At 40.0% G+C, this 49,418-nt stretch carries 29 protein-coding genes and 2 pseudogenes; 14 read left to right on the top strand and 17 right to left on the bottom strand.

Features of this window, described 5'->3' with window-relative positions:
• Window positions 1-338: 338 nt before the first annotated feature.
• The 3 genes from V7K89_RS30330 (at window position 339) to V7K89_RS30320 (ending at window position 7,584) form a co-directional block, all read left to right on the top strand.
• Window positions 339-5,960, top strand: a complete 5,622-nt coding sequence (locus V7K89_RS30330; RefSeq protein ID WP_335193938.1) for an AAA family ATPase — start codon at window positions 339-341, stop codon at window positions 5,958-5,960.
• Window positions 5,961-6,161: 201 nt separating this feature from the next.
• The gene (gene rpaB, locus V7K89_RS30325; RefSeq protein ID WP_335193945.1) at window positions 6,162-6,911 is read left to right on the top strand and encodes a response regulator transcription factor RpaB; all 750 of its coding nucleotides are present in this window, start codon (window positions 6,162-6,164) and stop codon (window positions 6,909-6,911) included.
• The gene (locus tag V7K89_RS30320) at window positions 6,904-7,584 is read left to right on the top strand and encodes an SDR family oxidoreductase (RefSeq protein WP_335193936.1); all 681 of its coding nucleotides are present in this window, start codon (window positions 6,904-6,906) and stop codon (window positions 7,582-7,584) included. The genes rpaB and V7K89_RS30320 overlap by 8 nt, the downstream gene beginning before the upstream one ends.
• Before the next feature lie 90 nt (window positions 7,585-7,674).
• Here V7K89_RS30320 and V7K89_RS30315 read toward each other — a convergent pair whose 3' ends face one another.
• From V7K89_RS30315 to V7K89_RS30300, 4 genes are all read right to left on the bottom strand, one after another.
• Window positions 7,675-9,213, bottom strand: coding sequence for a flavin-containing monooxygenase (locus tag V7K89_RS30315; RefSeq protein WP_335193934.1), 1,539 nt, complete (start codon window positions 9,211-9,213; stop codon window positions 7,675-7,677).
• 16 nt (window positions 9,214-9,229) lie between these two features.
• Window positions 9,230-10,870: a tryptophan halogenase family protein gene (locus V7K89_RS30310; protein ID WP_335193932.1), complete on the bottom strand. Its 1,641-nt coding sequence runs from the start codon at window positions 10,868-10,870 to the stop codon at window positions 9,230-9,232.
• 55 nt (window positions 10,871-10,925) lie between these two features.
• The gene (locus V7K89_RS30305) at window positions 10,926-11,639 is read right to left on the bottom strand and encodes a hypothetical protein (protein ID WP_335193930.1); all 714 of its coding nucleotides are present in this window, start codon (window positions 11,637-11,639) and stop codon (window positions 10,926-10,928) included.
• Window positions 11,640-12,077: 438 nt separating this feature from the next.
• Window positions 12,078-12,278, bottom strand: a complete 201-nt coding sequence (locus tag V7K89_RS30300) for a hypothetical protein (RefSeq protein ID WP_335193947.1) — start codon at window positions 12,276-12,278, stop codon at window positions 12,078-12,080.
• Here V7K89_RS30300 and V7K89_RS30295 point away from each other — a divergent pair.
• Complete coding sequence (locus tag V7K89_RS30295; RefSeq protein ID WP_335193928.1) at window positions 12,231-12,449, top strand: type II toxin-antitoxin system HicB family antitoxin; 219 nt, start codon at window positions 12,231-12,233, stop codon at window positions 12,447-12,449. The genes V7K89_RS30300 and V7K89_RS30295 overlap by 48 nt on opposite strands.
• Before the next feature lie 19 nt (window positions 12,450-12,468).
• On the opposite strand, the gene V7K89_RS30290 is transcribed toward V7K89_RS30295, so the two are convergent.
• On the bottom strand, window positions 12,469-18,132 hold the full coding sequence (locus V7K89_RS30290; protein WP_335193926.1) for an alpha-2-macroglobulin family protein: 5,664 nt from the start codon (window positions 18,130-18,132) through the stop codon (window positions 12,469-12,471).
• Window positions 18,133-18,628: 496 nt separating this feature from the next.
• On the opposite strand from V7K89_RS30290, the gene pbpC reads away from it, so the two are divergent.
• The 9 genes and pseudogenes from pbpC to V7K89_RS30245 all read left to right on the top strand — a co-directional run bounded on the left by pbpC (window position 18,629) and on the right by V7K89_RS30245 (window position 29,936).
• Complete coding sequence (gene pbpC / locus V7K89_RS30285) at window positions 18,629-20,920, top strand: penicillin-binding protein 1C (RefSeq protein ID WP_335193924.1); 2,292 nt, start codon at window positions 18,629-18,631, stop codon at window positions 20,918-20,920.
• Window positions 20,921-21,070: 150 nt separating this feature from the next.
• A complete protein-coding gene (locus tag V7K89_RS30280; RefSeq protein WP_335193943.1) occupies window positions 21,071-21,835 on the top strand; it encodes a red chlorophyll catabolite reductase in 765 nt (254 codons plus the stop codon).
• Between the two features lie 360 nt (window positions 21,836-22,195).
• A complete protein-coding gene (locus V7K89_RS30275) occupies window positions 22,196-23,614 on the top strand; it encodes an aldehyde dehydrogenase family protein (protein ID WP_335193922.1) in 1,419 nt (472 codons plus the stop codon).
• 442 nt (window positions 23,615-24,056) lie between these two features.
• Window positions 24,057-26,918: a type I restriction enzyme HsdR N-terminal domain-containing protein gene (locus V7K89_RS30270; RefSeq protein ID WP_335193920.1), complete on the top strand. Its 2,862-nt coding sequence runs from the start codon at window positions 24,057-24,059 to the stop codon at window positions 26,916-26,918.
• Window positions 26,919-26,933: 15 nt separating this feature from the next.
• Window positions 26,934-27,143 (top strand): hypothetical protein, encoded by a 210-nt coding sequence (locus tag V7K89_RS30265; RefSeq protein WP_335193918.1) that lies wholly within the window; start codon window positions 26,934-26,936, stop codon window positions 27,141-27,143.
• Window positions 27,144-27,145: 2 nt separating this feature from the next.
• A pseudogene (locus V7K89_RS30260) lies at window positions 27,146-27,250 on the top strand (DUF3598 domain-containing protein); the annotation flags it as partial.
• 124 nt (window positions 27,251-27,374) lie between these two features.
• On the top strand, window positions 27,375-28,763 hold the full coding sequence (hisS, locus tag V7K89_RS30255; protein WP_335193916.1) for a histidine--tRNA ligase: 1,389 nt from the start codon (window positions 27,375-27,377) through the stop codon (window positions 28,761-28,763).
• A 202-nt stretch (window positions 28,764-28,965) separates the two neighbouring features.
• Window positions 28,966-29,229 (top strand): hypothetical protein, encoded by a 264-nt coding sequence (locus tag V7K89_RS30250; protein WP_335193914.1) that lies wholly within the window; start codon window positions 28,966-28,968, stop codon window positions 29,227-29,229.
• A 131-nt stretch (window positions 29,230-29,360) separates the two neighbouring features.
• Complete coding sequence (locus tag V7K89_RS30245; RefSeq protein WP_335193912.1) at window positions 29,361-29,936, top strand: TMEM175 family protein; 576 nt, start codon at window positions 29,361-29,363, stop codon at window positions 29,934-29,936.
• 12 nt (window positions 29,937-29,948) lie between these two features.
• On the opposite strand, the pseudogene V7K89_RS30240 reads toward V7K89_RS30245, so the two are convergent.
• A pseudogene (locus tag V7K89_RS30240) lies at window positions 29,949-30,422 on the bottom strand (MFS transporter); the annotation flags it as partial.
• Between the two features lie 504 nt (window positions 30,423-30,926).
• On the opposite strand from V7K89_RS30240, the gene V7K89_RS30235 reads away from it, so the two are divergent.
• Window positions 30,927-31,052 carry a hypothetical protein gene (locus V7K89_RS30235; RefSeq protein ID WP_335193910.1) on the top strand — a complete coding sequence of 42 codons (126 nt, stop codon included), beginning with the start codon at window positions 30,927-30,929 and terminating at the stop codon, window positions 31,050-31,052.
• Here V7K89_RS30235 and V7K89_RS30230 read toward each other — a convergent pair.
• The 11 genes from V7K89_RS30230 to V7K89_RS30180 all read right to left on the bottom strand — a co-directional run bounded on the left by V7K89_RS30230 (window position 31,049) and on the right by V7K89_RS30180 (window position 49,046).
• A complete protein-coding gene (locus tag V7K89_RS30230; RefSeq protein WP_335193908.1) occupies window positions 31,049-34,768 on the bottom strand; it encodes a beta strand repeat-containing protein in 3,720 nt (1,239 codons plus the stop codon). The two genes, V7K89_RS30235 and V7K89_RS30230, sit on opposite strands and share 4 nt — an antisense overlap.
• 447 nt (window positions 34,769-35,215) lie before the next feature.
• On the bottom strand, window positions 35,216-36,184 hold the full coding sequence (locus tag V7K89_RS30225; RefSeq protein WP_335193906.1) for a PleD family two-component system response regulator: 969 nt from the start codon (window positions 36,182-36,184) through the stop codon (window positions 35,216-35,218).
• Window positions 36,181-40,329, bottom strand: coding sequence for a PAS domain S-box protein (locus V7K89_RS30220; protein ID WP_335193904.1), 4,149 nt, complete (start codon window positions 40,327-40,329; stop codon window positions 36,181-36,183). Before V7K89_RS30220 ends, V7K89_RS30225 begins: the two co-directional genes overlap by 4 nt.
• 623 nt (window positions 40,330-40,952) lie before the next feature.
• Window positions 40,953-41,189, bottom strand: a complete 237-nt coding sequence (locus V7K89_RS30215; RefSeq protein WP_335193902.1) for a hypothetical protein — start codon at window positions 41,187-41,189, stop codon at window positions 40,953-40,955.
• Between the two features lie 511 nt (window positions 41,190-41,700).
• Entirely contained in the window at window positions 41,701-42,051 is a 351-nt protein-coding gene (locus V7K89_RS30210) for a hypothetical protein (protein WP_335193900.1), read from the bottom strand.
• 582 nt (window positions 42,052-42,633) lie between these two features.
• Window positions 42,634-43,113 carry a YbjN domain-containing protein gene (locus V7K89_RS30205; protein ID WP_335193898.1) on the bottom strand — a complete coding sequence of 160 codons (480 nt, stop codon included), beginning with the start codon at window positions 43,111-43,113 and terminating at the stop codon, window positions 42,634-42,636.
• 148 nt (window positions 43,114-43,261) lie between these two features.
• Complete coding sequence (locus tag V7K89_RS30200; RefSeq protein WP_335193896.1) at window positions 43,262-44,119, bottom strand: nitrate ABC transporter ATP-binding protein; 858 nt, start codon at window positions 44,117-44,119, stop codon at window positions 43,262-43,264.
• A 155-nt stretch (window positions 44,120-44,274) separates the two neighbouring features.
• Entirely contained in the window at window positions 44,275-44,535 is a 261-nt protein-coding gene (locus V7K89_RS30195) for a hypothetical protein (RefSeq protein WP_335193894.1), read from the bottom strand.
• A gap of 84 nt (window positions 44,536-44,619) precedes the next feature.
• On the bottom strand, window positions 44,620-46,626 hold the full coding sequence (locus tag V7K89_RS30190; protein ID WP_335193940.1) for an ABC transporter ATP-binding/substrate-binding protein: 2,007 nt from the start codon (window positions 46,624-46,626) through the stop codon (window positions 44,620-44,622).
• A 94-nt stretch (window positions 46,627-46,720) separates the two neighbouring features.
• The gene (gene ntrB, locus V7K89_RS30185) at window positions 46,721-47,560 is read right to left on the bottom strand and encodes a nitrate ABC transporter permease (RefSeq protein WP_335193892.1); all 840 of its coding nucleotides are present in this window, start codon (window positions 47,558-47,560) and stop codon (window positions 46,721-46,723) included.
• A gap of 103 nt (window positions 47,561-47,663) precedes the next feature.
• Entirely contained in the window at window positions 47,664-49,046 is a 1,383-nt protein-coding gene (locus V7K89_RS30180; protein ID WP_335193890.1) for a CmpA/NrtA family ABC transporter substrate-binding protein, read from the bottom strand.
• Window positions 49,047-49,418 lie beyond the last annotated feature (372 nt).

The raw sequence follows: 49,418 nt of genomic DNA, 5'->3' as shown, positions 1-49,418 counted from the left end.
GATCATAACTGTAAGGGTTTGCCATACGAATGCAGAAATCAATCACTTCTCTATATATTCTACGTCCTAACTAAGATGGCGACTGCTATAAATTCTTGCCTTGTTATACGCGGCATAGTTTGTAAAATGTATTTTGCTAAGACCATGAAGTTTTATAAATATATTCTCTACCTCTACATACAGTCAAATAAATATCTACTATACTTACAATTTGCTATAAATTGGTGATTAATACACTTAATTTTTAGCACATCACAAAATCGCCCTACTCACTGATAGTAGTAACTCTATTCTGGGTATACTAAACCATAGAAAGAAAATTATCATAATTAGATGTAATGTTAATAGAATCAAAGGAACCATTTATAATACTTGGCTATCGCATTACTCAGCAATTATATTCAGGTAAAAAAACTTTAGTTTATCGGGCTATAAGAGAAAAAGATCAGCAATCAGTTATTTTAAAATTGATGCGTAATGAAGATCCTGGTTCTGCTGAAATTAATCAGTTTCAAAATCAATATACCATTATCAAAAATCTGGAAATTCCAGGTATAGTAAAAACAATAAGCCTAGAGAAATACAACAGTAGATATATTATAGTAATGGAAGATTTTGGGAGTATTGCCCTTAATATCTGGCAGCAAGAAGAGCAGAAAAAAGGAAAAAATTCTGTTTCATTGAGTGAGTTTTTTGATATTGCCATTGAAATTAGTGCAACTTTGGAACGGCTACATCACCATCGGATCATTCACAAAGATATTAAACCTGCTAATATTTTGATTCATCCGATAACAGGTCAAACCAGGCTCATCGATTTTAGTATTGCTACTCTATTACCAAAAGAAATTCAATTTCTCACAAATCCCAACGTCCTAGAAGGAACTCTAGCTTATATTTCCCCTGAACAAACAGGACGCATGAATCGAGGTATAGACTACCGTACCGACTTTTATTCCTTAGGTATCACCTTCTTTGAACTCCTGACAGGGCAGTTACCCTTTAGTACCACTGAACCGATGGAGTTAGTCTACTCTCATATTGCCAAAGAACCGCCAAAAGCCAGTTATATTAACTCCAATATTCCCACAATTTTATCTGATATTATCGGCAAGCTGATGGCAAAAAATGCCGAAGACCGATATCAGAGTGCTCATGGACTAAGGTATGACTTGGAGAAATGTCAAAACCAATGGCAAGAGAAACAAAATATTACAGTCTTTGAGTTAGGAAGTCGAGATATCTCAAATCATTTTATCATTCCTGAAAAACTTTATGGTCGTCAAAGAGAGATTGAAATTCTACTTACTACTTTTGACCGTGTGACAAAGGGAAACACGGAAATGGTTTTAGTCTCCGGTTACTCAGGGATTGGTAAAACTGCTGTGGTGAACGAAGTCCACAAACCCATTGCTAAACAGCGTAGTTACTTCATCAAAGGAAAATTTGATCAATTCCAACGTGATATCCCGTTGTCAGGATTGGTACAAGCTTTGCGGGATTTAATTGAGCAAATACTCTCCGAAACAGATGCCCAAATTCAACAGTGGAAAACCAAAATTTTATCGGCCTTGAGTACGCAATCTCAGGTAATCATTAATGTAATTCCTGAACTTGAAATAATTATTGGCAAACAACCTGTATCTGCTGAACTTACTGGTAGCGCTGCTCAAAATCGCTTCAATTTATTATTTCAGAGATTTATCCAAGTGTTCTCTACTAAAGATCATCCTCTGGTGATCTTTTTAGATGATTTGCAATGGGCTGATACGGCTTCCTTAAAGTTTATTCAATTATTAATGAATGGAACTTCTTCTCGTTTTGCTAAGGATACAGAGAATATATCTGAAAGTAAAAGTAGTTTACTACTCATTGGCGCCTATAGGGATAATGAAGTTTCAAATCTACATCCGCTATATTTAACACTACAAGAAATTGTTAAAAGAGGAATAATAATTAATACAATTAAACTCTTACCTTTAAATCAGATTGATTTAAATCATCTAATTGCTGATACGCTGCATTGTCCAGAAACCATTGCTGTACCTCTGACTCAAATGGTGTTTTTAAAAACTAAAGGAAACCCCTTCTTTGCATCTCAATTTCTCAAATTATTATATGATGATGGATTAATTGAATTAAGTTTTGATGCTGGTCATTGGAAGTACGATATTACCAAAATTCAAACTTTATCTCTTACAGACGATGTAGTAGAGTTTATGGGCATACAAATAGAAAAGCTGCCCCAAAATGTACAAAATGTATTAAAAATATCTGCTTGTATTGGTAATGAGTTTGACTTAAAAACATTGTCAATTGTTAATGAAAAATCTGTAATAGATACTTTATCTGACTTATGGCAAGCATTACTTGAAGGATTGATTATTCCTCAGAAAGATGGTTATAATTTTGCACCAGAAAATGATAGACAACTATTAAGCCTTTCAACTAGAGAATTAGAAAATTTATCAACGACTAATTCCCAACTCCCCAGATATAAATTCGTACATGACAGAGTTCAGCAAGCAGCTTATTCTTTAATTCCCAAAGACCAAATTAAGCAAATGCACTTAAAAATTGGGCTACTTCTCTTGAAGAATACCCCAGTTGCTGAACGGGAAGAAAATATTTTTGAGCTTGTCAATCATTTAAATATTGCAGCTGAATTTATCACCCATCAAGCTAAACGTAATGAGTTAGCTGAAATGAGTTTAATTGCTGGACGTAAAGCTTTAATATCAACAGCTTATTCTTCGGCACTTAAGTATTTAACTACTGGAATTGAGCTACTAGCAGATGATAGTTGGGATATTAAATATAATATTACCTTAGCTTTGTATAATACGGCAGCAGAAGCCGCATATCTCAATGGTGATTTTGAATTTACAGAAAAATGTGTCCAGGTTGTGTTTTTAAAAGCGAAAACTCCACTAGATCGAGTGAAAGCTTATGAAGTTGAAATACAGTCTTATGGTGCACAAGGAAAAGAACTGGAAGCTGTCCATATTGCAAAAACCTTTTTGAAAACTTTAGGAGTAGAGTTTCCGACAAATCCCAGCCAAGCAGATATTCAGTTAGCAATAGAGACAACATCTGCAAAATTGGCTAATAGATCCATTCAAGACTTAATTGAACTACCAGAAATTACAGAAGCGCAACCACTAATAATCATGCGTATTCTATCTAGTACAATTGGTCTTGCTTATACAGTTGCACCGGAATTATTACTATTTATTATTCTGAAACAGATCAATTTATCAATCAAATTTGGTAATTCTCCTTTGTCTGCTTTTGCGTATGTGATGTATGGAGTAATGTTGTGTGGGGTAATAGGAGACATTGATTCTGGATATAAATATGGGAAACTAGCTGATAATTTGTTGCCTAATTTCCAAACAAGAGAAGTAACTGGCAAGGTTATGGAAACATTTAATCATCTTGTCAGACATTGGAAAGAGCATCTAAAGGAAACATTGAAACCTTTACTTGAGGCTTATACGATTAATCTTGAAGTAGGAGATATGGAATTTGCAGCTTATGCTCTTTATGGTTACTCTCAACATGCATACTTTACAGGACAAGAACTAATAAAACTTGAACAAGATATAGAAATATATAGCAAGACTATTAAGCAAATAAAGCAAGAAAGAGTATTTTATTGGAATGAAATATTTCGGCAGACAATCTTGAATCTTCTCGGAGATGTTCAAAATCCGCAGATTTTAATCGGTGAAGTCTATGATGAAGATAAAATGCTACCACTTCATCTGAAAGCTAAAGATGGAGTAGCACTTTTTTTCCTATATTTCTGCAAACTTCACATATCTTATCTGCTGGCTAATTACTCTCAAGCTCTTAAAAATACAGTCATGGCAGAAAAGTACTTATATGCTGGTGTCGGTATGTTCGTGACTGCTCAATTTTATTTCTATGATTCATTGACACATCTAGCAGTATATTCTGATTTCGATGAATTTGAACAAAAAGAAGTCCTTCATAGAGTGACAGAAAATCAGAAAAAAATGCAAAACTGGGCAGTTCAGGCTCCCATGAATCACTTGCATAAATTTTATTTAGTAGAGGCGGAACGACATCGAGTTCTTGGTCAATATCTTGAAGCGATAGATAATTATGAATATGCTATTTCCCTTAGCAAAGAAAATGAGTACATTAACGAAGAAGCTCTTGCTTGTGAATTAGCTGCTAAATTTTACCTCGAATGGGGTAAACAAAGAATTGCCCAACTATACCTCACTGATGCCTATTATTGCTATGTTTGCTGGGGAGCATTAGCCAAAGTTTATGACTTGCAAAAACGCTATCCTCAATTACTTTTCCCCATGATTCAGCAAGAAGAACTTGGCTATTCCCACTATGAAAAAAATCTACCTGAACTGAGCCTACACCTATCTACACTTAGCAATAAATCTACTTTGGTGACTAATGAAACTGTCATTGGCTCTAACACTAGTATTTCTTCAGATATGTTAGATTTGGGAACTGTCATTAAAGCTTCTCAAGCAGTGTCTGGAGAAATTGAATTAAAGTCGCTCCTTTCTACTTTAATGGAAGTTGTTATGGAGAATGCCGGAGCTTCTAAATGTGTACTTGTATTGAGTGAAGCTAATAACTTAGACTTAACTGTTGCGGCAATTAGTTCTGGTTACACTTTTAGAGATCCTCACACAGATTTTTTATCTATTCCTTTAGAATATAGCGATTCTGTTCCTATTTCTTTGATTAATTATGTCAAACGAACTCAAGAAATCTTAGTAATTGATGACATTAAAGCGAAAGCTTCTTTTGCAGTAGATAGTTATATTAACCGTGAGGAACCAAAGAGCATCTTATGTATTCCGATGCTTAATCAAGGTAAATTGCTGGGGCTGATTTATCTAGAAAATAACTTAACTACAGGAGCATTTACACGCGATCGCCTAGAAGTTCTCAAGCTTTTAACTATCCAAGCTGCAATTTCTTTACAAAATGCTATTCTCTATAATAATTTGGCTGAGGCGAATGAACAATTGGAGGAATACAGTCATATATTAGAGGAAAGGGTGGTAGTAAGAACAGCAGAACTTAATGAGAAAAATCAGCATCTGCAAGAAGCACTAGAAGAATTACAAAGTACCCAAAGTCAATTAATCCAAAGTGAGAAAATGTCTTCATTAGGGCAAATGGTAGCGGGAATTGCCCATGAAATTAATAACCCGATCAATTTTATTCATGGTAATATTACTCACGCAAGTGACTATGTTCAACAATTGCTAGATTTGATTAATATTTATCAGCAACAATATCCCCATCCCTCAGCAATAGTGGAGCAAAAAATTGAGGAAATGGATGTACAATTCCTGAAAGAAGACCTCCCAAGGGTTCTCGATTCTATGAATGTAGGAAGTTACCGTATCCGAAATATTATTCTGAGCTTACGTAATTTCTCTCGTCTAGATGAATCGGAAATGAAGCCTGTAAATATTCATGAAGGCATCGACAGTACCTTAATGATTTTGCAGCACCGACTCAAGGAAAAGAGCGCTCGCCCAGAAATTGAGGTCTTTAAACAATACGCACAACTACCGAATGTTATTTGCTATGCCGGTCAACTCAACCAAGTGTTTATGAATATTTTAAGTAATGCGATCGATGCTTTAGAGGACTACAACTATGAAGAAGATTCTCCCAGAAAAAATCCTCAGATTCATATTCGTACTGAACTAGGAGAAGTAAACACGTTGAAGATTCGGATTGCTGATAACGGTTATGGTATGACTGCACAGGTGCAGCAGAAAATATTTGATCCATTTTTTACCACTAAGGCAGTAGGAAGTGGTACAGGGTTGGGGTTGTCAATTAGCTATCAAGTGGTAGTGGACAAACACAAGGGTCAGTTAAGCTGCAAATCAACTTTGGGAAAGGGAACTGAGTTTGTGATTGAGATTCCAATGCAACAGTAAGACAAGCTACCGTTGCTGAAAAATTTGGCGTTACATAATGGCGGTATGAATCATTGCAGAACTGGAACATCCTAAATAGATGGCTTACAGCGATCGCTTCTTGATCATTCTCTAGAAGTAAAGATTGTTTTGGGTTTTTGAGCCTTAATAAGCGGATAATGAAGGTTTAAGAGTTCTCACCGTCGGGGAGGATTGACAAACTTGTCAGGACATAAAGGAAAAATCCTGGTAGTAGACGATGAAGCCAGCATCCGCCGGATTTTGCAGACACGTCTTGAGATGATTGGCTACGATGTAGTAAAAGCAAAGGATGGCGAAGAAGCTTTGTTAGCTTTTCGTCAAGAAGCTCCAGACTTAATAGTTTTGGATGTGATGATGCCAAAACTGGATGGTTATGGTGTCTGTCAAGAAATACGGAAACAATCGGATGTACCAATTATCATGCTTACAGCTTTGGCAGATGTCGCAGAGCGAATCGCTGGACTGAATATAGGCGCTGATGACTATATGACGAAACCTTTCTCACCCAAAGAACTAGAAGCTCGAATTGCCTGTATACTTAGGCGACTTTTACAAAAAACTAGTGTCAATATCATTGATAATTCTAGCCTAATCCATCTGGGCAATCTCAAAATCGATACAAGTAAGCGGCAAGTCTATAAAAATGAGCAACGCATTCGTTTGACAGGTGTGGAATTTAGCTTGCTAGAGTTATTGGTTAGTCATTCTGGAAAAGTTTTTTCCCGATTAGAAATCTTGCAGCAACTATGGGGCTTTGTACCAGAGATTCATACAGATACCCGTGTAGTAGATGTGCATATCTCCCGATTGCGGACAAAAATAGAATCTGACCCAAACTTGCCAGAGTTGATCGTCACAGCAAGAGGTAGTGGTTATTTTTTCCCACGAATTATTTCTAAGAGAGCAGGAATAGCAGAAAAATATGACTAAGCTCATCTTAATTACAGGTATAAGCAAAGGTCTAGGTTATGCGATGACCGAGGGTTTTATTCAAGAAGGACATACTGTTATTGGTTGCGCTCGTTCATCAGATGCTATCGATAAAATACGCCAGAAGTTTAGTGCGCCCAACGATTTCACATCTGTAGATGTGACAAATGAACAGCTTGTAAAAAAATGGGCAGAACACGTACTTCAAAAATATGAACCGCCAGATATAGTGATTAATAATGCGGCAATTACTAATTACCCAGCACCTTTATGGGAAATACCATCTGAAGAATTTTCTGATCTAATAGATATCAATATCAAAGGAGTAGTGAATATAATTCGCCATTTCGTACCAGCAATGGTAAAAAACAAACGGGGTATTATTGTTAACTTTAGTTCTGGCTGGGGACGTTCTACTTCTGCCCAAGTTGCACCATACTGTGCTTCCAAGTGGGCAATAGAAGGATTAACTCGTTCTTTGGCACAAGAATTGCCGACTGGTATGGCAGCCATACCCCTCAATCCAGGGATTATTCATACTGATATGCTCTCTATTAGCTTTGGAGAAGAAGCTGCTAATTATACACCTGTGTCCGATTGGGTATTGAAAGCTGTGCCATTTATTCTCAAGTTAAAACCAAAAGATAACGGGATTCCCTTGACTGTACATTAAAGAGTGAATCTCAATTGCGATCGCATGACCCTTCGGTTGCTGACCCGTCACTCAAATTATTATTGAAGATAACCTGAAACCATTGCGTCTCTACACTTCACTTGCCGCGATCGCAAAATCATTGAGAGATGGATGTTGTTTTTGTTTTGCTTGTAATTCCTTGCCCAGATGCTTGTAGGCAGATGGATCAATTGGCATCAGAAACTCCCCAACCAAGTTTCCTGGTTGACGGCGGCTACTCAGACCCATATCCTGAAGCAACTCATCAATGTAATGGAATGTAAAAGGAGTTACACATGCGCCACTGACGAAAGCATAGGGTCTATCTTTCTTCCTCCATTCCAACTCTGCTGTTACATCCTCTAGCATCTGTTGCGGGGATGGTAAAGGTAAATTTCCTTTGACATACTCTGATAACCACCTAGCACCAATTTCTGCTGATAACTGGGCACAGAAAGTATAGTTATAACCAACAAAACCCATCTGTGGAATATGGGGGTGAATAAGATGGCGGTAAAGATGGATAGTGCCTTCCTGATCAAATACGTGTCTATGGTATTTCTCTTCTAAAAAAGGGATATCCTGAAGAAAACCTGTGCCAAAGACAACAACATCTGCCTGTATTTTCTTGCCGTTATCCAATTCGATGCCACTAGCAAAAAACTTGTTGATCTTTGTCTTAACAGCACGAATTTTACCTGCGCGTACATATTCAAAAAAGCCTTTAGGCACTAAGCCGATACTACAACCAATCAATTTGTTCATCGGTTGTTTGGGCACCATTCCACAAGCATCAAGGGGAAACTGTAAGCGCAAGATAGTCTCATTTAGCCGCCAGAATGCCCACACTAGTGGTTTGCCAAAACTATGCAGCCACTTTTCCCATCCTTGAAGTTTATGATAGGGCATCCAAATTTCTGCAAACCGAGTCAGGAAAATATACTTGATGTTCAACATACCGAGAAAAAAGTTGGGAACTTTCCACAGCGCTTGACGGAAGACAAGGGTACATTCCTTGGCCTTACTAGCTGCGAGATTCGCCAAATCGGTGGCTGACTTGCCAAAACCGACAACAACCACTCGCTTGCCCTCAATTATAGAGCCGTCATTAAAGTCGTTAGTATGTATTACTTGACCTCCGGCAGCAATGAACTCTTCCATCCCCGACAAGTTAGGAATGTAGGGAATATCATAAGTGCCATTGCATACAATCACAAAGTCGAACTCGTAATTTTGTTTTCCGATCTCCTTACCATCTTCTTGAAAGCTAACACTAACTATCCATCCAGGAGCATTTGCTGATTTGCGCTTTACTTTAGTTACTTTTGCACCGAAGTGAATTTTTTCTGTGACACCGAAGTGTTGGGCATAGGATTCAAGGTAAGCGCATATTTGCTCTCCTGAAGGCCATTCTGGATAAGAGGCAGGCATAGGAAAGTCTGAGAAAGCATAGGTATCTCTGGGATTTTGAATCGACAGTCCTGGGTAAGTTCTCGATCTTTCCCACACACCACCAAGTCCTAGCCGTTTCTCGAACAATGTAACTTCGTAACCTTCCTCAAGAAACGTCTTTGCTGAGACTAATCCGCTGACTCCAGCCCCAATCACGCATACTTGTTTCACCGTCATCTTGGGTTCTCCTAAATTATGAAATTAGTGCAGGAATCTGATATAAGGGATCGCTAACCACACTCAGATACTCCGACTGTTCTTGTGACTTCATTACATAAGTTAAGTATTCATACTGAGATGGTAAAGTTGAAGTTAGGTAATTGGCTCTTTCCTTTATTTCCATAAATGCAGCCTCAGCATTGTGATTTCCGATATGTTCTAAGATGGGAAGACTACTTTCAGGCATGTAATTTAGCCCCAGCAACATTACCGAATAAGAGTAAGACTCAAAGCCGTGGTATTTCGGATTAATAGTCTTATTGCTTGGCAGTCTATTTTTCCATAACCTTAATTTTTCTTGTAGTTCTTCTGGAACTTTGATATTGTTCTTAGTTGCTTTCCAGAACTCTGTGTTGGTGCGATCGCTAGCATAATAATGAAGTGTCAAAAATTCTCGCACACCATCTATGCAGTCAGCGACAACTTTGTTATAGCTGTGAATTAGTTCTTGATTGAAAGACTTGCTGGGAAAGTGGTTAACTAACTCTTCAATTCCATGTTGAATGAAGAAGATACCAGTAGATTCTAGTGGTTCCACAAATCCACTGGAAAGGCCAATTGCTACACAGTTTTTCACCCATGAGTTTCTGTTACGTCCAATCCGCATCTTGATATGAGAGGCTTGATGATGATCGGCAGCGGCTCCCAGATGCTGGCGAAATTCCTGTTCTGCATCCTCAGCAGAAATAAATGCACTCGAATAAACATACCCAGTACCATTTCTGCCATACAAAGGTATATTCCAGACCCAACCAGACGAAAGTGCAGTTGAGGTAGTGTAAGGGTTGATGCCATCCTTTTTGATATCAGTTGGTATCTGCATTGCAATCGCGCGATCGCACAATAGTGAATCTGAATAAGAAATGAATGGCTCACCAAGCGCTTTGTTGATCAAAAGACCACGGAAACCAGTACAGTCAATAAAAAGGTCGCCACTGAGAATGCCATACTCTTTGGTTGTAAGACTATCTATGCTCCCATCCTCAGTTAACTTAATATCCACTACATCATCAACAATTTGCTTCACTCCCCTTTCCATTGCATAATCTTTCATGAATCTTGCGAGTAGATTCGCATCAAAATGATAGGCATAGGGGTACTGAATTTTTAACTTATCCAAGATATTTTTCTTGGCGATATACTCTTGAGAAAATTCATTTTGAACTTTGTGATCGAAGACTTTACCATCTAAATACCTCGGCGATCGTTGACGGTCACACAGCCAAGGAATTAAAAAGCAAGCATAATCGAATGCTTCTTGGTCTTTCTTCATTTTCAGCCACCATTCAGAGATATCAAAGCCGTCAATTACCTCATATCTTTGGAAAGGATGGTAGAAGTGTTGCCCCTTCGCATTCCAGTTGACAAACTTAATTGCCATCTTATATGTGGCATTACACTTTGGCATCCATTCATATTCTTGTAACCCAAGAAAATCAAAGAATATTTTGATGGTACTAAAAGTTGCTTCTCCAACACCAATTTTTGTGATGTTAGATGATTCCACCAGAGTAATATTAATATTTTTATCTAGTGCTTTACTTAAATAAGCTGCCGTCATCCAACCGGCTGAACCACCACCAACAATTATAATATTTTTTACATACTGTAACATAGTTGAAGTTCCTATTTTTGTATGGAAGTCAATTTTAAAAAGCTTGCTTAATAACTTATGCAGTTTTCAATTGCTGTTCAATTTTGTGGGTTTCAGCATATACCAAAAGCTCATTTGTAAATTGTGTGAAAATTGTAAATAAATTCTCAACTAATTCATAAGCTTCTTGTCGAGTTGCTTCTGATAGTTGAATATCTTGTAAAAATTGCTCTATTCCAGATTGACTTGTCATGTGACCAGTTTCAACATTTAGATGGAAATCTGCAAAATATCGGCACGGCTTTTGGGTAATCGCTTTAATTTCTTTGCCAATCTCTGCCGCTGTTGAAAACATTATGTTACCTGTCGCTTCAGTAACTTCAATAACTATGATTTTCTGAATAGGAGTTGCTTGTGAAGTATATCGATAGAGTTGATAATTTAAACAGCGAGCATTCTTAGTTTCTTCACTCCAAAGGAATTTTAATGCATCACTAAATTTTAATAATTTGTCAAGTTCTAGGTTTTTCAAATCTTCCAAAAACCACAACCAATGATGGTCATCTTCATAAGTATGCTTGTTAATTAATGCCTGAATTGGATCGTTTGTTGGTTCTTCTCGCAAAAAATACTTATTAAGTTCTCCAAAATTCATAATAAAATGAGCAGCACATGGTGCCCAAGCTAACCTTTGTATAGGATTTATACTTTTGTTTTGCATAAAACTAAATAAGGCTAATTGAGCATATTCTTGTTTTTTTTGTTCAATTAATGTTAGTATTTGTTGCATTTTTTATTACGCCATTTTCAATCTTTAAGATTAGAATAAAAGTAACTTTCCTACTTTGTTGTAAAAATGTCTAATTTGTTATATTCCCATACAGTTTAATTAAGGGTTTGTGGATAATTAATCTTTTAAGACGCGGTAAATCATGTCTCTGCATCAGAGTTTTGGGCTTATCTGAACTGTATTGTGTTATATCGTATTGAGACTAACGCTAAATTGTAACCAGCTAATTTACCGTTATTATTTTTACTTTAACTTCAATATCTCTATGTAATAAACGCAGCTTTTACTTAAGTATGCTTGTTAAAAAATGGTCTTATATGAGCGTTTCTTTTGCCCAGAAAAACCAAATTAGTTAGTTAAACCTTAATATTTAAAAATAGGCTCGTATATACTTGGAAAAACTTTTAGATTTGCTGCTGCAAAATAAAGTATTAATAATTACTTTATATACTTCAGTAGCAGTGTTAACCCAGCAGTACGCCCAAATTCTTCTAGTACATATTGCAAATGTACTTGGGCATCAAACCAATAAAATGCACCAGGAGTCATAGAACAGACTAAGTAATGGAGGCTATAAACTTCTGATTCTAGGTGGTAGGGATAAGCGATAATGCGATCGCTTTTTTGTTGCGAATACACGTCCGTGTTCCCTCACTTCCTGGCTGTATCAGTGAAGGAGAAACTGTGGAAGAAGCATTAGAGAATATCCAGGAAGCAATAGAACTTTACCTTGAACCATTGGAAGATGAGTTGATTACTCAAGAAGGCAAGGTCTGTATAGACTTGGAAAGATTTTTAGATTTGTTGTAGCCAAAGATGGCATAAATAATTACTTCCCATCTTCCAAGATTAATGTAGACTCAGCAGTTCGCCCAAATTCTTCTGGTGCATATTGCAAGTGAACTTCTGCACCAGGCCAAGAAAATGTACCAGGAGTAACAGAACGTACTAGATAATGGAGGCTATAAACTCCTGGTTCTAGGTGGTCGGCGTAGGCGATAATGCGATCGCGGTACACATTCTTAAAACCAAGTTCCCAGCTATCGGCTTTTGCTTGTAATGCAGCGGTAGCAGTTTGAAAACTTGCATCCACCGCCTCAAAACCTGATGGTAGCGGATCTTTTATCACCAGATGATCTACAGGATGGTCGGCGATGATTTCTAAACCAATATCAAGCACCTGTCCAGAGGCTAAAGTCAAGGGTTTATCAAAAGCGTAAAGACCTGTTTTTTGCAAAATTTTCTCTTTATTTACTTGACTAATTTCTCGTGTTATACGTAGTCCGTTAAACCTGCCTGCTTGATTACCTTGCAAGCGATAATTATAAGCAGCCAGATAATATAAAGTGCCATTACCTGATTTTTGCAGCGTTAAATCATTACGACCACGAGGTAATTTATTCATCGGCACATTTAGCTGTAAGCTAGAATTTTGGTAGCCATTAAACCGATTTTCTCCTAACTTCTTACCAGCTAATTCCACTGTGGCAACAAAATTAGGTGGTGTGGGTTGCAGTTGACTATAATCTACCAAAGCTGTTAAAGCTTGGGCATTATCATAGTTAGTTTGCCACGTACTATTCCGTCGTAATGCCAGAAGACTTTGGAATAACTTATCTATAACTTCGGGTTTACTTTGTTTGGCAATAAATAAACGTAAAGCTTGCGCTTGTGTCGTGGTAGATGAACTCATCCATCCCCAACTACGTGGTAAACTTACAACTGCTGTGCGGCCAGTTTCATAAATATTTTGTTGCAGCTTGTTCACTAACTGTTGAGATTCATCTTGCCATTCTGAGAATTGAGGTAAGTATCGCGCTAGTTTAATTTGAGTTGCTACATCAAAGTTATTGCGCTGTTCATAAATATCTGCGAGGAAAGTATTGCGTTTGTCTCCCAATTGTGCTAAAGAGATTAAAGCATTAAGTTGCAGTTGCCTTTTACAGAGTAGTTGTTTGCAAAAGTCGTATTCTCCGGGGTTTGCTAGAACTTTTTGTAAATAAGTTTTCAGGCGAGATACCATTGCAGAATCGACTAAATTAGGAAATACCTGACTAGCTTTAGCCAAAGATTCTCCTGTATAAGAAGAAACCCAAGGGTCAGATTTTTCTTGTCCGGGGAAAGCAGCAAAACCACCATCGGCTATTTGGAGTTTTTGTAATTTTTCAATTGCTTGATTAGCTTGTTGGCTAGGATTAAATTCTGCCAAGTTCTGACCATATTTTTGGGCAATAATTTGCAGATTTGCCGCAATTATTAACTGACTCGCCGCCGGTTCTGTAAACGGTAAATCATCATCTAAAACTTGTTTTGCTGGCGCTTTAATTTCTGGAATCAAAGTACTCGCCAACTGAATATCTAAACCCCCCGCATCAGAGAAGGTATTTTTATCAACATTCAGGGGAATCTTCACCTGTTTTTCAGTGACACCAGATTCAACGACTTGTTCTGTAATTTCAATTGGCTTTATTTCCAAAGGTATTTCAAAAGCATCTGCGGCTGTACCATTTAACTGAGTGTTAAAGCGAACTTTACCCACTCCGACGCTATCCGCCAGCATGGGAAAGCGATAAGCATGAGTTGCAGATTCAGCTTTGGTTTGCAAAGAAGTCGCTGTGGGGTTTTTATCAGCAAACTTCACCGTACCACTAAGTTCGCCATTAATTGAGAGATTTCCTGTATTCCCAGTGTTGTTAGTTACAGATAAACCAGCGAGGATGCGATCGCCTGGGCGGGCAAACTGTGGCAAAATGGCATTAGTGAGTAGTGGCTTAGTGGTGATAAACGTTGCGTCTCCATTCCCAAAACGCAGATTTCCATCGGTAGCGACAGCCATCACCCGCCATGTAGTTAAATCATCCGGGAGTTTAAAGGTTATCTGTGCATTCCCATTTGCATCGGTAAGCACAGAACCGTTGTAGTAAGCTAAGGCTTGAAAATCAGTGCGAGTGCGAGTATTGGCTGCACCAGTTGAGAAACCACCGCCATAACCCCAACCTTTGGGTTTCGCTACATCTTGGGGTTGTAATATAACATCTGGGCGATTATCACTAAAGCGGGTAGATATTGGCTGTTCTGCATAAACTGTATGTACCAAATCTGGTGGACGATAACCAGAAAGTTGTAACACCGCTTCGTTTACCACCATGACTGTAAACTGTCCTTTGGTGGGGTTTCCTTGATTGTCCTTCAGTTCTAGTTGTACTGTTTCCTCTGCACCAGGTTCTAATGATGCTTGCGCTGGTTTAACTTGCAGTTTTAAATACTTATCCTCCAAGTTAACTTTAAAAGGTGTAAAACCAATCTTCACCAAGTTTTCTAAACTTCCCGCTTCCACTTGATTTATGGGTTTACCTTGTCTTACTAAGACAGCTTCAATGGCTGCATTTGGTAGCATTTCTGGAGTGACTTGAAACTGAATTTGTGGTGCGCCTCCCTGAACTTTGGTAATTTGCTGATAAAGGGGTTTATCTTTAATCACAGCAAAGTATAATTCTGCATCTGGATAGGGAGATTGTATTAGTGCAGTAGCAGTTTCACCAGGTTTGAACTCTTTTTTATCTAGTTTAACTTCTAAGACATCTTCTCTAGAACCCCAAAATACTGGATTTTCTCCAGTTGCCCAAATTTGTAAATCTGTGGCACTTAATTCACTTTTGGCATCGCTAAAATTAACTCTAATCCGATATGAGGCGGATTCCGGCGCTGTCAAATTTACCGATTGCGGATTACTCGCAGATGTAATTTCTGCTTGTCCCACTGTTTTATATTCAACTTGATTTTTCGGTGTTCGGCTACCTTCCACCAACTGTGTGACGCTGCTATATTTAATCTGTTGTAATTCCAGACGCACCCCTTGACCTGTGATTGGTTTTCCTGTAGGGTCAGTAACAATCACTTCAAGAGGAAAAGGCTTACCAGCATCAGCGATGAAATTACTTTTTAACCCAATGAGGCGATTACTCGGTAAGGCTGTAAATGTTTTAGAATTCGCTACAGAAAGATTGGAAACATCTGCAACTTGTACATCCACTTGGTAAGTCATCGGATATGGTAAATCATTTGCCACATTCACAGTTTGACTACTTTTACCATTCGCATCTAGTTGGGCATTAGTTTGCAATACATCACTAGATATAGTAGGCGTTTCCTCTGGCCATAACCATTGTCTACCAAAAGTAAATCCTTCCCAACCTTTAGGAACAAAATCAGCCTGCTGGCGAGTGATAAAATATTTTGCTTCTCCACCTTCTACAGGCGCACCAAATAAATAATTACTTGCAGCATTAATATTCACTTTCTCGTCAATGTATGCAAATTCTTTATCTAAATTGAGTTCAACTTTAAAATTAGGTGGTTTAAACTCAGCTACTCGAAATTCTCCAGAAATTTCTTGTCCATTTTTACCTTTCGCCTGGATTGTATAGTAACCTAAGCGCTGAGTAGTTTTGATTGGTAGTTCCAGAGAAAAACTGCCAAATTCATTTGTGGTTTGCGTACCTAAACTGGTTTTTTGTCCATCGGGATTTACCAAAGTTAATTGGTAAGCAGTATTTTTATATTGCTGAATTGCACCATTTTGTAAAAAGTCCGTAAAACCAGTTAACCAGGCTTTTTCGCCTGGTTGATATAACTGTCTATCTGAGAAAATTACCCCGCGTGATTCTGGCTTACTATCTTGCCAACCTGCGTCGATGCCATATCCATAAACACCGCTATATTCTTCAGTTATAGCGAAGGCCCAATCTTGATTTTCACGGGCAATTACTAATAGTTGTGGTGATTTACTAGAGCTTTCATTACCAGAATAACATTGCTGTATTCCTTCACGAACAATTCTAAAAATTCCATGTTCATCAGTTTTACCTGTTGTACAAGGTAAAGGTTCGGGGCGAGATTTTGCTTGTAATTTTGATTGATAAATTTCGATAGCGCCATTTTTAACTGGCGAACCATCTGTAAGATGATTGACGCGAATTAACCCTGACTCAGGAAACCATTGAGTAAACACGCCCAAATTTGTCAATTCAACCATGCCATAAGTCGTAGGTTCGCGCCACAGTTCCTTACCATTCTCTTGATATTTATTAGTGCGGGCTTGGACTCCATAAGCTAACATTCCCGTAGCTGCACTTATTTTTTCTCGGAGAGGAACAGCAATATCAACTGATTGATTTTTCTTAGCCGATACCTTAAAGCTTTGCCATTCAGAAGGTTGTGGTAATAAATCACTACTATTATTAAAATATACTAAATCTGTCGGTTGAACTACTCGATAAGCTGCTTTGTATTTGGCTTCTGGCAAATTTCCCGTACTAATATTTAGCTGTAAATCTTTACTTGTAGGGAAAATATTCAAATCTGATGGTACCCAAATATCCCCAGCTAAATCTCCAGTATCATATTTAAGTGTGACAGGTTTACCCAAAATTTGCCCAAACTTATCTTTGAGATTTCCGCCGATAGTAATTGTATAAGTCTTAGCAGGTTCTAGCGCATAAGGATTGATACCAATAATTTTATCTTCATCATTAACTTGGAGAATTCTCGAAATCTCTTTTGGTGCTGGATTAATGGAAATATTTTCTTTAGCTGAATCTGGCAATAAAACATTATTAAATTCTAGCTGCGGACTACCTTTAATAAATCTTCCAAAAGTTCCCCCTGCATCTGGCTGTCCGTAAAAGTTAATTTTCTGAAATGCCAAAGGTGAATAAGTTGCTAACTTCGTGGCAAATTCTTTCTCTGTAGGTATATTGCCATAAGCAGGACGTATTCCTGGAGAAAATACCAAGCGATAACTGGTTGCTTTTTCGAGATTTTGCTGTGGGATGAGGTTATAAATCCAATTGCGTGCTGAAGGGTCAAATTTTTCTAAAGGGTCTTCTTCATTTTTTAATGGTTTTTTTTCTTTGTTTAACTCAACTTTAAAACCTATATCTTTATTTTTACCTTCAGTAATTAACTGTAAATGTTCTTGTACAGAAGCTAAATTCAATTCGACATTTGATGTAAATTGTAACTTTTGTTGTAAATCAATTGGTTCGATATCAGCCTTTTCAATGGGATTGACACCGGGTAAATTAGTGAATTTTATTGATTCGGTGTTGAAAGTCCAAGGTAAATCTTTGTCTAGGCGATGATTTTTTAAATCGGCTAAACCTGCTTTGAGAGTGACTTGAAATCGTGTCGCTATTGGTAATGCTTTCTCAGCTTGAAATCCCACCATCCGCGGTGTTAAAAAGCGAAATTGACCGGGTAAAGGCGGCCAAAGGGCAAATTTTTGTAATAACTTCTGCTGTTCTGGACTATCAAGACTTTCAACTGGGATTAAAGCTTCTTTAAAACGAATGCGGATTTGGTTGAGGGGTTTTGCATCTCCAATGGGACTTATTTGTTCAATCCAGTCTGGTAATTTTGGTGGTGTGAGTGAGGAAACTGTTGGAAGTTGTTCTTTACCTGAATTGATACCAAAGAAATTACACCCTGCCATCCCTAGTATAAATGTAAATATAAGAAGAAACTGTATTGTTCTCTTTCGGCTTGAAGAACGCCCAATTTTTTTTAAGTAACTGCTAATAACCTTAAGAACGCGATAGATTATTTTCTGCTGGAAGCGCAGTAAAACTCTGATAATCATCTTTCTAGTAATTAAAAATAAAAAGTTTATGAACTATAGCAAATAAAAATTTGCATTCTCTGATAGAATGGGCAATGCCAAGACTAATAAAGGACGCAGTACGAGTAGTTATTTAGACTCACAGGTTAGATGTAACGTGTGTTTATTTACATAGATAACTAATCTAGTGTTATTGTTCCAAAAATGGCTACAATTCTTAACTATAAATAAGTATTTAAATTTCGCAAACACTAATTTACATCTGCTGAGTTAGTAAAAATTAATTATTAAGGATTTGAAATATTTACTGATATAGATGTAATCGCTGCGTCAAGATTAAAGTAGGTTTTCTTGGACAGGGGATTCCCTGATGAAACTAATTTTACGATCGCCACTCAAACTTAAGCACACTAGTAAAGTTATCTTAGCTGTGCTGCTAATCTGTCTGGTTATACGCTTACTCCCTTATTTTGCGCCCATTCATGCCGCAGATATTGCCCAAAATCAGTTGGCAATGCAATTTAGCGATCGCAATGGTTTACCATTAGGAACACTACTCACCCGTGACCAAGAACATACATCAGTAGTACCACTAAATCAGGTTTCGCCTCATTTTATCCAGGCGATTTTAGCCGCTGAAGATGGCAGCTTTTACCATCATGGGGCGTTGGATATGAAAGCTATTATCCGCGCCGGCAAAGAAGCCATTCACGCCAAAAGAATTGTTTCCGGTGCTTCCACAATTACTATGCAGTTGGCGCGGATGTTAAATCCAGTGCCCCGCAGTTTCTCTGGTAAACTGAGTGAAATTTGGCTATCTTGGCGGTTAGCAGCAGGGATAAACAAAGATGAAATTCTCTCTGCATATATCAATCGGCTACCAATGGGCGGGAATATATATGGTGTGGAAGCCGCCGCGCGGACTTATTTTTCCATCCCAGCTAGTGAATTGAATCTTGCTCAAGCTAGTTTGTTGGCTGCTATTCCCAATAATCCCACATATTTCAATCCTTACGAACATTGGCAACGGCTGAAGCAGCGACAAAAATACGTCCTTAATCGGATGGTACAGGAAAAGTATATTAGTGGAGCGAACGCAGCCCGAACACACACTGAAAAGGTTGTGTTTCAGTCTCGCCAAGGAGGAATTATCGCTGCACCACACTTTTTATTTTGGTTAGCCAATCAGTTTGATAACACGCAAGTAGAACAAAATTCCCCTATTCTCACGACTATAAATCGCCCTTTACAGCAGTTTGTTGAAGCACAGGTACAGCAGGTAATTTCTTCTTTAGCCGCCAACAATGTCCATGATGCAGCCGCATTGGTGATTGATAACCACACTGGTGAAGTTTTAGCTTATGTCGGTTCACCTGATTACTTTAATCAAGCCAAACTCGGACGCAATGATGGAGTGCAAGCACTACGTCAACCAGGTTCTACCCTCAAGCCTTTTGTCTATGAACTAGCTTTAGAAAAAAGTGTCATTCGTCCAAATACCATTTTGGCAGATGTACCCGCCCATTATGCAATTCCCGGCGCGAAACTTTACAGCCCTACAGATTACACCGAAAGGTTTCTTGGCCCTGTGCGGGTGCGAATCGCTTTAGCAAATTCTTTAAATGTACCCGCAGTGCGCGTGTTAGAAAAAGTAGGTGTGAAAACTTTCTTAGAACGACTGCATCAACTGGGATTTGAACACCTCAATCAAACTCCAGATTATTATGGTTTGGGTTTGACTCTAGGTAGTGGCGAAGTCAGTCTCTGGGAATTAGCCCGTGCATACTTGACCATAGAACGACAAGGAAATGCTACCCCTTTAGTAAGCACATTTTCCGATTCCCCAATCCAAAATTCCAAACCTCAAATTCAAAATCCGACAATTTGGCAATTAATCACCAACATACTCAGTGACAGCTATGCTCGTGCAACAGCATTTGGTGTAGACTCGGTGTTAAATTTACCCTTTCCTGTTGCTGTTAAAACTGGCACTTCTTCCAATTTTCGAGATACTTGGACAGTTGGCTTCACTACAGATTACACCGTCGCTACTTGGGTAGGCAATTTCAACGGTGAACCGATGCGACAGGTTTCTGGTGTGACAGGCGCAGCACCCTTATGGAATCGAATTATGTTACATCTGCACGAACATCAAGAACCAGCAGGTTTTCCATCTCCTAAAGGTTTAGTGCAATTACCTGTTTGTGCAGTTTCGGGGTTACGACCCACACCAGATTGTACCTCAGTCGTGCAAGAATATTTTTACCCAGAAGATAAAAGTAATTACGAACGTGAGAATCAATTCAATTTGCCATCAGAGTATGATGAATGGTTGGCAAAACAACAGCAGTCAAATTTTACTTCTACCAATTTGAGAATTTTATCTCCGCATCATGGCGATTTATTTTTACTTTATCCTGGTGAAGAAACGCAGCAAAAACTCGAATTTAAACTAGCGGGAAATAAATCTGCACCAATAGAGTGGTGGTTAAATGGCGAAAAGTTAGATACAAACTCAGCTAATTCTTTATTTTGGAATTTACGTCCTGGTAAGTGGACTTTGGAAGCGAGAAGCAAAGAAATGAGCGACAAAGTAAGCTTTCAGGTGGAGTTAGCTAATATTAAACCTACGCGTCGAGGATTTTCTATTAGTAATAATTGAGGCTCTTTAACTCTTATTCCTCTGTGTTCTCTGCGTTCTCTGTGGTTTGATTTTCCGTAACCTGTGCGTAAATCGCGATCGCTAACGAATTAGATACCGGAAAGTGTCAAACTAAATATGAAGTTTATAGAAAAACTGCAAACTCAAACCATGACTCAGCAACCAACTGATTTAGATAATAAAGCTGTATTTGAGCAGTTGTGGGAGATTACAAAGGAACTCCGCCAAAAACTAGAGACTCGTTTTCAGTTACATCCAGACCCTTCTGTAGAAAATTTACAGCAATACAGCAGTCTCGATGGCAACATGAAAGGTTCGCTGACTGCTTTTTCTGGGGAAGAAATTGACTGGCTAGTGCATTCGTGGTTGGGAAATCCTGGAAAATCAAACTTTGGCACTATGCGCCTCACCACTTGGTTGAAGTCCCATATTCAGGTTCCTCATTTGGCTTTCGAGTTTGGCACACTTCCAAATATTTTCTTTTATATAGATTATATTCCTCGAACTGACCTTTTAATTGATTTGGCATCTCTTGATCGCTATTATGAGCCAGTTAATGAAACATTTTTAAAGTTACAGTCAGATTCGCGGCTCAAGGTATTTACTAGTAAAAGTGCGTATGTTCGCCTATTTCAATCACCCGTTAATCTTTGCTACACAGGCGCACCTACTTTTGAAACCCTAGAATTAACTCGCACACTTGCACACGAAACACTTGATCGCTGGTTAACTTGGGTAGATGCAGCTGAACCTATGCCAGAAGATGCACGCGAAGCTTTAGCTACTCGTGATTTTGCACTCCGCCGCATCAGTGCTGAACGCGATCCAGGTAATAAACTTGCCGCACAGATGTTTGGCTCGGAATTGACAGATAGACTTGTGCGATCGCTTTGGGGTGGCGATCGCATTCTTTAAATTTGTCATTGGTCATTGGTCATTTGTCATTGGTCATTTGTTATGCCTCTCAATTTTCCATGTCCACTAATTTAGAATCGGACTGCGCTTTAGGATCGCAAGTTACCTGTTATGTAATCAACCTTCACTCGCGATCGCCAATCACACTTTTACCCCGCTAATACTATGCTGGAAAGAGAAGTAGACTGCAAACACTGCAAGCCTCCATTCAACGCTTAACTAACTTAGGGATAATTTGAATTTGAGAATGGGGCATTGGCCAAACAGGGCATTGGAATACAAAAAATAACTCCTGCCTTGTCTACGACACGCTGCGCGATCTGCCTCCTGCCTCCAGCAAGAACTGCCTCCTGCCTCCTAATGACAAAACCAATAGAAGTCCGCAATCCCCGAACTGGCAAATTTGACTACGTAATTATTCCGCCGCCTCCAAGGCTGCTGGTACAACAATGTAAGCGGACGCGCAGGGCACAAGTTCGCTGGCAGCAGTTGGGCTTAGAGGGAAGAATCGAAGCTTTACAGCAGTGGAAGAATGCGATATTATCTGGACGCGATCGCCTCACGGAAGCTTTGGTAAATGATACAGGAAGATTGTCAACCTCGGTATTAGAAATAGATTCCTTCCTCTCCAGTATTGACCGCTGGTGTCGGTTAGCACCGGATGTGCTGCAAGAATCTGCAAAAAATACAGCGATTCCCTTTATTGCCTTGCAACAAACATCCGTTCCTTATCCTCTAGTTGGGGTAATCAGCCCGGGGAATTTTCCGCTGTCACTGTCTACTATTGATACCATTCCGGCATTGTTGGCAGGTTGTGCTGTCATTGTTAAACCCAGTGAAATCACTCCCCGCTTCGTAGCACCACTGATTACAGCACTCAACACCGTTCCCAAACTGCACGAGGTATTAACCTTTGTGGAAGGAGCAGGCGCAACCGGATCTGTTTTGATTGAAAATGTAGATTTGGTATGCTTTACAGGCAGTGTAGGCACAGGGAGAAAAGTTGCACAGGCGGCTGCAAAACAGTTTATTCCAGCTTTTTTGGAATTAGGAGGAAAAGATCCTGCGATCGTTTTAGAATCAGCCAACTTAGAATTAGCAACCTCAGCAATATTGTGGGCTTCCGTCGCCAACACCGGACAGTCATACTTCTCAATTGAGCGAATTTACGTTGCAGACTCCATATTTGAAAAGTTTTACCATCAACTAGTAGCCAAAGCACATCGCCTTAAATTAGCCTATCCCACAGTCGAAAGTGGAGAAATTGGCCCGATCATCGCTGAAAAACAAGCAGCCATTATTAGCGATCATCTCCTAGATGCAGTTGAAAAAGGAGCAGTAATTCACTGCGGCGGTGTAATAGAAGATTTTGGAGGGGGTTGGTGGTGTCGTCCGACAGTGCTTACCCAAGTCAATCATTCCATGAAAGTCATGAATGAAGCGACTTTTGGCCCGATTATGCCAGTCATGGCTTTTTCCACAGTAAGTGAAGCAGTCTCTTTAGCCAATGACTCAATCTATGGATTAAGTGCTGCTGTATTTGCCTCGGAAACAGAAGCTTTAGAAGTTGCTTACCAGATAGATGCAGGTGCTATTAGTATCAACGATGCTGGACTCACCGCTATGATGCACGAGGGAGAGAAAAACCCCTTCAAATTCTCCGGTTTGGGAGGATCGCGCATGGGTGCGGCAGCACTAAAACGGTTTATGCGAAAAAAAGCTATTTTGATTAAAACTAACGCTACTAATGACCCTTGGTGGTTTGAGAATGGGGAGTGACCAATGCCATCATCACTATGCAACTCATTACTGTAACCAATAGCGTAGCTTGCCGCCGTTCGCAAAACGTCTTGTAGAGAAAGCATCGCATTCTCATCCTGTTCAAAATATCTGTTTTACCAGAAGCGACTGTCTGTGACACAGTTTTGTCCATGATAATTAAAGCACCTGGAAGAATTTTGATAGTTTTGGTTTAGAACACAAGTCTGTTCGTTCACAAAACAAGTCTATTCGTTCAAAACATAAGTCTGTTCGTTCACAAAACAAGTCCATTCGTTCAGAACACAAGTCTGTTCGTTCACAAAACAAGTCCATTCATTCAGAACACAAGTCTATTCTCAACAATTTGTTGTCTAATATTAAGAAAATTTATTGGTCGGTTTTTACAATAGCGTTACACTCTATAACGGACTAAGCATTTATGTAGATTCCGTAGCGCCTGATGAACTTAGCCGATATCCTCAAAGACTCAAACTACAAACTGTCTCAGTTTGCTGCGGCGGAAATTGAGCAGTTAGAGCAGAGCATTACTCTGAAAGCAACCAAAAGTGGCGAAGTGCCTTATATCGTTTGTTTGGTGCGTCAAAAGGCAATTAAACTTACGCCAGAGGAAGCAATTCGGCAGCTATATTTACAGGTTTTAAATCAACGCCTGCACTATCCTCTCAGCCGCCTTCAAGTCGAGTATGGGGTGAACTTTGGGCGGGAGGTGAAACGGGCAGACATTGTGGTGAAGGACAAAGATCGTCCAAACACAGTCTACATGATTGTAGAGCTAAAGAAGCCGAAGCTAAAAGATGGGAAAGATCAGCTTCGCTCTTACTGCAATGCTACGGGTGCGCCGATCGCAGTTTGGACAAATGGGGATCAAATTTCTTACTACCAGCGCAAAGATCCCAATTATTTTGAAGATATTCCCAGTTTGCCCAGTGCTAATCAAACCCTTGCAGATATTCTTCAGATCAAGTTCACCCTGGAAGATTTGATTGCCAATGACAAGTTAGTGAAGGAGAATAAATCCCTTAAGACTCTGATCGAAGAAATGGAAGACGAGGTGCTGGCGAATGCTGGGTTCAAACGGCTGAAACGGTTGCGACCGAAAGGTAGTAAAGATTTTCGAGAGTTTCAGTTTGATGTGTTGATGGCGAATCCGCCCTTTGCTGGAGATATCAAAGAACCGCGCATGATTGCCCGCTATGATTTGGCAAAAAAGCCGGATGGTAAGTGGCAAACCAAGGTGGGGCGCGATACTTTGTTTATTGAGCGCAATTTGGACTTTTTGAAACCGGGGGGTAGAATGGCGATCGTGCTGCCCCAAGGACGATTTAACAATTCATCGGATAAGAATATTCGAGATTTCATTGCGGAACGCTGCCGGATTTTGGCGGTGGTGGGGCTGCATGGCAATACGTTTAAGCCGCACACGGGTACGAAAACTTCGGTGCTGTTTGTGCAGAAGTGGAATGACGACGCGAAGGCGGGCGCACTCTGCCCTCGACAGGATGACTACAACATCTTTTTTGCGACGATGCGGAAATCGGGAAAGGATAATTCTGGGGAGAAAATCTGGCGCAAAATTTCATCGTCTACTTCACCGCCTGATGATGAACTCAGTGAATTGATGCCGCCTTCTCCGATGCAGCGAGTGGTGGGAGTGGAGGGCGATTTTTTGCAAGATGTTCACGGTCATTTAGTGGTGGATCATGATTTGTATAACCACGAAGGACTGACGGAAGACGGCATTGCAGAAGCGTTTATTGAGTTTGCCAAAAAGGAGAAGCTCAGTTTTTTTAAATCTAGCCCATCTGTTGCGCCGTTTGATGCTGTAAGGTATCGGCGGTTAATGGATGGGCTAGAAGCGGCGGTTGTTAAGTATGGTGAAGTTTTAGCTGGAGCAAGAACCCTAAGATTTGATAGCGAATATTATAAGAAAGAATTCTTGGCTGATGAACAAATCTTGAAAGTCAAAGCCAACCAATTTGAACAATTTAGTCATTTGAATTTAGCAGTTGATGCTAGTGCTTTCTATCCATCAATCGAACCTTATTATGGTGAAGGAGATTTGCACTTTCTTAGAGTTGCTGATGTAAACAGGACAATTGACTATAATAACTGCGTAACCATACCAAATCAATTAACCAGTCAACATCCAACTCTTAAAACAGTAAGTCCTGGAGACATTCTTTTAACTAAGGGAGGTAGCGTTGCTAGAGTAGGATTGGTTACACAGAAAGCCGCAGCTAGTAGAGATTTAATTTTTATAGATTCTGCACATTTGTCACAAATAGATCAGATATATTTGTATCTCTACTTTCAAACGGATTTTTGTAATAGACTCCTCCTCCGATCTAGCTCTCAATCGGTTCAAGCGCATCTAACAATTACTCTTGTTCGGGAACTAAAATTATTCAAAGCTTCTGAAGCTTTCAAGCACAATTTAAAGAGATTGGTGAACTTCAGTCAGCAACAGATTGAATCATCTCAGGAAATCTACCAACAAGCTGAAAATTTGCTGTTGTTGGAGCTAGGCTTGAAGGACTGGCAACCCACGGAAGAAACCGTTGCCATCAAGAGTTTTTCTGAGTCTTTCCTGTCCTCTACTCGCCTCGATGCTGAATATTACCAGCCAAAATTTGACCAACTCATTGAACGACTTGAAGAAAAGGTTAAATTAACGCTCCTCCGTGATTTACTCACCCTTAATCAACGAGGAAAACAACCTCAATACATTGAAGACGAAGACGAGTATAAATTAGGTTTACCTGTTGTTAATTCCAAGCACGTTCGAGAAGGCGAAGTCATTCTGACAGACAATCGCTATGCTTATCTGCCAGAAAATGATAATCCGCTTATAATTCAAACTGATGATGTTCTAATCAACGGTACAGGTATCGGCACAATTGGACGCTGTGCGGCTTATCTCTACGAACAAGAAACTTTGCCAGATAACCACGTAACTATTCTTAGAACTGATTTACTTGACCCGGTTTATCTGTCGATTTATCTCAATAGCGTTATTGGAAAGCTATTTGTTGAAAAGCATTTCAAAGGTTCATCAGGGCAAATTGAGCTATATCCCAACGAAATTGCTCAATTTCTAATTTGGGATGCGCCAGATTCCGTTCAGCAGAAAATCAGAACCAAAGTTGAAGCCTCTTACCAAACGCGGGAGCAATCCAAGCAACTGCTAGAAATTGCTAAAACAGGAGTAGAAAGAGCGATTGAAACCGATGAAGCGACAGCAACAGCTTGGATCAACCAGCAGCTTGAAGCGTTAGGAATCAATCTATCGAACCCAAACTAACCTAATGGAGGCACAATGTCTGAGATTACTATAAATCCAGAGCAACTTAAGGAAATCTTCAAAAGCGCGATCGTCGAATTAATTCGTGACAATCGAAAAGAAGTCTCTGAATTTATGACAGAAATTATTGAAGATGTGGCAATGGAGCAAGCGATCGCTGAAGGTGAAACAACTGAACTAGTTAGTCGTGAGTCCATCTTTCAACTTTTGGAGCCGAAAGCGTGAAAGTCGAGATTAGTTCTAATAATAACAATCGTGCCTGTACTTAGCATTGGTTTAAGAACAATCAAATTTTTCAATGCACTTTAATTCAAGAAGAACGGCTAAGATAGTAATTTCTCCTTTGTGAGATCACCACTCATTATTCTCCAGTTCGCACAAGCGGACTTTGTTTGTGTAGCCACAACTTCAGTCGTTAGGCTTTCATCTCAAATTTCAACTTAGTAAGGTACACGCATGGCCAAAGGTGACAAAATTAACTTTTCTACTCCTAGCGGGTTTCCAGAGTTTTTGCCTAGCGAAAAGCGTCTAGAATTATATCTGTTAGATATCATCCGTAGAGTTTTTGAAAGCTATGGATTTACGCCCATCGAAACACCTGCTGTAGAACGTTTAGAAGTGCTACAAGCTAAAGGTAATCAAGGGGACAATATCATTTATGGAATTGATCCCATCTTGCCACCAAATCGACAAGCCGAAAGAGATAAATCGGGCGAAACTGGTTCGGAAGCAAGAGCTTTAAAGTTCGATCAAACAGTTCCTTTAGCAGCGTATATTGCCCGTCACCTGAATGAATTAACCTTTCCCTTTGCTCGTTATCAAACGGATGTAGTTTTTCGTGGAGAAAGGGCGAAAGATGGACGTTTTCGTCAGTTCCGTCAGTGTGATATTGATGTAGTTGCTCGTCGTGAACTCAGCTTGCTCTATGATGCTCAGATGCCTGCCATTATCACTGAGATATTTGAAGCAATTAATATTGGTGATTTTCTGATTCGCATCAATAACCGAAAAGTTCTTACTGGTTTCTTTAAATCATTGGGAATTGCCGAACATCAAATAAAATCATGTATTGGTATTGTTGATACTCTAGAAAAGATTGGTGAAACTAAAGTAAAACAAGATTTAGAAAAAGAAGGAACCTCAGCCGAGCAGGCAGAAAAAATTATTGAATTTATCAAAATAGACGGTTCGGTTGATGAAGTCTTAGATAAGCTCAAGCACTTTGCTCAAAATCTATCAGAAACTGAGCAATTGAGCTTAGGAGTTACCGAATTAGAAACGGTAATTACTGGGGTGCGTAATCTCGGAGTTGCCGAAAATCGTTTCTGTATTGATTTATCTATTGCCCGTGGTCTTGATTACTATACCGGCACAGTTTACGAAACAACTCTATTAGGACATGAAGCTTTAGGTAGTATTTGTTCCGGTGGTAGATATGAAGAATTAGTCGGGGTATTTTTGGGCGAAAAGATGCCTGGTGTCGGCATCTCTATCGGCTTAACTCGTTTAATTAGTCGTTTATTAAAAGCTGGAATTCTAAATACATTAGCCGCTACACCAGCCCAAGTAATGGTAGTGAATATGCAAGAAGATTTAATGCCCACTTATTTAAAAGTATCTCAACATCTGCGTCAAGCGGGAATTAATGTAATAACTAACTTTGATAAACGTCCTTTGGGTAAACAATTTCAATTAGCAGACAAACAAGGAATTCAATTTTGCGTAATTATTGGTTCTGAAGAAGCAGCAGCGCAAAAGTCATCGCTTAAAGATTTGAAAACAGGCGAGCAAGTAGAAGTACTACTAGAAAATTTGGCTGAGGAAGTTAAAAAAAGGCTTACCTAAAAGTTGATTTATAAAGTAGCGACTGTCTATTGCCATCTGCCTCATGTACCCTAATTATTTGGAAGTCCTTTATGAGTTTGTCGGATGTCCCTAATCTCTGGGTTCCTTTAGCACTTTTAGGTTTAATTGTTATCGCTGCTGTATTTTTCAGCCGCAGCAATTGATATTTAAAGCATTACAGCTGAGGTGGAGATTCAGTTGTATGTTTGCTGTGGTTACACCCGATACAATCCATTTGCCCCCAGGTGCGGTAGTACGCCTACTTGGAAGTTGGCAAGACTATCAAGCACTCAATGAACAACTAGGCGATCGCTCTTCGTCTCGTATCAAGTTTCGAGATGGAGAACGTTATTTCCCCAGCATCAATGTATCAGAGGTAGTCACAGAGTCTCTAAAAATTGCTTACAAGCGTAATACTAGCACTGCTATTCGGGAATTACGGCGGAAATTGGCGAGTGAGATTTAAATATTTTGATTTTGCAATGCCCTTTGCGGGCTACGTCAACACAGACAATCTTCATCAATGGCGACTACTTGGTACGATAAAGTACAGGGTGTCACAACTTACTTTCAAATAAATAGAAAAGGAATGCGTACATGGGAAAAGGGAGATTAGAAGCATTCAGCGATGGGGTGATTGCTATCATCATCACCATTATGGTACTGGAAATCAAAGTGCCGCATGGATTCGATTTAGCTGCACTACGTCCGCTAATTCCGGTATTTCTCAGCTATGTCCTGAGTTTTATCTATATTGGCATCTACTGGAACAATCACCATCACCTACTACAAGCAGTCCGACACGTTAATGGCCGTATCCTTTGGGCTAATCTACATCTGCTGTTTTGGTTATCGCTAATCCCCTTCGTCACTGGCTGGATGGGCGAGAATCACTTTGCCGCCGTGCCAGTTGTCTTTTATGGTACGGTGTTGTTGTTAGCTGCGATCGCTTACTTCATTCTTACCCGTACCCTAGTTTCTCACCACGGCAAGGATTCGCCTCTAGTGATCGCAGTCACTGGAAACTTTAAGGAAAAGATATCGCTGGTTTTCTATGCTGTGGCAATTCCACTTGCCTTTGTCAACTCATGGTTTGCCTGTGCATTATACGTTCTGGTTGCAGTTATGTGGCTGATCCCTGACCGTCGCATTGAGAAGACTCTCATTTCCTAAACGAATTACAAATCACCTACAAGTGCAATACCTAAACACAAAAAATATCAAAACTGCAAAACCAGTTGCGGCGTAAAACACACTACTAATTCCGCCAAAACCAAAGGCATAACCCATCAATAAAGGCCCTAATGTTTGTCCTAATCCATAGAATGTCCCATTTACCGATATAATCGTCGCCAAATATTCCCTTGGTGCTAAATCTGCTAATAGTGATTGGATGCTAGGAAAATTAATACCAAGTCCAATCCCAAAAATTGTAGTCGGAATTAATAGTAACCAGATATTTGACACAAAGGGAACTATTAACATCCCTAAAGCATAAAAAACATAAGATGCACTAATTAAACTTGTGGCGGGAAATCTTCTCGCTAATCTACCTAATTGGGAAGCTGTGATGGTAATTGCTAGAGAAACACTAGAAAGTAGCAATCCAATAATGGTGGGCGGCGCTTTGAAGGTATCGTTAATTAGCTGTGGTAAATATGTGACATAAGGGGCTTGTTGTAGGTATGGAGAAACTGGAAAACAAGCATGAAAGCGAAATCACCGTGGTGCAAAATTTAATTGCCGCCTTGGATATCAAAGATGCTGTATTCAGCACATGTGGGTAATGCCCCAGCTAATCTCTCTGTTTTGCGAGCGTAGGCGTAGCCCGCCGTAGGCATCGCTCTCAACATCCTCCGTCGTAATAGTCATGCTTCTATCACAACAGCTCAAAGATTTCTCTCTCATGATATTGACAAACTTCTTGCCCTTGTGGAATGAAACAGCCCTGCTTTTTATCAACCTTGGGTCGCCAAACGCTTGCCCCTTCCAATGTTGAGCATGTATTTTTATTCGATTTTCCACTTTCCTTTGCTCCTCAAATCCCCAAACCTAGTAGTTTACTTCCACTTGTGTGTACACCGTAGGCCTGCGGGGAGGGGAGACAAAGCACAGCTTTGACGGGGTGGGTTCTTTTATTATGGGTAATTTGGCGGACATGATATGACCCGTCTTGCTACGCCTCAAGGATTGGCGAAGCAATCGTTGTGGCTGACGGTAAAACGTTTTCCAACAGATACCATAGCTTTAATCTTGCCATCAGTGAGAGGTTTGTTGAACTTACACTAATTAGAACATTCTCGACTTAATAGCAATTGCCCATTATTCAACCGATATAGACCAGTCGGTTCGATAATCGGATCACCTTTTTTCCAGGGACTGGATGTAGTTTCTACACCTCTGACCTCTCCAGTTGTGTAGTTAGAAACCGAAACACCAGGGCGATTAGGGATCAAAGCACCGGAACCTGTGATAGTAAAAGAGTTTTCTTGTCGCTTGGTACCACGTGAAATACAACTATTGGCGATGAGTGCGTTGGCATCGATGACTGGGGGTAATTCGGTGAAGCTGTTTTGGATGGAACTGGTATCAGGTGCGTTAATGTTGATCGCACCTGCAACACCTAGTTCTGAACTTGCAGTAATATCGCTTTTCTCAGTTAATTTTGTCCGCGACTCAATACCGAAGATACCTTGCGAGTTAATTTGGATGTTTCCACCTGTTCCTGTAAAGGCATTGGCTGTGATATCACTATTTTCTTGGGGAATGGCGATGATAAATCTGGAATTGATATTGATGTTACCACCATCGCCACCCGATTGCGCTGTACCTGCGGTGGTCGAAATTTGGCTACCATGACGCAATATTAAACGATCGCTAGCAGTTAAATTTATATTTCCACCATTACCTTGACCACTAGTAAAAGCACCAAGTATACTAATATTTTTTAGAAATAATTCTCTGGTGTTAATGCTGATATTCCCCGCGTTACCCGTGCTACTGCCTGTCCCAGCAGTGTTTAGGGAAGTAACTAAACCATTTTTTCCACCATCAAAAGTTACTGTATCGCGGGCGTTGATGGTGATATTGCCTCCATTTCCCTGTCCACCTGTTAGTGCAGAAATGCTTGCACCGTTGGTGACAGAAAGTGACTCTGTTGTAATTTCGATGTCACCTCCTTTACCTTCACCACTCAGCAAGGAACTAAATAAACCGCTACTTATATCAATTTTGCCATTACTAAAAGTTACACCCTTGACGATACCATCAATTTTGACCGTATCACGAGCATTGATGGTGATATTTCCACCATTACCTTTTCCTTTGCCATGTGAAGAAGATATCCTACCGCCATTTGTTAAAGACAATGATCCTGTTTCAATTTGAATATTTCCGGCATTACCATTGGATGCTTCCGTATTAGCAGTATTAGTTAAACTATTACCGCCAATTCCATCCAAAGTAATAGTATTGCCAACATCAAGAAAGATATTTCCTCCATTTCCTTGTCCGGCATTTTGAGCATTTAGTTGCCCGCCATCTTTCAATAGTAAATTACTTGCGGTAATGCGAATATCACCACCATTACCTATTGCGTTAGAAACACCATTACTTAATACTTGACTATCAAAATTTCCCCTGCCCCCAAAACCTGAAAATATCACATTATCGTGGGCATTAATAGTGATATTTCCGGCATTTCCATATCCAGCAGTATAGCTGGATATTCTGGCACCATTAGCAACAAAAAGTGATCCAGTTGTAACCTGAATGTTTCCTGCTTTCCCGACACCTCCAATCTCTAAGTTGCTTTGCAAACCACTGAACGCATCAGAATTAAAGTTGTCTAGCTTGACATAATCAGAGGCTTCAACATTAATATTTCCAGCATTACCCTGTCCTAATACATTTGTTGATACTCCACCGCCGTTAGTTAACGAGAATGAACCTGTTTTAAGGTAAATATTTCCTCCGTCACCTATCCCCTGATTGTACACATCACTACTAGCAAAACTATTGCTATCAAAGGCTATATTATCAAGGGCATTAATGCTGATATTACCAGCGTTTCCTTTGCCATAGGTACTGCTACTAATAAAGGCTCGATTAGTAGCTTTTAGTGTACCTGTAGTGATTTGAATATTACCTGCATTCCCTTCAGCAGTCGGTTGCACAGCATTAATCATCCGGCTAAAAAAATCGCCATTCCTACCATCTAAGGAAATATTATTACGAGCATTAATGATGATATTACCAGAATTACCTTTTCCTCTAGTGCTACCTTGAATTTCCGAACCATCGTTTATTTCCAGTGAACTGGTATTGATAGTAACGTTTGCACCATTACCTATTGCACCCTCACTTACTTCGGAAACAATTCCGTTAGTTTCCCCAGGTCTTAAGTTACGAAAACTTATATCACCTTGGACGTTAATATTTATATTACCTGCATTTCCTTGTCCTCCTGGTAGTTGATCATCAGTATTTTCTATCCGCGATTGGATCTGCGAGCTATCTGTCAAAGAAAGTGAACCCGCAGTAATGTTAATTTCACCACCATTACCCACACCCCCACTTGCAATACTGCTATATATGAAGCCATGAACAAGTTCAACCGCATCTGATGTTTGAATCGATATATTACCAGCATTCCCTTGTCCGAAAATACCAGTAATAAGGAAAGCATCATTACTTAGTATAAAAGAACTAGATGTGATGTTGATATTACCACCATTACCTGTTGTTTCTGTCAATACAGTGCTACCAATTCCACTAATTGAATTATCTTTTTTACCTGTAATAGTAACAGCACCTTGAGCATTGATATTTATATTTCCTGCTTTGCCTTGTCCGAAAAGACTAGTATTGATTTTTCCACCATCGCGCAATGTCAATGTCCCAGTTGCAATATTGATATCGCCAGCATTACCAAATGCTCTTGCTTGCACTACGTTAGCGATGAAGCTTTGATCTATTAATGTTGTCTCTCTTGTGGCATTAATAATAATATCTCCACCTTTACTATTTGGAGTACCTAAACCTGTTTCTATTCCCGCTCTTAATTTACTTTGCCCTGCCAAGTTAACATTTTTAGCTTGAATTTTGATGTTCCCGCCATCCGCACCACGAACATTGACTTCTGCGCCATTATTCAGTGAAACATCGGTGTGTTCCACATTCTCAGGTATTATTAAACCCAGATTATCACCTGCAATATTCAATCCCACATTTCCCGGTGCAGCCAAACCTGCTAACTCAACATTTCCACCATAAGCGTGAATTCCACCACCATCTATATTGATATTTCCACCAACAAGCAGCAAACTTTTACCATCAGCAACTCGCAAACCTGTAACATCTTCACCGACGATATTAGTACCTGCAGCTGCTTGGGATTGATTGATAATTCCCCCACTTGCTTGGATTTGATTAAATAACAATACTGAAGGATTAATACTCAACAATGGCACCGCTTGAGGATTTGTAGCACTAAAAACTCCTTGATTACCAAACTGAATTCCGTTCGCAGTCGTTCCCACAAATGAACCCTGCACATTTAAACTGGCATTTTTCCCAAACACAATTCCATTTGGATTTATCAAAAATAAATTGGCATTAGAGCCAGCTATACTACCATTAATAATCTGGAAAGTAGCTAGCTGACCAAATATTTTTGAAGAGTTACTACCTGTCACCCGTGCCAAAATATTCTGAATATCTGCGCTAGGACTGAAGAAATAAGCCCCACGTCCCTCGCTGACATTAAATTCTTGAAAGCTGTGAAAAAGATTGATTTGGCGAGTTACACCACCTGTAATTACTTCTATCGGTAGTCCCTGAAAGTTGTCTATAACTTGAGAGGACTCAGCCCCAAGTGTATTATCAGGGATGATATTGCTTTGCTGTGCCAGGGTTTTACTAGTAAAGATACTGACAATTAAGCAGCCTAACAAACCTGCCAATCCGAACTCCAAACACTTGTGTAATCTGTATTTTCTCGTCATCAGACGCACTTTCATATAGATTATTTCAGTATCTAATAAAGCTGTACCTTTGGACGATAAACAAGCGAATATTCGTTAATTATGCAGTTTTCTGCAATCAAGTGATGTCTGAAGACAAGGACTGCACCTAAACAAGCAGAAAAGTGGCATGAATATGTCAGATATTGTGTAACGTCATTGACAACAGTAAAACTACTGTCCCCTAAGTAGTTTCTTGCTATTCCCATTAATGAAGATGAAGGTAATAATCAGGGAAGTATAGATGGAGATGAAGAACTCACTGGTTATTGCTAGGAAAGTCTTAAATATTACACCTTGTTAGCAGCAATTAAGCAAATAGAGTACGGCGTTGAGCGTAAAGAAAATACCCATTCCAAATCAATAAAACGCTTACGCTATATTCATTTTGACTTTTGATTTTTAACTTTTGACTTCCGCCTTGTGATACTAGCGGGAATTTGTACTTTTGGGTAGTAGAATATTTTGCACAAAGCGATCGCGTCCTGCTGCCTTTGCTTCATATAACGCCTGATCCGCTGCGGCAATCATTTCTTCTAAGTCAGAATCTGGCTGAGGAATTTCTGTCGTAAAGCCGACACTAATAGTTACATGAGAACTAACTTGGGAATTGTGATGAGGAATTGCTAATGTTCGGACAGCACGACAAATTTTGTCGGCAACATGAGTCGCCCCTTTGGTGTCTGTGTTAGGTAAAATCACAGCAAATTCTTCCCCACCATAACGGGCAACTAAATCTCCGGGACTTTTAATAATATCTTTGAAAGCTTGAGCAATTTTCTGAAGACAGCGATCGCCTACCCGATGACCATAGGTATCATTATATAATTTGAAGAAATCAACATCGCAAAGAATTAGAGAAAGCGGACGTTGCTCGCGTTTTAGGCGCTGCCACTCTTGGGAAAAATACTCTTCAAATCCTCGGCGATTAGCTACTTGAGTTAATCCATCGATAGTAACTAATCGCTGCAATTCCAGATTTACGGCTTCCAGTTTTTGCTGTAACTGAGATTGCTGAATCAAGCGTTTTACCCGTTGTCGCAAAACTGGCCAGTGAATCGGTTTGGTAACAAAATCTATTGCCCCCACTGCAAATGCACGGTCAACTGACTCTTGATCGTCAAGTCCTGTAATCATTAAAACTGGAGTGTGCTTATTACAATCTAGAAGCTCCAACTGAGTGCAACACTCGAATCCATCCATATCCGGCATTATGGCATCAAGGAGTACTATATCAGGGTGCAGTTGGTTAAAAACATTTATTGCTTCTATGCCATTTTCAGCTTCCGCTATTTGATAGCCTTCCCGCTCTAAAAAATTCCGCAGTATCAGGCGAATAAAAGGTTCATCATCAACAATTAAAACTAAAGATTGGCTTTCTTGAGCAGTGGCTTTCATGGTGCTTCCTTCGCAAGTTCTTTTTCTAAGGCAGTTTTAACTTGTTCATATTCTTGATACAGTAGTGAAAGTAATTCTAGATTGTTTTCTAATTTACCGCTGCGTGCCTGTGATTCTAACACTTTGCAAAGCTGCGCTAGGGCGATCGCTCCAATAGAAGCACTGCTGGACTTGAGTTTGTGCGCTGTCTTCCATATAGTCTGGATATTCTGACTTGCGATCTCGGTGCTGATATGTTGCACTAATTTGGCTGTCTCTGTAAGATAACACTCAATTAGTTCCGCAAATGCCACATGATCTCCTCCAACCATATCCTGCAAGGATTGGAGGATTTTGGCATCAATTTTGGCGCTTTTCAATATCTGGTTTTGCCCTGACTGTAAGATATTTGGCGAAGGTTGCAATTCTGGGCGCATCACTTCGCTTTGTTGTTCGATGGAAGTGAATTCAAAATTTCTTTGGGGTAGACATTTGCTGAGTGCCTGAGCTAACTCTTGCAGCTGAATGGGTTTGCTAATGTAGTCATCCATACCAGCAGCAAGACAAACTTGGCGATCGCCCCGCATGGCATTGGCAGTTATGGCGATGATATACGGACGAAAACCCACCTTCCATTCTTGACAGATTCTCCGAGTTGCTTCTAACCCATCCATTTTGGGCATGTGGACATCCATCAACACTACGTCGAATGGCTGTTTTTGTAGAGCTTCAATCGCTTCTAGACCATTGCTAACGACATCTGCCCCATAACCTATTTTCTGTAGCATCAGTAGGGCAACTTTCTGATTAACAACCGTGTCCTCTGCTAGAAGAATTCGCAGTGGTAGTCGATGACCCAAATGCCGATCAACCAAGGGAAAATGAGAAATACTGGTTATGAGCGGTTGATTTCCCAAAACACGAGTAATAACATCGTAAAGTTGAGAGTGTTTGATTGGTTTACTCAAACAAGCAGCAAACTGGACATCATTAAAGTCAGAAGAAATTTCTACTTTCGCTAAAGAGGTCATAATCACCAAAGGCAGATTTTGACAACCACATTGCTTGCGGATTTGACGAGCTAGGGTTATGCCATTCATTTCTGGCATCTGCATATCTAAAATAGCAATATCAAACTGCGTTCCTTGAGCAAGTTTAACTAAAGCTTCTTTACCAGATTTGGCAGTATAAGTTTCCATCTTCCAAGACTCTGCTTGCAAGCTAAGAATTTGGCGATTAGTCAGATTATCATCTACAATCAATAGTCGCTTGGACGCAAGCAGCGGCGAAGTGCTTAATTGAGCTGGTTCTGACTGAGCAGCCACTTTGGTAATAATGGTGAAGTAAAATGTTGAACCCAGTGAAGAGTCAGGAAATGATAATAATTTTCCATTATCCCATCTAGGGCTAGGATTGCCACCAATAAATCCTTGGCTTTCTACCCAAAGAGTGCCGCCCATCATCTTACTGAGCCGCTTACTAATCGCCAGTCCTAGCCCTGTGCCACCATATCGTCGAGTCATGGAGACATCAGCCTGAGTGAAGGGTTGAAACAATCGCTCTATTTTCTCTGGTGCGATGCCAATACCTGTATCTTTGATCGCAAATTGAATTTCATAGAGAATTTGCTCTTTTTTAACAGGTATCGAGGATTGGAAAGAAGTTTTTTTATTTAATTCAAGAGTCCCCAGTTCAACAGAGAGTACTACTTCTCCGGTTTCGGTAAATTTAATAGCATTGTTGACAAGATTCATCAAGACTTGGCGCAGACGAGTCAAATCACCGACGATTTGAGTGGGAACTTGGGGCTGGATCAGATAAACTAGTTCGATATCCTTTTGGGCAGCTTTCGGAGCTAAAAAGGAAATAGCCTCTTCCACACAAGCTCTCAAATTAAAAGGCTGTTCTTCTAATTCCAGTTTGCCTGACTCAATTTTGGAGAAATCTAGAATATCGTTGATGATCGTGAGTAAAGTATCTCCGCTACTATGAACTGTTTGCACAAAGTCCTGCTGTTGAGGTGTGAGGTCAGTATCTAGCAGTAAACTTGTCATAGCAATCACAGCATTCATTGGAGTCCGAATTTCATGGCTCATCATCGCCAAAAACTCACTTTTTGCCCGATTTGCGGCTTCTGCCTGACGTTTTGCCCGCTCTAAGGCAAAATTTTTCAAGGTAAGTTCTTCACGTTGGCGTGTTTCTTGTTCTAGTAAGTGAGCTTGTGCTAGAGCAATGCCTAGTTGAGCCGCCACAGCTTCTAGTAATTCTATTTCGTCTTGTGTCCACTGGCGAAAATAGCTGCACTGATGTAAGCTGATCGCACCATTGGGTTCTCCTTGATAGGAAGTGCGGATTGACAGCATAGACTTCAGCCCAATTTCTCGGCAGATAGGTTGAACTATTTGTAGTAAAGGATCAAGGTACACATTGGGAGAAGCGATCGCACTTTCTTGGGCGATCATCTGCTCGGCATGGGGATTGTTAGTCATGGGGACTTCCAATTTCAACATGGAGCAGTAACCAGGGATTGTATTATACTCTGCTACTAAGGGAATTCGGGGTGTAGGATTACTAATGTAAGAGTGGATCAAACAGCGATCGGCTGCAAATGTTTGGCCAATTTGGGTAGCAGCCGTCTCAAAAATTTTGCTGGTATCAAGACTTTGACGAATTTCCTGAGTAATTTGTTCAAGTAGTAGGGTGCGATGTAATTGCCTTTGCAGTGCCTCTTTAGCTCGTTTATGTTCGGTAATGTCGTGATTGATGCCAACAGTCGCAATTTCCCCTTGTTCATCCCGTAAAGCAACTACGGTTGCTTCGCAAATTCTCTCACTGCCATCTTTACGAATAAAGTGTATTTCCCCTGACCAGCGTCCCTGCTGGTTGACTGTTGACAAAATGTTGGCGTTTAATGTTGCGGCTACTTCCGGCTGATGCAAAATACTGGAATGTTTAGCCAAAATCTCGGCTTTGGTATAGCCAAACATACTTTCGGCAGCAGGATTCCAGTCAATAATACTTCCGGTCAAATCTGTGATAATTACGCCATCATGCATGTTTTCAAAAGCGAGGGCTTGCCAACGCAGATTGGCTTCGGCTTGCTTGCGTAAGCAAAGCTGGTTGTAGACATCGCTAATATCTCTCTGAATGCCAATGAAGTGGCTTAACTTGCCATTGTTGTCATGAATAGGAGAAATACTCAATTCATTCCAAAATAAAGTACCATCTTTGCGATAGTTGCGGAGAACAACTTTGCAACTTGTTCCAGTTTGCATAGATGAGCGCAATTCATCAAGTACTGGTTGCTGGGTATCTGTGCGTTGCAAAAATCGACAGTTTTGCCCAATTACATCAGTAGCACTGTAGCCTGTTATTTGCTCAAAGGCAGGATTGACGTAAATAACTGGATTGGACGCAAGTCTGGCATCGGCAATAATAATTCCATTACTGGTTGCGGCAAGTGCCCTCTCCCTCAGCCTCAAGGTTTCTTCAACCTGTTTCAAATCAGTAATGTCAAACATAAACCCCCTCAGCCTGATCGCAGTTCCGGCTTCCTCAACGACACTAACAATATTTCGCAGCCAAACAACTCGCCCATCAGCAGCTAACATCCGGTATTCCAATTCGTGATTTTCGCATTTAGCAGTTGCTTGTTGACAAAAACCTTGAGACTTTTCCTTGTCATCTGGATGCAGATGATTAACCCAAAAATTTTCCTCGTACCACTGTGCGATCGGATAATTTAGCAAATCTACCGCTTGCGGCCCTACGTCAATAAATCGCCAAGTTTTCAAGTCCAATTCCCAAGGGATAACTTTCACAGTTTCCAATAGCTGTTGCCAACGATTTTCACTGGTGAGCAAGGCAATTTCTACCTGTTTGTGTTTAAAAATCCTGTGAGTTAGCTCTTGATTGATTGCTGTTATTTGTTGGCTTCTTGCATTCATTGCCAAGGCAAAATAGATTGATAATGTCAGCGTCACAACAACTAATAACCCTGCAATCAATTCTACTTGTATCAATAACCCCAGATTGTGGATTAAAAGTCTCTGCCAGAGTAGGAATACAGAGATTGAGAAGAAAATCCCCAGTAACAGGGCGAGTATTTTTCCGTCAAGGAAAAATATTACAGCTTTGAACCAGTCATATCGGTGCTGTTTTATCACTTATTAACTCTCTAGCATTTTCAGGGCTTATTACACTAACTTTTACTTTTAAGTAATCTAAAATATCAGTAACAAGGGGGAAATTACGGAGTTTATTTTTAGTTAATATATCAAGATTTTTATTTATATATTGCTAGAAAAACTTAATCATTTCTGATTGTCATTACGCTTCTTTTGATACCGGTTCTGTATGAAGACACAGGCACATCTCTTTGGTAAGGTTGGGAGGGGTCAAAATAATGTACAACGTTCACAGAGAATTAGTATGACGGCATCTGTACTAGTACACTGTGGCGGAAGTTTGTTTATCTTTAACAAGTTGCTTTGAGCAACTTGTCTGGTTAATTGAGATGCTAAAAGTTACTACAAACTAAAAGATCCCCTACTTTTTGAAGAAAATAGGGGATCTGAGCCTCTCAGTGGAGAGCAAATCATATATAGTGCTTCCTGCACATTTTAAGTAGACTACACCCGCGATCGCAAGAAAAGGGTAATGGAGATTCTAAACCGATACAGTCCAGAATGGGCAACAAAACCCAGATTGTAGAGAAATTATCTACATCAATAACCCTTAACCCAAGCGTATTGGACTAAAAACAAGGGTTAATGCCTATGCTTGTACTTTAATTTACAGCTTCTTGGCGTTGACAATCAAAAACAACCGTGTAAGAAGCATTTGGTATTTCTTGAGGAAGGTGCCGCATATAACCATCGGCATCAGAACGGCTGCGGAAACGAGCAACAATCTCCCGTTGCGTATTAGGAAGTTGACGAGCGATCGCCCAAGAATTGAGGCGTTCTTTATACGCAATAGTTTGATTGTCTGATTGGGAAGTCCTGTTATCCGTATTTTCTGGCATAATTATCTTAACCGTATGAAGTTTAATGAAGGGCGTTAATTAGTTTCTAGGTAGGAATGCACCAACGCTTTTTTTAATGCTACTGCCACCTTGTTATTCGATTATTTATAAGTTGTCAATACTGAGCGCTATATTTTAGACCAATTAAGTTAGAATTTTCAGGTGCAATGATTCTCAAAGCCTTAATTTGCAATTGTTTCCAGGACACAACAGTGTTCAAGCAGAAAGTTTGGCAATTATTGGATTTGCATGATTTGTATGCATACACACAAGTAAAGTCCGCAACAGTGGTAAAAAAACCACTAGTGTCTGAAAAGATACTATTAAAAGCTGAAGAGAAAACGAATAATAACGTGCGTAGAATTAATCAGCACATACTTACTATAGTGTGATTATTAAAGCTGCATTGCAGGTATTTACATTTTTTTAAATTTTTAGAGTTTTTTGAATATTTCAAAAATGAATTTTTCTTCAGCTTTTGACTAGAGCTTTTTCAATTTTACCTATCTCTTCACCACTCCCGATCTAGTAGAGATTCAAATTCAGCTTGTAAGGCGGTTATATCCGCCAACCTTGTGACTAGTAAATTGTCCTTACCAGCATCATTTAAACGCACTTTCCAATAACGAATACTGTCTGAGTTATTCAACCAAAACTTAATCACGGTATCTACCACTTGATCCAAATTCCAATCCCACTTTGCTGGAACTGATTCTACCGATTCTAAAAACGTATCTAGCGTACACCTATGCATTCCCAAGTATTCTACACCTTGTTGGGGTAGTTTTTGCCTATTTTGCTGTTGGTGATTAAAAAACTGCAAAAGTGGAGATATTCCGACAATATCAAAAGTGTATTTCATACCATTACTCCCAATTTTATATTGCTTACAGGAAATCTTTAGTTTTTTCTATTTATAAAATAATATCTGAAAAGGAACTAAAGCATCTGCAAAAAGCGCAGTTTTGGTCTATATCATAGACGTTAAACTTCAGCTAAAAATTAGCACTTACAAGCATTGAGTGCTAATATTTATTTGAGAGTTTAATTGATTACTAAAGAGTTTCAGACATTAATGTAAGGGATGCATATATCTTTAATAATTATTTAATTAGTTATGTTAAGACTTGTAAAGGCTAGCTCCTTGGGGTTAAAGCCTTGGATATAATTTTTCGTTTGATAACCCAATCCCTAATCCCCAGTCCCTTTTACTTGACGGTGCAGTTTGAAAAGTGTCACTTACTAAACTCGCTTTTTAATTGAAACAGTGATACTATTTATTTGTGTGAGGAGCAAGTTAAAAATAAAAAGCGCCTGGGGTGGAAACACGGCAACACTCCCAGGCGCTTTTAATTGGTACACAAAAAAAGTCTTTGCAGATTTGCCAGAACCTGATTGCTATGCATGGAATGTAGCAATAGCCCAATCTAAAATCTAAAATTCCTTAAGCCGCACCATATTCAGCTTGTAAGGCTTCATCGTTATTATCAGCGATCGTTGCCACAATGGTAATTAGCCGAGACACTTCGCCAGGAGATAACTCTGCTAAAGTACGTGTCGATATTACAACCACCCGGTTTTCAATAATCCCGAAACGCGCTTCAAAAGTACTAGAGCAGTTTAACTCCAAAAGATACCGCATCAACTTGGGTTCATCTTTGGCAGGTAAATTTAGCACCGCCGACCAAACCGTTATGGTGTCTTCATCAGTTGTGCCGTTGAGTTGAACAAATACTTCCACACTTCCATATTTAAACTTCCAGAGATAACCACCCTCTGAAGTCCGGCTAACCATCGCACTATCATCTTGTTCCAAAGAGTCGATGACATTTTCAATTACCTCAAGATGGTTAATGCTCGTTGTCTCGCCGATTAAAGCATTAACAGATTCGTTATTAGTTAGGCTTTCTGGGTAGCTCGTCATACAGATTTTTTCTCAACATACTCGTTCTACACATACTTTATAACTTCTAGACATAGTTGTAAGGGCAATCCATGAATTGCCCCTACTGATTGCAGGGTTCTTCCTGCTAGCATCTGGTACTATTTTGCAAAAATGAATGACGATTAGCTTAACCTACGTCATCATGGGCAAAGCGGTTAAAGAGAAAGTCTAAGGCATAGTTACGCAGTTGGTAGTATTGTGGATCTTCCATAATACGGCTGCGATCGCGGGGACGACCAAAAGGAATTTCCATAACTTCACCAATTTTTGCATGGGGCCCATTGGTCATCATTACCAATTTATCTGCTAAAAATAGTGCCTCGTCGATGTCGTGGGTAATCATCAGCACTGTACAACGGTTATCGCCCCATATTTTCAGCAATTCTTCTTGTAATTCTTCTTTGGTGATCGCATCCAGCGCCCCAAAAGGTTCATCTAAAATTAAGACTTTCGGACGAATTGCCAAAGCACGGGCGATAGAAACTCTTTGTCTCATTCCGCCAGACATTTGCATTGGTTTCTTTTCCATTGCATCAGCCAGTCCCACCATTGCTAAATGATCGCGGACGATCGCTCTTTTTTCGGCTTGTGGTTTATTGGGATAAACGGCGTTAACAGCTAAATAGATATTTTCAAAAGCAGTTCGCCACGGTAACAGGGCATAGTTTTGAAAGACAACCATCCTGTCTGGGCCTGGTTTAGTAATGGGTTCTCCTTCCAGTAGAACTTGCCCGGAAGTGGGAAAGTTAAAACCGGATACCATATTTAACAGCGTCGATTTGCCACAGCCAGAGTGGCCGATGACGCAAATAAACTCGCCTTGTTCGACGTTAAGGTTAACGCCATCGAGTACGGTGAAGGGGCCTTTCTTTGTAGGATAAACTTTGGTAACATCTTTAATTTCTAAGAAAGGTCTGCGGCTGGTGGTTGCAGTGGCGAATGGTTTTTCTAGTGTATTTGTAGCTGTCAAGTTGGGGTTTTGCATGTATTTGGGGATTAAAATGCTTAATGTACGCGATGTGTCTGCAACGAATATTCTGACCTCTCTCCAAGCCTCTCCCCTAGAAGGGGAGAGGCTTTGAATTTTCCCCCTTCCCTTGTAGGGAAGGGGGTAGGGGGTTAGGTCTTTTGTTGTTTTTTTTACATGACGTGAAAAATCAGATCATTAACGGAGTTCAAAGGTGGATTCATCCACCTCAAATACTCGTTAACAGAGATAAAAGGTGGATTCATCCACCTCAAATACTCGTTAACGGAGATAAAAGGTGGATTCATCCACCTCAAATACTCGTTAACGGAGTTCAAAGGTGGATTCATCCACTTCAAATACTCGTTAACGGAGATAAAAGGTGGATTCATCCACCTCAAATACTCGTTAACGGAGATAAAAGGTGGATTCATCCACCTCAAATACTCGTTAACGGAGTTCAGAAGTTCGCGCGTGATGTGCTACTTCTTCCACTCCCTCTTTCTTTCACCATTTTTTTATGAAGCGAGTCTTCTTCTAGGTGCATCAAGAATAACTTCCGCGACTGAAAAATCACGTTTAATTTTCAAGCTGTTGAGATAAGCGATCGGATCGTCGGCGTTAAAGGGAGTACCATCGAACAGTTTAATCGGTTGGCGAATATAGCTAATATCCAAACCTAATTCTCGTGCGGCGGTGCTGAAAACACGAACTCGACACACGCGTTCAACAACTTCCACCCAATTTCTGGGGAAGGGAGTGTCACCCCAACGCGCCAATTGACTCATAATCCAAATTTGTTCGGTGCGGCTGGGGCGGTTAATGGCAGACTCAGAATAAAACTGGTGATGGGCATAGTCTTGCAACGGATGGTCTAAGTCACAGGTGAGACTATCTGGATTTTCGAGTTGAATGTATTCTAAATCAGTGCTGACGTACTCTCGCCCTGCTAAAATTTCCCGAATCTCTTGGGAATTATCGGGATTTGCACAATACTGGCAGGCTTCTAACAAAGCTTTGGTTAAGGCAATATGCGTATTTGGATAATTTTCTGCCCAATCTTCCCGCACACCAAGAACTTTACCGGGGTGTCCCAGCCAAACTTCTAAGTCGGTAGCGATGGTAAAGCCGACACCTTCCACAGCCGCGCGGTAATTCCAAGGTTCGCCGACGCAGTAACCATCAATGCTTCCAGCTTTTAAGTCGGCTACCATCTGCGCTGGGGGAATAGTCTTCATATCTACATCGCTATCGGGGTCAATTCCTCCAGCCGCTAGCCAGTAACGCAGCAGCAAGTTGTGCATAGATGCGGGATGTACTACCCCCATTGTATGCCGTTGGTCGTGGGTGAGAATCAGGTGATTTCTGAAATCTGATAAGGTTTGCACGCCTTGGTCATAAAAGCGTTTTGCTAAGGTGATGGCGTTACCGTTGCGAGTCATGGTGAGGGCAGTGACAACGGGTAGAGGTTGGTTATTATGTCCTCCCAAAGAAAGCCACATTGGCATCCCTGAAGGCATTTGAGCCGCATCCAAATAACCGCCACTTATGCCATCTTCTATACCCCGCCAGCTACTTTCCCGCACCAGGTTAACTTCATCTAAACCATGCTTGACAAAAAAGCCTTTTTCTTTAGCAACTGCTAAGGGGGCGCAAGCTGTCAGAGGTAAAAAGCCAATTTCTAGGTTAACTTTTTCCAATCCATGACGGGCGATGTCGGCAGTTTTCCGCGCCCGAATTTTCTTAATCCGTTTTTGCTGATTGAGGAAGTAAATCATCTCACTCCGCAAGCTGTAGTAGCTAGGATGTTCTACTACTTCCATGCGCTTGCGGGGTCTGGGAATATCCACTTCTAAAATATCGCCGATTTTAGATTCAGGGCCGTTGGTTAGCATCACAATTCTGTCAGATAACAGCACTGCTTCATCGACATCATGTGTCACCATCACGGCAGTAACTTCATTTTCTTCGCAAATTTGCATGAGTTGTTCTTGCAAATTGCCGCGTGTGAGTGCATCCAATGCACCAAAGGGTTCATCAAGGAGTAATAACTTGGGACGAATCGCTAAAGCGCGGGCGATCGCAACTCGCTGTTTTTGTCCACCTGATAACATTCCCGGTTGTTTGTCAGCATGGGGACGCAAACCCACCATATTTATATGTTTTTCGACAATGGCTTGGCGTTCAGCTGCGGGTACGCCCTTCATTACTGAGTCTACGGCGAGAGCAATATTTTCTCTTACCGTCCGCCAAGGTAATAGGGAATAATTTTGGAACACCACCATCCTGTCTGGGCCTGGTTTGCTAATTCTTTGTCCTTCTAAGGTGACAAGACCTTCTGTAGGCAAATCCAAACCTGCAATCATATTTAATAGTGTGGATTTGCCGCAGCCAGAGTGACCAATCAAAGAAATGAATTCTCCTTTTTTAATTTGGAGGTCGATTCCTTTGAGGGCGATATATTTGCCACCACCAGTTAATTCAAAAACTTTTTCAATTTGCTCGACAGCTACAAACATACTAATTTGTCCTTTGTCCTTTGTCTTTTAGTATTAGTTCTTAGTACGCGGTCATTAGTCCTTAGCTTTTTACAAATGACCAATGACCAATGACTAATGACTATTTCTGTTCTGCTGGTAAAATTTTGTTTTGCAGCCAAGCCATTGCTTTATCTAGGAGTAAACCAACGACACCGATATAAACTAGAGCCAAAATTACTTCGCTGACGTTGTTATTTTGATAGGCATCCCAGATAAAAAAGCCGATTCCGACAATACCGGACATGACGATTTCGGCGGCGATAATCGCTAACCATGCTAAACCGATCGCAATTCTTAAACCAGTAAATATGTAGGGTAATGCCGCCGGAATCAAAATATTAGTGAAATATTCTTTGCGGCTAAGTTGCAGAACTTTGGCGACGTTGTTATAGTCTTGAGGAATTTGGGTAACGCCGACAGCAGTGTTAATTAAGATCGGCCAAATGGCGGTGATGAAAATTACGAATAAGGCAGCTGGTTCGTTTTGTCGTAAAGCTGCTAAAGAAATCGGAACCCAAGCTAGAGGTGGTACTGTCCGCAGTAATTGAAAAAGAGGATCTAAAGCCTTTGACATGGTTTTATTAACACCAATTAAAATGCCCAAGCCAATACCCACAATTGCTGCAAGTGTATAACTAATAGCGACTCGTTGTAGACTTGCTAAAATCTGCCAAAATAAACCTTTATCAATACCACCTCGGTCATAAAAGGGCCAGAAAATCAGAACCCAAGTGTCTTGGATAACTTGTATTGGCCCTGGTAATGTGGCTCCCGGAGTCCAAGCGAAAAGTTGCCAGATAACAAGGAAGATTGCGATCGCGATCGCTGGTGGTATCAGGTTAGGAAATTGCTTTTGCAGACTGGCTATAAAGCTATTATTAAATCTAGGGCTTGCCGGACGTTTTTGGGCTATTGTCATGATGCTGTTCTCCTTAAATTTTATTTGTTATTTGTGTTTTGTCCTACCCTGCGGGAAGCCGCTGGCGCGTCTATGTCATTTGCAAATAACTAATGACCAATGACTAAACACTGACCTTTTTGATTTTCAAACTCTTCAAATATTCTTCTGGCTTTTCGGGGTCAAATTTGATACCATCGAAAAACTCTTCTACACCACGTGATGTATTTGTAGGAATATCAGCAGTAGCAATTCCAGCTTCTTTTGCAGCTTCTTTCCAAATATCTTCGCGGTTGACTTTGTTGATAAGTTCTTTAGCCTTAGCAGCATTATTGGCAATGTAATCTTTTGGCAAGAATCCCCAACGAACATTTTCAGTGATGAACCATAAATCATGACTCTTGTATGGATAAGAAACATTACCTTTTTCATCTTTCCAATAGTAAGCAGCCATTGATTTATCATCAATTTTGCGACCATCACCCATGTCATATTTGCCTTGGTATGGATCGGCCAGAATTTCTGGTGACGAAAGATTGAAATAATTTCGTCCAGCGAGAATTTCAGCCGCTTCTTTGCGATTGTCAAAATTATCTAACCACTGTTGAGCTTCCATAATTCCTTTTAAAATTGCTTTGGTAGCCTTAGGATTTTTATCAACCCAATCGCCTCTGATGGCAAGATATTCTTCAGGATGATTCTTCCAAATTTCTGCGGTTAATGCTGCTACGTAACCAATTTTGTCTTGAACTAGACGATATGGCCAGGGGTCGCCTGTACTAAAGGCATCCATTGTTCCTGTTTTCATGTTGGCTACAGTTTGCGCCGCAGGTACTGTGAGCAATTTGACATCTGCATCTGGATCTAAGCCGCCTGCTGCTAACCAGTAGCGAATCCATAAATCTTGGTTGACGTGGGGAAAGGTGAATGCAGCCGTAAAGGGTGTTGAAGATTTTAATTCCTTAAATAAAGACTTAGAACTGGCGAGTTGTAAACTAATGCCTTTGCCTTGGTGCTTGCTGGCGATCGCAATTCCATTTCCATGCGTAATTAACTGACATAATACATACATGGGAATTTTTTGATTGCCCTTGGTAATTAAACCTTCTGTAATTAAATGTGGCATTGGCATCTGCCATTGACCGCCATCTATTCCACCACCAATAGAACCAATTTCTACGTTGTCTCTAGCTGCACCCCAAGAAGCTTGTTTGGAAAGGTCAACATTAGTCATACCATACTTTGCAAAAAAGCCTTTTTCTTTAGCAATAATTAAAGGAGCCGCTTCTACAATAGGAATATATCCTAACTTGACTGTAGTAGTTTCTGGTGTTTGTTCGGGACTAATATTAACTACTGATTGGGCAGTTGGTTGTGCTTGAGTGCTTCCACCAGTAAGGTTTTCAGGAGGATTACCCAAACAGCCTTTGAGCAATACAGCACTCGCAGATACTCCGGCTGTGAAGATAAATTTGCGGCGAGAAATTTGATTAAAAAATTCTGTCATAAATATCTCCTGAAAACGTAAATGTTATTTTTTTATAGCTATGACAATTTAGGCAAAAAACCTTATGTTTCTTGCATTATTAATGATTAATCAAGCTATATTTGACCAAGCGATCGCAGCCATTTCATTAATGAAATAGCTAGCTATAGTAAGAACTCGGTTAAATTATTTGCTCTGCTTTTCTAGTGTGATGCAGAGGTATCATTCACCTTGTTGAAATCAGTTTACAGCCTTTGATGCCGAAATTATCAACTTGGAGTCGGGATTATTAAACAAATATTATAGCAGTTCCTGCTTGAGTGCAATACAGTATGGGATGATGGAGTATATCAACGTCTAAGTGCCTGTAGAATGAAACCTTACTCCTGTGAT

Source organism: Nostoc sp. (assembly GCF_036917515.1).
GTDB lineage: Bacteria > Cyanobacteriota > Cyanobacteriia > Cyanobacteriales > Nostocaceae > Nostoc.
This window is presented reverse-complemented; position numbering and strand designations above follow the sequence as displayed.

Coding starts and splice junctions, on each gene's coding strand:
- V7K89_RS30195 (WP_335193894.1), bottom strand. CDS start 44,535: ATGAATCCACCTTTTATCTCCGTTAACGAGTATTTGAGGTGGATGAAT.
- hisS (WP_335193916.1), top strand. CDS start 27,375: ATGGCCAAAGGTGACAAAATTAACTTTTCTACTCCTAGCGGGTTTCCA.
- V7K89_RS30205 (WP_335193898.1), bottom strand. CDS start 43,113: ATGACGAGCTACCCAGAAAGCCTAACTAATAACGAATCTGTTAATGCT.
- ntrB (WP_335193892.1), bottom strand. CDS start 47,560: ATGACAATAGCCCAAAAACGTCCGGCAAGCCCTAGATTTAATAATAGC.
- V7K89_RS30180 (WP_335193890.1), bottom strand. CDS start 49,046: ATGACAGAATTTTTTAATCAAATTTCTCGCCGCAAATTTATCTTCACA.
- V7K89_RS30310 (WP_335193932.1), bottom strand. CDS start 10,870: ATGTTACAGTATGTAAAAAATATTATAATTGTTGGTGGTGGTTCAGCC.
- V7K89_RS30225 (WP_335193906.1), bottom strand. CDS start 36,184: ATGAAAGCCACTGCTCAAGAAAGCCAATCTTTAGTTTTAATTGTTGAT.
- V7K89_RS30215 (WP_335193902.1), bottom strand. CDS start 41,189: ATGCCAGAAAATACGGATAACAGGACTTCCCAATCAGACAATCAAACT.
- V7K89_RS30290 (WP_335193926.1), bottom strand. CDS start 18,132: ATGGCAGGGTGTAATTTCTTTGGTATCAATTCAGGTAAAGAACAACTT.
- V7K89_RS30210 (WP_335193900.1), bottom strand. CDS start 42,051: ATGAAATACACTTTTGATATTGTCGGAATATCTCCACTTTTGCAGTTT.
- V7K89_RS30305 (WP_335193930.1), bottom strand. CDS start 11,639: ATGCAACAAATACTAACATTAATTGAACAAAAAAAACAAGAATATGCT.
- V7K89_RS30245 (WP_335193912.1), top strand. CDS start 29,361: ATGGGAAAAGGGAGATTAGAAGCATTCAGCGATGGGGTGATTGCTATC.
- V7K89_RS30320 (WP_335193936.1), top strand. CDS start 6,904: ATGACTAAGCTCATCTTAATTACAGGTATAAGCAAAGGTCTAGGTTAT.
- V7K89_RS30270 (WP_335193920.1), top strand. CDS start 24,057: ATGAACTTAGCCGATATCCTCAAAGACTCAAACTACAAACTGTCTCAG.
- pbpC (WP_335193924.1), top strand. CDS start 18,629: ATGAAACTAATTTTACGATCGCCACTCAAACTTAAGCACACTAGTAAA.
- V7K89_RS30275 (WP_335193922.1), top strand. CDS start 22,196: ATGACAAAACCAATAGAAGTCCGCAATCCCCGAACTGGCAAATTTGAC.
- V7K89_RS30330 (WP_335193938.1), top strand. CDS start 339: ATGTTAATAGAATCAAAGGAACCATTTATAATACTTGGCTATCGCATT.
- V7K89_RS30280 (WP_335193943.1), top strand. CDS start 21,071: ATGACTCAGCAACCAACTGATTTAGATAATAAAGCTGTATTTGAGCAG.
- V7K89_RS30230 (WP_335193908.1), bottom strand. CDS start 34,768: ATGACGAGAAAATACAGATTACACAAGTGTTTGGAGTTCGGATTGGCA.
- V7K89_RS30235 (WP_335193910.1), top strand. CDS start 30,927: ATGACCCGTCTTGCTACGCCTCAAGGATTGGCGAAGCAATCGTTGTGG.
- V7K89_RS30315 (WP_335193934.1), bottom strand. CDS start 9,213: ATGACGGTGAAACAAGTATGCGTGATTGGGGCTGGAGTCAGCGGATTA.
- V7K89_RS30265 (WP_335193918.1), top strand. CDS start 26,934: ATGTCTGAGATTACTATAAATCCAGAGCAACTTAAGGAAATCTTCAAA.
- V7K89_RS30200 (WP_335193896.1), bottom strand. CDS start 44,119: ATGCAAAACCCCAACTTGACAGCTACAAATACACTAGAAAAACCATTC.
- V7K89_RS30250 (WP_335193914.1), top strand. CDS start 28,966: ATGTTTGCTGTGGTTACACCCGATACAATCCATTTGCCCCCAGGTGCG.